At 71.1% G+C, this 57,671-nt stretch carries 45 protein-coding genes and 4 tRNA genes (1 of these 49 running past the window's edge); 16 read left to right on the forward strand and 33 right to left on the reverse strand.

Going from position 1 to position 57,671, the window contains the following annotated elements:
* Positions 1-4: 4 nt before the first annotated feature.
* From ACFYZR_RS10140 to ACFYZR_RS10170, 7 genes are all read right to left on the reverse strand, one after another.
* Positions 5-77: transfer RNA gene (locus ACFYZR_RS10140), tRNA-Glu, on the reverse strand.
* Positions 78-117: 40 nt separating this feature from the next.
* A tRNA-Glu gene (locus ACFYZR_RS10145) sits at positions 118-190 on the reverse strand.
* Positions 191-230: 40 nt separating this feature from the next.
* A tRNA-Glu gene (locus tag ACFYZR_RS10150) sits at positions 231-303 on the reverse strand.
* Positions 304-410: 107 nt separating this feature from the next.
* A tRNA-Gln gene (locus tag ACFYZR_RS10155) sits at positions 411-482 on the reverse strand.
* A gap of 222 nt (positions 483-704) precedes the next feature.
* The gene (gene gltX / locus ACFYZR_RS10160; protein ID WP_391907699.1) at positions 705-2,189 is read right to left on the reverse strand and encodes a glutamate--tRNA ligase; all 1,485 of its coding nucleotides are present in this window, start codon (positions 2,187-2,189) and stop codon (positions 705-707) included.
* Entirely contained in the window at positions 2,182-2,964 is a 783-nt protein-coding gene (locus ACFYZR_RS10165) for a fumarylacetoacetate hydrolase family protein (protein WP_391907702.1), read from the reverse strand. The genes gltX and ACFYZR_RS10165 overlap by 8 nt, the downstream gene beginning before the upstream one ends.
* A gap of 116 nt (positions 2,965-3,080) precedes the next feature.
* On the reverse strand, positions 3,081-3,284 hold the full coding sequence (locus tag ACFYZR_RS10170) for a hypothetical protein (protein WP_391907705.1): 204 nt from the start codon (positions 3,282-3,284) through the stop codon (positions 3,081-3,083).
* Between the two features lie 495 nt (positions 3,285-3,779).
* Here ACFYZR_RS10170 and ACFYZR_RS10175 point away from each other — a divergent pair, with 495 nt between their 5' ends.
* The 8 genes from ACFYZR_RS10175 to ACFYZR_RS10210 all read left to right on the forward strand — a co-directional run bounded on the left by ACFYZR_RS10175 (position 3,780) and on the right by ACFYZR_RS10210 (position 13,910).
* Positions 3,780-7,310 (forward strand): nitrate- and nitrite sensing domain-containing protein, encoded by a 3,531-nt coding sequence (locus ACFYZR_RS10175; protein ID WP_391907708.1) that lies wholly within the window; start codon positions 3,780-3,782, stop codon positions 7,308-7,310.
* Between the two features lie 9 nt (positions 7,311-7,319).
* On the forward strand, positions 7,320-7,733 hold the full coding sequence (locus tag ACFYZR_RS10180) for a roadblock/LC7 domain-containing protein (protein WP_126918237.1): 414 nt from the start codon (positions 7,320-7,322) through the stop codon (positions 7,731-7,733).
* A gap of 103 nt (positions 7,734-7,836) precedes the next feature.
* Positions 7,837-8,244, forward strand: a complete 408-nt coding sequence (locus tag ACFYZR_RS10185; protein WP_126916258.1) for a DUF742 domain-containing protein — start codon at positions 7,837-7,839, stop codon at positions 8,242-8,244.
* The gene (locus ACFYZR_RS10190) at positions 8,225-8,806 is read left to right on the forward strand and encodes an ATP/GTP-binding protein (protein ID WP_311615498.1); all 582 of its coding nucleotides are present in this window, start codon (positions 8,225-8,227) and stop codon (positions 8,804-8,806) included. The genes ACFYZR_RS10185 and ACFYZR_RS10190 overlap by 20 nt, the downstream gene beginning before the upstream one ends.
* Before the next feature lie 329 nt (positions 8,807-9,135).
* Complete coding sequence (locus tag ACFYZR_RS10195; RefSeq protein WP_391907712.1) at positions 9,136-12,315, forward strand: nitrate- and nitrite sensing domain-containing protein; 3,180 nt, start codon at positions 9,136-9,138, stop codon at positions 12,313-12,315.
* Positions 12,316-12,325: 10 nt separating this feature from the next.
* Positions 12,326-12,739, forward strand: a complete 414-nt coding sequence (locus ACFYZR_RS10200; RefSeq protein WP_126918236.1) for a roadblock/LC7 domain-containing protein — start codon at positions 12,326-12,328, stop codon at positions 12,737-12,739.
* A gap of 84 nt (positions 12,740-12,823) precedes the next feature.
* Entirely contained in the window at positions 12,824-13,348 is a 525-nt protein-coding gene (locus tag ACFYZR_RS10205) for a DUF742 domain-containing protein (protein ID WP_391907715.1), read from the forward strand.
* Positions 13,329-13,910, forward strand: a complete 582-nt coding sequence (locus ACFYZR_RS10210) for an ATP/GTP-binding protein (RefSeq protein ID WP_099201035.1) — start codon at positions 13,329-13,331, stop codon at positions 13,908-13,910. Before ACFYZR_RS10205 ends, ACFYZR_RS10210 begins: the two co-directional genes overlap by 20 nt.
* Before the next feature lie 150 nt (positions 13,911-14,060).
* On the opposite strand, the gene ACFYZR_RS10215 is transcribed toward ACFYZR_RS10210, so the two are convergent.
* From ACFYZR_RS10215 to ACFYZR_RS10225, 3 genes are all read right to left on the reverse strand, one after another.
* Positions 14,061-14,258, reverse strand: coding sequence for an acyl-CoA carboxylase subunit epsilon (locus ACFYZR_RS10215; protein WP_126916254.1), 198 nt, complete (start codon positions 14,256-14,258; stop codon positions 14,061-14,063).
* Between the two features lie 34 nt (positions 14,259-14,292).
* Positions 14,293-15,876, reverse strand: a complete 1,584-nt coding sequence (locus ACFYZR_RS10220) for an acyl-CoA carboxylase subunit beta (protein WP_391907720.1) — start codon at positions 15,874-15,876, stop codon at positions 14,293-14,295.
* Between the two features lie 198 nt (positions 15,877-16,074).
* A complete protein-coding gene (locus ACFYZR_RS10225; protein ID WP_391907723.1) occupies positions 16,075-18,513 on the reverse strand; it encodes a polysaccharide lyase 8 family protein in 2,439 nt (812 codons plus the stop codon).
* Positions 18,514-18,690: 177 nt separating this feature from the next.
* On the opposite strand from ACFYZR_RS10225, the gene ACFYZR_RS10230 reads away from it, so the two are divergent.
* Entirely contained in the window at positions 18,691-19,317 is a 627-nt protein-coding gene (locus tag ACFYZR_RS10230; RefSeq protein WP_391907726.1) for a YceI family protein, read from the forward strand.
* 12 nt (positions 19,318-19,329) lie between these two features.
* Here ACFYZR_RS10230 and ACFYZR_RS10235 read toward each other — a convergent pair whose 3' ends face one another.
* Positions 19,330-20,844, reverse strand: coding sequence for an FAD-dependent monooxygenase (locus ACFYZR_RS10235; RefSeq protein ID WP_391907729.1), 1,515 nt, complete (start codon positions 20,842-20,844; stop codon positions 19,330-19,332).
* An 82-nt stretch (positions 20,845-20,926) separates the two neighbouring features.
* On the opposite strand from ACFYZR_RS10235, the gene ACFYZR_RS10240 reads away from it, so the two are divergent.
* Positions 20,927-21,574 carry a TetR/AcrR family transcriptional regulator gene (locus ACFYZR_RS10240; RefSeq protein WP_391907732.1) on the forward strand — a complete coding sequence of 216 codons (648 nt, stop codon included), beginning with the start codon at positions 20,927-20,929 and terminating at the stop codon, positions 21,572-21,574.
* Positions 21,575-21,671: 97 nt separating this feature from the next.
* Here the strand turns inward: ACFYZR_RS10240 and cimA are convergent, their stop codons facing one another.
* The 4 genes from cimA to ACFYZR_RS10260 all read right to left on the reverse strand — a co-directional run bounded on the left by cimA (position 21,672) and on the right by ACFYZR_RS10260 (position 27,384).
* Complete coding sequence (gene cimA, locus ACFYZR_RS10245; protein ID WP_391907735.1) at positions 21,672-23,306, reverse strand: citramalate synthase; 1,635 nt, start codon at positions 23,304-23,306, stop codon at positions 21,672-21,674.
* A 281-nt stretch (positions 23,307-23,587) separates the two neighbouring features.
* Positions 23,588-24,922 carry an MFS transporter gene (locus tag ACFYZR_RS10250; protein ID WP_391907738.1) on the reverse strand — a complete coding sequence of 445 codons (1,335 nt, stop codon included), beginning with the start codon at positions 24,920-24,922 and terminating at the stop codon, positions 23,588-23,590.
* A 106-nt stretch (positions 24,923-25,028) separates the two neighbouring features.
* Positions 25,029-26,135 carry a branched-chain amino acid aminotransferase gene (locus tag ACFYZR_RS10255; RefSeq protein ID WP_391907741.1) on the reverse strand — a complete coding sequence of 369 codons (1,107 nt, stop codon included), beginning with the start codon at positions 26,133-26,135 and terminating at the stop codon, positions 25,029-25,031.
* A gap of 193 nt (positions 26,136-26,328) precedes the next feature.
* Entirely contained in the window at positions 26,329-27,384 is a 1,056-nt protein-coding gene (locus tag ACFYZR_RS10260) for a 3-isopropylmalate dehydrogenase (RefSeq protein WP_391907744.1), read from the reverse strand.
* A 130-nt stretch (positions 27,385-27,514) separates the two neighbouring features.
* Here ACFYZR_RS10260 and ACFYZR_RS10265 point away from each other — a divergent pair, with 130 nt between their 5' ends.
* Positions 27,515-29,152, forward strand: coding sequence for a purple acid phosphatase family protein (locus ACFYZR_RS10265; RefSeq protein WP_391907747.1), 1,638 nt, complete (start codon positions 27,515-27,517; stop codon positions 29,150-29,152).
* On the opposite strand, the gene ACFYZR_RS10270 is transcribed toward ACFYZR_RS10265, so the two are convergent.
* From ACFYZR_RS10270 to ACFYZR_RS10280, 3 genes are all read right to left on the reverse strand, one after another.
* A complete protein-coding gene (locus ACFYZR_RS10270) occupies positions 29,146-29,289 on the reverse strand; it encodes a hypothetical protein (protein ID WP_391907750.1) in 144 nt (47 codons plus the stop codon). The two genes, ACFYZR_RS10265 and ACFYZR_RS10270, sit on opposite strands and share 7 nt — an antisense overlap.
* Positions 29,290-29,567: 278 nt before the next feature.
* Positions 29,568-31,199 carry an L-glutamate gamma-semialdehyde dehydrogenase gene (gene pruA / locus ACFYZR_RS10275; RefSeq protein WP_391907753.1) on the reverse strand — a complete coding sequence of 544 codons (1,632 nt, stop codon included), beginning with the start codon at positions 31,197-31,199 and terminating at the stop codon, positions 29,568-29,570.
* A gap of 44 nt (positions 31,200-31,243) precedes the next feature.
* Positions 31,244-32,170, reverse strand: coding sequence for a proline dehydrogenase family protein (locus ACFYZR_RS10280; protein ID WP_391908546.1), 927 nt, complete (start codon positions 32,168-32,170; stop codon positions 31,244-31,246).
* Positions 32,171-32,349: 179 nt separating this feature from the next.
* On the opposite strand from ACFYZR_RS10280, the gene ACFYZR_RS10285 reads away from it, so the two are divergent.
* Positions 32,350-33,597 carry a PucR family transcriptional regulator gene (locus ACFYZR_RS10285; protein WP_391907756.1) on the forward strand — a complete coding sequence of 416 codons (1,248 nt, stop codon included), beginning with the start codon at positions 32,350-32,352 and terminating at the stop codon, positions 33,595-33,597.
* Here ACFYZR_RS10285 and ACFYZR_RS10290 read toward each other — a convergent pair.
* The 3 genes from ACFYZR_RS10290 to ACFYZR_RS10300 form a co-directional block, all read right to left on the reverse strand.
* Positions 33,594-33,782: a ferredoxin gene (locus ACFYZR_RS10290; protein WP_391907759.1), complete on the reverse strand. Its 189-nt coding sequence runs from the start codon at positions 33,780-33,782 to the stop codon at positions 33,594-33,596. The genes ACFYZR_RS10285 and ACFYZR_RS10290 overlap by 4 nt on opposite strands.
* 43 nt (positions 33,783-33,825) lie before the next feature.
* Entirely contained in the window at positions 33,826-35,031 is a 1,206-nt protein-coding gene (locus tag ACFYZR_RS10295; RefSeq protein WP_391907762.1) for a cytochrome P450, read from the reverse strand.
* Positions 35,032-35,129: 98 nt separating this feature from the next.
* Positions 35,130-35,720, reverse strand: a complete 591-nt coding sequence (locus ACFYZR_RS10300; RefSeq protein ID WP_391907765.1) for a TetR/AcrR family transcriptional regulator — start codon at positions 35,718-35,720, stop codon at positions 35,130-35,132.
* A gap of 96 nt (positions 35,721-35,816) precedes the next feature.
* Between ACFYZR_RS10300 and ACFYZR_RS10305 the strand changes: the two genes are divergently transcribed.
* Positions 35,817-37,370: an MFS transporter gene (locus tag ACFYZR_RS10305; RefSeq protein WP_391907768.1), complete on the forward strand. Its 1,554-nt coding sequence runs from the start codon at positions 35,817-35,819 to the stop codon at positions 37,368-37,370.
* Between the two features lie 5 nt (positions 37,371-37,375).
* Here the strand turns inward: ACFYZR_RS10305 and ACFYZR_RS10310 are convergent, their stop codons facing one another.
* The 7 genes from ACFYZR_RS10310 to ACFYZR_RS10340 all read right to left on the reverse strand — a co-directional run bounded on the left by ACFYZR_RS10310 (position 37,376) and on the right by ACFYZR_RS10340 (position 48,303).
* Positions 37,376-38,203, reverse strand: coding sequence for a GntR family transcriptional regulator (locus tag ACFYZR_RS10310; RefSeq protein ID WP_391907772.1), 828 nt, complete (start codon positions 38,201-38,203; stop codon positions 37,376-37,378).
* A gap of 135 nt (positions 38,204-38,338) precedes the next feature.
* Positions 38,339-39,946 carry a phosphoglycerate dehydrogenase gene (gene serA / locus ACFYZR_RS10315; protein ID WP_391907775.1) on the reverse strand — a complete coding sequence of 536 codons (1,608 nt, stop codon included), beginning with the start codon at positions 39,944-39,946 and terminating at the stop codon, positions 38,339-38,341.
* 268 nt (positions 39,947-40,214) lie between these two features.
* Positions 40,215-41,216: a ketol-acid reductoisomerase gene (ilvC, locus tag ACFYZR_RS10320; protein WP_391907778.1), complete on the reverse strand. Its 1,002-nt coding sequence runs from the start codon at positions 41,214-41,216 to the stop codon at positions 40,215-40,217.
* A gap of 153 nt (positions 41,217-41,369) precedes the next feature.
* Positions 41,370-41,894, reverse strand: a complete 525-nt coding sequence (gene ilvN / locus ACFYZR_RS10325) for an acetolactate synthase small subunit (RefSeq protein WP_189451234.1) — start codon at positions 41,892-41,894, stop codon at positions 41,370-41,372.
* A 92-nt stretch (positions 41,895-41,986) separates the two neighbouring features.
* Complete coding sequence (locus ACFYZR_RS10330) at positions 41,987-43,870, reverse strand: acetolactate synthase large subunit (RefSeq protein WP_391907782.1); 1,884 nt, start codon at positions 43,868-43,870, stop codon at positions 41,987-41,989.
* A 216-nt stretch (positions 43,871-44,086) separates the two neighbouring features.
* Entirely contained in the window at positions 44,087-47,008 is a 2,922-nt protein-coding gene (locus ACFYZR_RS10335) for a putative bifunctional diguanylate cyclase/phosphodiesterase (protein ID WP_391907785.1), read from the reverse strand.
* Positions 47,009-47,340: 332 nt separating this feature from the next.
* Positions 47,341-48,303 (reverse strand): 2-hydroxyacid dehydrogenase, encoded by a 963-nt coding sequence (locus ACFYZR_RS10340; RefSeq protein WP_391907788.1) that lies wholly within the window; start codon positions 48,301-48,303, stop codon positions 47,341-47,343.
* Positions 48,304-48,376: 73 nt separating this feature from the next.
* Between ACFYZR_RS10340 and ACFYZR_RS10345 the strand changes: the two genes are divergently transcribed.
* From ACFYZR_RS10345 to ACFYZR_RS10355, 3 genes are all read left to right on the forward strand, one after another.
* Positions 48,377-49,387 carry an aldo/keto reductase gene (locus ACFYZR_RS10345; RefSeq protein ID WP_391907791.1) on the forward strand — a complete coding sequence of 337 codons (1,011 nt, stop codon included), beginning with the start codon at positions 48,377-48,379 and terminating at the stop codon, positions 49,385-49,387.
* A gap of 104 nt (positions 49,388-49,491) precedes the next feature.
* Complete coding sequence (locus ACFYZR_RS10350) at positions 49,492-50,658, forward strand: PQQ-dependent sugar dehydrogenase (protein ID WP_391907794.1); 1,167 nt, start codon at positions 49,492-49,494, stop codon at positions 50,656-50,658.
* Between the two features lie 33 nt (positions 50,659-50,691).
* Positions 50,692-50,856 (forward strand): DUF6191 domain-containing protein, encoded by a 165-nt coding sequence (locus ACFYZR_RS10355; protein WP_391907797.1) that lies wholly within the window; start codon positions 50,692-50,694, stop codon positions 50,854-50,856.
* Positions 50,857-51,226: 370 nt separating this feature from the next.
* On the opposite strand, the gene ACFYZR_RS10360 is transcribed toward ACFYZR_RS10355, so the two are convergent.
* The 5 genes from ACFYZR_RS10360 to gatA form a co-directional block, all read right to left on the reverse strand.
* A complete protein-coding gene (locus ACFYZR_RS10360) occupies positions 51,227-53,524 on the reverse strand; it encodes an MMPL family transporter (RefSeq protein ID WP_391907801.1) in 2,298 nt (765 codons plus the stop codon).
* Positions 53,525-53,755: 231 nt separating this feature from the next.
* Positions 53,756-54,352 (reverse strand): hypothetical protein, encoded by a 597-nt coding sequence (locus ACFYZR_RS10365; RefSeq protein WP_391907804.1) that lies wholly within the window; start codon positions 54,350-54,352, stop codon positions 53,756-53,758.
* 198 nt (positions 54,353-54,550) lie between these two features.
* On the reverse strand, positions 54,551-56,059 hold the full coding sequence (gene gatB / locus ACFYZR_RS10370; protein WP_391907807.1) for an Asp-tRNA(Asn)/Glu-tRNA(Gln) amidotransferase subunit GatB: 1,509 nt from the start codon (positions 56,057-56,059) through the stop codon (positions 54,551-54,553).
* A 25-nt stretch (positions 56,060-56,084) separates the two neighbouring features.
* Entirely contained in the window at positions 56,085-56,345 is a 261-nt protein-coding gene (locus tag ACFYZR_RS10375) for a hypothetical protein (RefSeq protein WP_311615599.1), read from the reverse strand.
* A protein-coding gene (gene gatA / locus ACFYZR_RS10380) for an Asp-tRNA(Asn)/Glu-tRNA(Gln) amidotransferase subunit GatA (protein ID WP_391907811.1) crosses the window boundary here: on the reverse strand, positions 56,342-57,671 show its 3' portion. 164 nt of this gene lie beyond the right edge of the window; the window shows 1,330 of its 1,494 coding nt (coding positions 165-1,494); its start codon lies off the right edge, out of view; its stop codon occupies positions 56,342-56,344. The genes ACFYZR_RS10375 and gatA overlap by 4 nt, the downstream gene beginning before the upstream one ends.

The raw sequence follows: 57,671 nt of genomic DNA on the forward strand, positions 1-57,671 counted from the left end.
CCAGTACCCCCGACCGGATTCGAACCGGCGCTACCGCCTTGAGAGGGCGGCGTGCTAGGCCGCTACACAACGGGGGCCCTAGCGACTCCTGTCCGGGTTTCCCCTTCCAGGAATCAGTACCCCCGACCGGATTCGAACCGGCGCTACCGCCTTGAGAGGGCGGCGTGCTAGGCCGCTACACAACGGGGGCCCTAGCGACTCCTGTCCGGGATTGCCCTTCCAGGAATCAGTACCCCCGACCGGATTCGAACCGGCGCTACCGCCTTGAGAGGGCGGCGTGCTAGGCCGCTACACAACGGGGGCTCGCACTGCGCTTCTACTTCTTCACTCGGTCCCCCACTTTACCAGTGGTTTTTCGAGAGAATTTCGCAGAAGAATTCTCGGATTTCCTCGGAAATCAGAATTCTTTGCTGGGGTACCAGGACTCGAACCTAGACTAAGGGAACCAGAAACCCTCGTGCTGCCAATTACACCATACCCCACCGTAACTCCACCCCCCGGAAGGGGTCTTGTCCGGCTCGCGCCCTCCGCTCCGGCCTCTCGGCCCTCTCGGGCGGCGCAGGAAGAACATTACCCGAAGGTGGACTGGGGTCCAAAATCGATAAGCCGCCTGGTGCCCGTGCGGCCGTACGTGCCCCATGCGCGAGGGGCCCGGTGGTCTTCGTCGAAGACCACCGGGCCCCTCGTGGCAGGGCGAACGGGCGTCAGCCGGCCAGCTTGGCCAGGGCGGCGTCCACGCGGGCCAGGGTGCGCTCGCGGCCCAGGATCTCAAGGGACTCGAAGAGCGGGAGGCCGACTGTGCGGCCCGTGACGGCCACGCGGACGGGCGCCTGGGCCTTGCCGAGCTTCAGTCCGTGCTCCTCGCCCGCGGCGACGACGGCGGCCTTGAGGGCGTCCGTGTTCCACGCGGCGCCTTCGAGGTCACCCAGCTTCTCCCGGGCCGTGCGCAGCAGGGCGTCCGAGCCCTCCTTCATGGCCTTGGTCCAGGACGCCTCGTCCTCGACGGGCTCGTCCAGGAAGAGGAAGTCGACGTTGGCCGTGATGTCGGAGAGGACGGTCAGGCGGGTCTGGGCGTGCGGGGCGATGGCCTCCCAGGCCGCCCGGTCGAAGTTCTCGGGGGCCCAGTTGGCGTGGGGGGCCTTCAGCCAGGGCTCGCAGGCCTCGGCGAACACCTTCACGTCGAGGCGGCGGATGTGGTCGGCGTTGATCGCCTCGCACTTCTTGAGGTCGAAGCGCGCCGGATTGGCGTTGACGTCCTCGATGTCGAAGGCGGCGACCATCTCGTCCATCGTGAAGAGGTCCTGGTCGGCCGAGAGGGACCAGCCGAGCAGCGAGAGGTAGTTGAGCAGGCCCTCGCGGAGGAAGCCGCGCTCCCGGTAGAGGTTGAGGGAGGCCTGCGGGTCGCGCTTGGAGAGCTTCTTGTTGCCCTCGCCCATCACATACGGCAGGTGGCCGAAGGACGGGGTGGTGCCGTTGCCGACGCCGATCTCGGCGAGCGCCTTGTAGAGGGCGATCTGGCGCGGGGTGGAGGACAGCAGGTCCTCGCCTCGCAGCACGTGCGTGATCTCCATCAGCGCGTCGTCGACGGGGTTGACGAGCGTGTAGAGGGGGGCGCCGTTGGCGCGGACGATGCCGTAGTCCGGAACGTTCTCCGGGGTGAAGGTCAGCTCGCCGCGCACCAGGTCGGTGAAGGTGATCGGCTCGTCGGGCATCCGGAAGCGGACGATGGGCTCGCGGCCCTCGCGCTCGTACGCCTCCTTCTGCCCGGCCGTGAGCTCGCGGCAGGTGCCGTCGTAGCCGGAGGGCTTGCCGGCGGCGCGGGCGGCCTCGCGGCGGGCGTCCAGCTCCTCGGTGGTGCAGTAGCAGTGGTAGGCGTGACCGGCGTCGAGCAGCTTCTTCGCGACGTCCTTGTAGAGGTCCATGCGCTGCGACTGGCGGTACGGCGCGTGGGGGCCGCCCACCTCGGGGCCCTCGTCCCAGTCGAGGCCCAGCCAGCGCATGGCGTCCAGCAGCTGCTGGTACGACTCCTCCGAGTCGCGCGCCGCGTCGGTGTCCTCGATGCGGAAGACGAGGGTGCCGCCGTGGTGGCGGGCGAACGCCCAGTTGAACAGGGCGGTGCGGACCAGGCCCACGTGGGGGTTGCCGGTCGGCGAGGGACAGAAACGTACGCGGACGTTCGCGTTAGCCACGCTTGATCACCTTGTTGGTGAGAGTGCCGATGCCTTCGATGGTGACGGCGACCTCGTCGCCGACGTTGAGCGGTCCGACTCCGGCCGGGGTGCCCGTGAGGACGACGTCGCCGGGGAGCAGCGTCATCGCCTCGGTGATGTGGACGATCAGGTCCTCGATGGAGCGGATCATGTCGCTCGTGCGGCCCAGCTGGCGCTGCTGACCGTTGACCGTGCACATGATGCCGAGGTCGCTCGGGTCCAGCTCGGTCTCGACCCAGGGGCCGAGCGGGCAGGAGGTGTCGAAGCCCTTGGCCCGGGCCCACTGCTTCTCGCGCTCCTGGACGTCACGCGCGGTGACGTCGTTGGCGCAGGTGTAGCCGAGGATGACGTCCTTGACGCGCTCGCGCGGGACCTCCCGGCACATGCGGCCGATGACGACGGCGAGCTCGGCCTCGTGGTGGACCTCGCTGGAGAAGGAGGGGTAGGCGATGGTGTCGCCGGGGCCGATGACGGCGGTCGAGGGCTTGAAGAAGGTCAGGGGCGCCTCGGGGACGGCGTTGCCCAGCTCCGCGGCGTGCTCGGCGTAATTGCGGCCGACGGCCACGACCTTGTTGGGCAGCACGGGCGGCAGCAGCCGCACCTTGCTCAGCGGGATCTTCTGCCCCGAGCGCTCGAATTCCGCGAAGGGGTGCCCCTTGATGATGTCGAGGACGGGACCGCCTTCGGTGGAGGCGTCCCCCTCCACGACGCCGAAGGCGACGTTTCCGTCGATGGAGAACCTGGCGATGCGCACGGGAGGCTTCTTCCCCTTGTCTTGCTTTGGCCGGAGTCTGACGCCCCAGGCTATCGCGGGGGGCGTGCGCGACCCGTGCGCCGCCGTGGTCCGGCGGGGTCAGCCGCCGGGCGGGGTCACTCCGCGGGGACGGCCGCCGCGGGCGCGGTCATCAGGACCGTGCGGCGCGGGTTGGCGGTGACGGCGGGCAGCTCCAGGACGTGCTCACGGCGCTCGGCGTCGGCGACGCGCAGCGACTCGGCGTCCGCCAGGTGCGCGAGCGTGGTGCGACGGGGGTTGGCGGTCTTCCGGGACGGACGAGCCGACGGTGCGGTCTTCACTTGGGGGCCTCGCGTTATCGATCTCTGGGGCGTTGACTGGACGTTTTCGCCGCCTGTGCAAAGGACCAGGCTACGGCGCGCCTATCCCCAGGCGCTGGCCGGACAAGTCATGAGGTCCTTGTGAGTTTGCTCACGAAGCAGCCGAAAAATACGGCATAGCGGACAGCGGTTTCGCCCCCACGAAACGGACATTGCCGTGCTGAACCTGACGTTCCGCTCCTGATCATGGCGACTGGGACAGCCGGACCCCTCCGAGGTCAGCCGTGTGACTCATGACAATAAGTCCGACATAAAGGGCGCAATCTTCTACGGTCCGTCACCGCTCCCCTCACCCTGGGTCACGGCTCGCGCCACCCGCCCCACCGGCCTTGTTGGGAGATCCGGCACTGTGCTGGAATTCCGGGGACCGCCAGGGGGGCACCGCGGTCCCCCCACGACTCGACACCGTCCCTCCGCTCACCCGGCGGGACGCCTGGTCCAGAGGTTGCGACGCTAGTGCAGGGACGTTTCAAGAGGGATGGCAGCGCTGCGGCGGAGCAGGAGCCGCGCGGTGCGACCGACCGCGGCACGCCCGCCGGCACGCCGGTCGACACGGCGAACGGCGGCGATGCCGCCGAACAGCCGAAGAAGGACGGCCCCACGGGGCCGGGCTCGCGAATAGCCATGCGCAACTGGCGAATCAGCACCCGTCTGATCTCGCTGCTCGCCCTTCCCGTCGTCGCGGCGACCACACTGGGCGCCCTGCGTATCGACGACGCCCTTATCAACGTCGACCAGCTCGACCACATGAAGCTCCTCACGGAGATGACCGGTAAGGCGACCCAGCTCGCCGACGCCCTCCAGGAGGAGCGCGACCGGTCGGCGGGCCCGATCGTCAGCAACAACGCCAAGGACGACCAGATCGTCGCGACGCGGCTGAAGGCCGACCGGGCCATCGACGCGTTCAAGAGCACGACCCAGAAGGTCAAGCCGAACGACCCGACGATGTCCGGTGTGCGGACCACCCTTGTCGACATCAGCAAGCAGCTCGACAAGATCAAGGCCATTCGCGGCAACGCGTACCAGGACGCGTCCATCTCGCAGACGGTCAACAACTACAACGCGCTGATCCTCTCGCTGCTGTCGCTGTCCCAGGACATGGCCCAGGCCACCAGCAACAGCGACATGATCACCTCGACCCGTGCGCTGGCGTCGTTCTCCTCCGCCAAGGAGTACGCCTCCATGCAGCGAGCGGTGCTCAGCGCCGCGCTCGCCAACCCCAAGGGCGCGGGCCTGTCGGCCAACGACCACCTCTACGGCAAGACGGCCCTGGACAACGAGGAAGAGTCCCTGCGCCGCTTCACCGCCATCCGCGCCGGTGACTCCGCCAGCCTGCTGAAGGCCCTCAACGGTGGCGACACCAACGTCACCTCGGCCAACACGTTCGCCGAGCGCGCCTTCGGCAACAACGTCGACGCGCTGAAGAACGAGAAGACCAGTTACCGCGACTGGTACGACCAGGACAGCGTCAAGCTCGAAGAGATGGCGAAGATCGAGCAGACGCTGCTGTCCCAGATGGACCAGAAGGCCCTGGAGCTTCGCGACGAGGCCAACCAGGAAGCCATCCTCAACGGTGCCCTCATCGTCCTCGTTCTGGGCATCTCCCTCGTCGGCGCCTTCGTCGTGGCCCGGTCCATGGTGCGGTCGCTGCGGCGACTGCAGGACACCGCCCAGAAGGTCGCCCAGGAGCGACTGCCCGAGCTCGTCAAGCAGCTGTCCGAGACCGACCCGCAGGACGTCGACACGTCCGTGGAGTCCGTCGGTGTGCACAGCCGGGACGAGATCGGCCAGGTGGCCAAGGCCTTCGACCACGTGCACCAGGAAGCCGTCCGCCTCGCCGCCGAGCAGGCCCTGCTCCGTGGCAACGTCAACGCGATGTTTACCAACCTCTCGCGCCGCAGCCAGGGCCTCATCCAGCGTCAGCTGTCCCTGATCTCCGAGCTCGAGAGCCGCGAGGCCGACCCGGACCAGCTCTCCTCGCTGTTCCGCCTGGACCACCTCGCGACCCGTATGCGCCGTAACGGTGAGAACCTCCTCGTCCTCGCGGGTGAGGAGCCCGGCCGCCGGTGGACCCGGCCCGTGCCTCTCGTCGACGTCCTGCGCGCCGCCGCGTCCGAGGTGGAGCAGTACGAGCGCATCGAGCTCAGCGGCGTGCCGCCGACCGAGGTCGCCGGCCGCGTCGTCAACGACCTCGTCCACCTCCTCGCCGAGCTGCTGGAGAACGCGACGTCGTTCTCCTCCCCGCAGACCAAGGTCAAGGTCACCGGTCACGCCCTGCCCGACGGCCGGGTGCTGGTCGAGATCCACGACACCGGCATCGGCCTCTCGCCCGAGGACCTCGCGGCGATCAACGAGCGGCTGGCCTCCCCGCCCACCGTGGACGTCTCCGTCTCCCGGCGCATGGGTCTGTTCGTGGTCGGCCGCCTGTCCCTGCGACACGGCATCCGCATCCAGCTCCGCCCGTCCGACTCCGGCGGCACGACCGCGCTCGTCATGCTCCCGGTCGACGTCGCCCAGGGCCACAAGCAGCCGGCCCCCGGCGCTCAGGGCGGCCCCGGTGGCGCCCCGGCCGCCGGCGCGGGCCCGCAGCGCCGTCAGGTGCCGCCGCCCGGCGGCGGCCCGCGCCCGGCGATCGTGCCGCGCGGCAACGGCGGTCCCGGCGGCCCCACCGGTGGTGCCGCCACGGGCAGCCTCTTCGACACCGCTCCGCGCGCCGGTGCCCCGGGCGCCGACGGCCGCCCCGCGCTGCCGCCGCGCGGCAACGGCGGTCCCGCCGTGCCGCCCCCGGCATCCGGTGGGCGTCCGCAGCTGCCCGCCCGTGGCGCCGCCGCCCCCGGTGACGCCGGGCGGCAGACGCCGGGCTGGAGCACCGAGCAGCAGCCCCCGGCCGCGGGACAGGGCGCGCAGGCGGGCCCGAAGAACGGCCTGTCGGGCCTGACCCGCAAGGGCAAGCCGAAGAAGGGCCGGGTCGACGACTGGCCGCTGTCCTCCGACGGCGGGCCGCGCCCCGGCCAGGAGACCCCGCGCGGTCACGACGACGTCGAGGCCACGGGCGGGTTCCCCGTGCCGGCCCCGAACGCCCCGCGCCCCGGCGGCGGCCCCGGCGACACCGCGCAGTTCCCGCCGGTCCCCGCGACGGACACCCCCCGGGGCGGCCGTCCGGACGGGCACACCGGCCAGTTCGCCGTGCCCGCCGACGCCGCGCAGGCGCCGGCCGCCGGTCCCGGTGACACCTCGCAGTTCGCCGCGCTCGACCCCTCGGGCCGGCCGCAGTCGGGCACGGGCCAGTTCGCGCTCCCGGGCGCCGGCGGCCCCGGCGAGGCTCCGGGCAGCACGAGCGGCGAGTACGACCGTCCCGCCCCGGACGCCCTGGCGACCGGTGGCACCGGCCAGTTCCCGCAGGCCGTCGCCCCCGGCGACGACCGGTCGGGCACGACCGGCCAGTTCGAGCGGCCGGCCGCCGGTGACGGCGTGTCCGGCACCACGGGCCAGTTCGCTCAGCCGGTCGCCGAGGACCCGCTGACCAGCACGACCGGTCAGTTCGAGCAGCCGGCCGCCGGTCCGTCCCCGCTCTTCGAGGAGCTGGAGTCGAACTGGTTCCGCGGCGAGACCCCGGCGGCGGGCGTGCCCGTCCAGCCGACCGACTCCGGGCGGCCGCAGGCCGACCGGGGCGACGGAGCCTCCCAGGCCGCCTGGGACTCCCCCAACGACGAGCGCTGGCGCCGGGCCGAGGCGGTCCGGGAGCCGGCGGCGGGCGGGACCACCACCTCGGGGCTGCCGCGGCGAGTGCCGCGCGCCAACCTCGTCGAGGGCACCGCCGAGCAGCAGTCCCCTTCGACGACCGGTCCGCAGGTCTCGCGCGCGCCCGACGACGTGCGCGGCCGGCTGACCAATCTCCGCCGGGGCATCCAGCAGGGACGTCAGGCCGGCAACGGTCCGACCACCGGCAGTACCAATGTTGGCCCCACCTATCAGCAGGAGCGTTAGTTGAGTCCGATGAGCCAGGCGGCGCAGAATCTGAACTGGTTGATCACCAACTTCGTGGGCAACACCCCGGGGGTGTCCCACACGGTGGTGGTCTCCGCCGATGGACTCCTTCTGGCGATGTCCGAAGGCTTCCCGCGCGACCGTGCCGACCAGTTGGCGGCGGTCGCCTCCGGCCTGACCTCGCTGACGGCCGGCGCCTCCCGCATCTTCGAGGGCGGGCCGGTCAACCAGACCGTCGTGGAGATGGAGCGCGGCTTCCTCTTCATCATGTCGGTCTCCGACGGCTCCGCACTGGCGGTGCTGGCACACCCGGAGTGCGACATCGGCCTCGTGGGCTACGAAATGGCGCTCCTCGTGGACCGGGCGGGCAATGTGCTCACCCCCGAACTCCGGTCCGAGCTCCAGGGAAGCCTGCTGAACTGACCACCGCACACCGCGATTTCCGTCCGACCGTACGGCCGAAAACCCCCCACCGGCCGCCACACGACGGCATCATTGCCATCCTGCTGTCCCGTCCGGAGGATTCATGACCCCGCCCGTCTCGCCCGGCCCGTACGGTGCTTCACACCACGCGCCGTACGGGGAAGAAGAAGACGACCAGCCGCTGATCCGCCCGTACGCCATGACGGGAGGCCGGACCCGGCCGCGCTACCAGCTCGCCATCGAGGCGCTGGTCAGCTCCACGGCCGACCCGGCGCACCTCGGTGGGCTGCTCCCCGAACACCAGCGGATCTGCCACCTGTGCCGTGAGGTGAAGTCCGTCGCGGAGGTCTCCGCGCTGCTGAACATGCCGCTCGGCGTGGCCCGCATCCTGGTGGCGGACCTGGCGGAGGCCGGCATGGTGGCGATCCACCAGCCGGGCGGCGGGGAGTCCGGCGGTACGCCGGATGTGACACTGCTCGAAAGGGTTCTCAGTGGACTTCGGAAGCTCTAGCGGAGGCGTCGGCCGCTCCACCACGTCCGCGAAGATCGTGGTGGCGGGCGGCTTCGGCGTCGGCAAGACCACGTTCGTCGGCGCGGTCTCGGAGATCAGTCCGCTGCGCACCGAAGCCGTGATGACGTCCGCCTCGGCGGGGATCGACGACCTCAGCCACGTCCAGGACAAGACCACGACCACCGTGGCGATGGATTTCGGTCGAATCACCCTCGATGACGACCTGATCCTGTATCTGTTCGGTACGCCGGGTCAGGACCGTTTCTGGTTCATGTGGGACGACCTGGTCCGCGGTGCCATCGGCGCCGTCGTCCTGGTGGACACCCGCCGTCTCGCCGACTGCTTCCCGGCGGTCGACTACTTCGAGAACAGCGGTCTGCCGTTCGTCGTCGCCCTCAACGGCTTCGAGGGGCATCAGCCCTACGGTCCCGAGGAGGTCCGCGAGGCCCTCCAGATCGGTCCGGACACGCCGATCATCACGACCGACGCGCGCCACCGGCACGAGGCGAAGAGCACTCTGATCACGCTCGTGGAACACGCGCTGATGGCACGGCTGAAATAGCGCCGTCCCGGTACCCGGTTATGACGGTGCGTAAGTTGTGGCATTGACCACGCGCGCACTTCGGAGTTCATAACGTTTCGACAGAGAATCGGCCGGACGCGACCACTCGTCGCGTCCGGCCGATTGCGCTCCGCACACGGCCCGCCCGCCATTTGGCGCGGCTCGGCCTTAATGCCCGTTTTATGTCGGGCAAATCGCGGCCTTCACGGGCTCTGTCCGTTGTTTGGATTGCACCTGTCCAACGTGCTGGAATTCCCGGACTGAGCAGTCACGGCTCAGCAGATGAACGGCACAGCATCAGGTGCCGACGCCGAGAGGTTGTTGGTCGAGTGAGGCGAAGAAAGACGGGCGCCGCGCAGCAGACGCGGGACGCGCGGGGCAACTTCACCCCGCCGTCGCGCACAGCGGTGCCGCCTTCCGACATGCCCGATTCCCCCGTCGCGCCCAAGGGCGGCGGCAGCAGATTCTCGCCCCGCAACTGGCGTGTGCCGGTGCGCCTGAACGCGATCCTCCTGATCCCGGTCCTCGTGGCCCTGGTCTTCGGCGGTCTCGATGTGAAGAGCCGCGTCGACACCTGGAGCGAGGCGGCGGACGCGGCGAACACCGCGCGTCTGGTGCGGGCGGCGGCCACCTATGCGCACGCCGTGATCGACGAGCGCGACATCAGCGCCAAGCCGCTGCTCGAGGGCCAGACCGACGACGCGAACGTCAAGAAGGCCCGGGCCGCGACGGACTCCGCGCGCGCCGAGTTCGACGACGCCGTGAAGAAGATGCCGGACACCCCGAGCCTCAAGCGCCGTCTGAAGGCCGTGCGGGACGCCGAGCCGACGCTGCCCAAGCTGCGTTCGGCCGCGTACACGCCCGCCCTGGAGGGCGCGAAGACCGAGGACGGCTACGGCGCCATCCAGCGTCCCCTCATGGCCTTCACCAATGAGCTGGGCCTGGGCACCGGCAACGTCACCTCGTACGGCCGCATGGTCTACGCGGTCTCCCTGGCGAAGGCCGCCGAGTCGCTGCAGCGCTCCATCGGCGCCCATCTGCTGATCAAGCCCGGTGACGCCGCCAACCAGAAGACCCTCCAGACGGCCTTCTCCTCCTACAACTTCCTCGAGTACATCGCCCGCGGCGAGTACGAGCAGGGCGGTACCGACGACGACATCAAGCGTCTGCAGTCCGCGCTGTCCACCGAGGCCCAGGTCGAGGAGCAGGACAAGATGGCCGCCGCCATCATGTCCGGCGCCACCCCGGCCCAGCTGAAGGCCAAGGGCGTCACGCCCGAGGCGTGGCTCCAGGCCTCCACCGCGAAGTTCAGCGCGTACCGGACGGTCGAGGAGCACCAGATCGACAAGGCCGTGGACGAGGCGGAGAGCGTCGCCTCCCAGGCCACGCAGGACGCGATCGTCAACTCCTCGATCATGGTCCTGGCCCTGCTGATCGCGTTCTTCGTGGCCGGCCGGATGGCCCGCTCGATGAGCCGCAGCATGCGCAGGCTCCGCACCGCCGCCTTCGACGTGGCCGAGCAGCGCCTGCCGGCGCTGGTCGACCAGCTCTCGCGGACCGATCCCGGTCAGGTCGACACCCGGGTCGAGCCGATCCCGATCACCACCCGTGACGAGATCGGCGAGGTCGCCCGCGCCTTCGACCAGGTCCACCGCGAGGCCGTGCGACTCGCCGCCGAGCAGGCCGGTCTCCGGGGCAACGTCAACGCGATCTTCACCAACCTCTCGCGCCGCAACCAGAAGCTGATCGAGGGCCAGCTGGACCTCATCACCGACCTGGAGAACAACGAGGCCGACCCGGACCAGCTGGAGAACCTCTTCCGCCTGGACCACCTGGCCACCCGTATGCGGCGCAACGGCGAGAACCTCCTCATCCTCGCGGGCGAGGAGCCGGGCCGCCGCTGGGACCAGCCCATCCCGCTGGTGGACGTCCTGCGGGCCGCCACCTCCGAGGTGGAGGCGTACGAGCGCATCGAGCTCAGCGGGCTGCCCGAGGCCGAGATCCACGGCCGGGCCGTGACCGACCTCGTCCACCTGCTCGCGGAGCTGCTGGAGAACGCGACGTCGTTCTCCTCCCCGCACACCAAGGTGCGCGTCACCGCCACCCGTATCCCCGACGGCCGGGTGATGGTCGAGATCCACGACAAGGGCATCGGCCTGACCGCCGAGGACTTCGCGGACATCAACCACCGGCTGGCCAACCCGCCGACCGTGGACGTCGCGATCGCCCAGCGCATGGGCCTGTTCGTGGTCGGCCGGCTGGCCGGACGCCACGGCGTCCGCGTCCAGCTGCGCCCCTCGGGCGAGCAGGCGGGCACCACCTCGCTGGTGATGCTGCCGGACGCCATCACCCACGGTGGCGGTGGCGAGGACCAGGCCGAGGACGACTTCACGGTCTCCCAGATGATGCCCGAGCAGCAGCTCCAGCAGCAGGTGCAGCAGGCGCCGGCGGGCCACGCCCCGACCGCCGCCGAGCTCGGCTTCGACGACTCCCGTTACGAGCAGCACCCCGACGCCACCGGTTCCGGTGCGGGGATGGACCCGGTGGGCCGTTCGCTGATGCGTGACCAGCGCCGCGCGGCGCTGGGGCAGGCCGCCGAGAACCGTCCGCTCTTCCGCGACGAGGTGCCGCAGCAGCAGGGCTTCGAGCAGCCGGACCCGTTCGCACAGCCGGACCCGTTCGCGCAGCCGGAACCCTTCGCTCAGCCGGACCCCTTCGGGCAGCCCGAGGCGTTCCAGCAGCCGCAGCACGCGCAGCCGCAGGAGCCCATATCCACGGAGCCCCAGGCTCCGCGGCAGTTCGACGGGACGGGCTACCCGGAATCCGCCTACGCGGATCCGGCGGCACCCGGCCAGCAGACCTACGGCGACAGCTACGCCCCCGGTCAGCAAGGGCAGTGGACCGAGCCAGGTCCGTACCAGCAGGAGTACGGACAGGGTTACGCAGCGGAACCGGAATCCCGGCCGTCCGCTGACACGGCCCAGCCGGAGCGCGTAGAGTTCGACCGTCCGGGCCCCGCCTCGAGCGGCTCCCCCTCGCTGACCGGGTCCGGTCTGCCGCGCCGCGACAAGCGGCGGCAGCAGGACGGAACGGGCGAGGAGGCCACGAGGGACGGCGGAGAACCCGAGCAGTACCGGCAGGAGGTCCCACCGCGACCCGCGGAGGGCGACAACTCCGACTGGAAGTCGGCCAACGACGAGCGCTGGCAGCGTGCCGGACAGCTCAAGGAGCCGAAGGCCGGCGGCGTGACCCCCTCCGGTCTCCCCCGCCGGGTCCCCAAGGCCAATCTGGTCGAGGGCAAGGCGGAACAGACCACGCAGACGGGCCCGCAGGTCTCCCGCGCCCCGGAGGACGTCCGCGGCAGGTTGGCCAACCTGCGCCGGGGCATCCAGCAGGGACGCGAGCGCGGCACGGACTCCCCGGAGTATCCGGCGGGCACCGCGCATCAGCAGCATCAGCAACACGACCAGGGCTTCGGCCCCGGCGGCACCTACGATCAGGAGCGTTAGTGTGAGCCCGATGAGCCAGGCGGCGCAGAACCTGAACTGGTTGATCACCAGTTTCGTGGACAACACCCCAGGGGTGTCCCACACCGTCGTGGTCTCCGCCGACGGACTCCTTCTGGCGATGTCCGAAGGGTTTCCGCGGGACCGCGCCGACCAGCTGGCGGCGGTCGCCTCCGGCCTGACCTCACTGACCGCCGGTGCCTCCCGCATCTTCGAGGGCGGCCCGGTCAACCAGACCGTGGTGGAGATGGAGCGCGGCTTCCTCTTCATCATGTCGGTCTCCGACGGCTCCGCGCTCGCGGTGCTGGCGCACCCGGAGTGCGACATCGGCCTCGTGGGCTACGAGATGGCCCTTCTGGTGGACCGGGCGGGCAATGTCCTCACCCCCGAACTCCGGTCCGAACTCCAGGGGAGCCTTCTCAACTAATCAAGAGGCAGTGCGTTTCGCGCCACCGCGCCGTAGGGTGCGGTGGCGCGACCGGCAGCAGACAGGCAAGTTGGAGGAGGAAACGTGGCAACGCCCCCCGGCGGTTACCCGTATGGCAGTGACCAGCAGGCTCAACCCCCGTTGAACCGCTTCGACTTCCCCTCCTCGCCAAGCCACCACGCCATGCCGGAGCAGCAGCGCGCCGCGCACGTACCGCCTCCGCCCCAGCAACACCGGCGCGCGTCGTCGTCCCCCTCGGGCGGCAAGCACAACCCGCTGGTCCGTCCCTATGCGATGACCGGCGGCCGGACCAGGCCGCGGTACCAGCTCGCCATCGAGGCACTGGTGCACACCACGGCCCAGCCGTCCCAGCTCCAGGGGCAGTTGCCGGAACACCAGCGCATCTGCCATCTGTGCCGTGAGATCAAGTCGGTCGCCGAGATCTCGGCACTCCTGTCCATTCCCCTCGGCGTCGCCCGAATCCTCGTCGCCGACCTGGCGGAGGCCGGACTCGTCGCCATTCATCAGCCCGGCGGCGACGCGTCCGCCGGCGGTCAGCCTGACGTGACATTGCTCGAAAGGGTGCTCAGTGGACTTCGGAACCTCTAGCGGCGAGGCAGCCCGCTCCACCACCTCCGCGAAGATCGTGGTCGCGGGTGGCTTCGGCGTGGGCAAGACCACGTTCGTCGGCGCGGTCTCGGAGATCAACCCGCTGCGCACCGAAGCCGTGATGACCTCCGCCTCGGCGGGCATCGACGACCTGACCCACGCGCCGGACAAGACCACGACCACCGTGGCCATGGACTTCGGCCGTATCACCCTGGACCAGGACCTGATCCTCTACCTCTTCGGTACGCCGGGTCAGGACCGCTTCTGGTTCATGTGGGACGACCTGGTCCGCGGTGCCATCGGTGCCGTCGTCCTCGTCGACACCCGCCGTCTCGCCGACTGCTTCCCCGCGGTCGACTACTTCGAGAACAGCGGTCTGCCCTTCGTCATCGCCCTCAACGGCTTCGACGGGCACCAGCCGTACACCCCGGAGGAGGTCCGCGAGGCCCTCCAGATCGGTCCGGACGCGCCGATCATCACCACGGACGCCCGGCACCGCAACGAGGCGAAGAGCGCCCTCATCACGCTCGTCGAGCACGCGCTGATGGCGCGGCTCCGCTAGTTCGGATGCGAAGAGGTCCCCGCACTCCTTCAGGGAGTGCGGGGACCTCTTCGTTTCCGCCTCTTCGTCTCCCCGGCACCGCTCACCGAACGCACAGGGCCCCTCACCGGTCGGTGAGGGGCCCTGTGTCGCGTCAGCGCGCGTTCGTCGTCAGCCCTGCCAGCTGTGCGGCGCTCTGAAGCCGGAGCTGCGCTCCAGGCGGCGCCAGGGGGCCGTGGTGCGGCGGGGACGGACGGGGGCGGCGGTGTTGTTGCCGGCGGCGGCACGGGCGAGGAGGACGGCGGTGACGGCCGCCAGTTCCTCGGCGTCGGCCGTGCCCTTCTCGACGCGTACGAGCGTGTCGTTCATGCGAATGTCTCCGATTGCTGAAGTACGGGACGTCTTACTGGGGCGGGTTGCCGTGCTTGCGCGCCGGCAGGTCCGCGTGCTTGTTCGCGAGCATCGCCAGCGACCGGATCAGCACCGACCGGGTCTCGACGGGGTCGATCACGTCGTCGACCAGGCCGCGCTCGGCCGCGTAGTACGGGTGCATGAGCTCGGCCTTGTACTCCTTGACCATGCGGGCGCGCATGGCCTCGGGGTCGTCCGCCTCCGCGATCTGCTTGCGGAAGATGACATTGGCCGCGCCCTCGGCGCCCATGACCGCGATCTCGTTCGTGGGCCAGGCGAAGGTGAGGTCCGCACCGATCGACTGCGAGTCCATCACGATGTACGCACCGCCGTAGGCCTTGCGCAGGATCACCGAGATCCTGGGCACGGTGGCGTTGCAGTAGGCGTACAGCAGCTTCGCACCGTGCCGGATGATCCCACCGTGCTCCTGGTCCACACCCGGAAGGAAACCGGGTACGTCCAAAAGAGTGATGATCGGGATGTTGAAGGCATCGCACATCTGGATGAACCGTGCGGCCTTCTCCGACGCCTCGATGTCGAGGACGCCCGCGAGGGACTGCGGCTGGTTGGCGACGATGCCGACGACCCGGCCGTCCAGCCGGGACAGGGCGCAGATGATGTTGGTCGCCCAGCGCTCGTGGATCTCGAGGTACTCGCCGTCGTCGACGATCTCCTCGATCACCTTGCGCATGTCGTACGGGCGGTTGCCGTCGGCGGGGACCAGGTCCAGCAGGGCCTCGCCGAGCCGGTCGGCGGGGTCCTCGCTCTCCACGCGGGGCGGGTTCTCGCGGTTGTTCTGCGGGAGCAGCGAGAGGAGGTAGCGGACCTCCTCCAGGCAGGTCTCCTCGTCGTCGTAGGCGAAGTGGGCCACGCCGGAGGTCTCGGCGTGGACGTCCGCGCCGCCGAGGCCGTTCTGGGTGATCTCCTCGCCGGTGACCGCGCGCACGACGTCGGGACCGGTGATGAACATCTGGGAGGTGTCGCGGACCATGAAGACGAAGTCCGTGAGCGCCGGGGAGTAGGCGGCGCCGCCCGCGCAGGGGCCGAGCATCACGCTTATCTGCGGGATGACGCCGGAGGCCTTGGTGTTGCGCTGGAAGATGCCGCCGTAGCCGGCGAGCGCCGAGACGCCCTCCTGGATACGGGCGCCGGCGCCGTCGTTCAGGGAGACCAGCGGGGCACCGGCCGCGATGGCCTTGTCCATGATCTTGTGGATCTTGGTGGCGTGGGCCTCGCCCAGCGCGCCGCCGAAGATCCGGAAGTCGTGCGCGTAGACGAAGACCGTCCGGCCGTGCACGGTTCCCCACCCGGTGATCACACCATCGGTGTACGGGCGCTTGGCCTCCAGCCCGAACCCGGTGGCGCGGTGCCGCCGCAGCGGCTCCACCTCGGTGAAGGAGCCCTCGTCGAGCAGAAGTTCAATGCGCTCGCGAGCGGTCAGCTTCCCCTTGGCCTTCTGCGCCTGGGTCGCCCGCTCGCTCGGACCTCGCCGGACCTGCTCGCGGATGGCGTGCAGCTCGGCGACGCGCCCTCGGACGTCACTCGCCTCTACGGGCGCACCTTCGAGATTGCTCATGGAAAGACGGTACGTGGCGGGCCGCCCGGAACATCATGTCGGTTCCACACAACGTCGCGCGTGTTTTCGTGGGCAGGCGGCACAGAACGCCGCAGGGGTCTTATCAGCTCCCCCGGCGCCAGGGCGGGTCCCACGCTGTGAACACCCCACAAATATGGCCCGGGCCTGCCGTCATCCGGGTGTCTTGACCAGGGATCCTCACCCGGGCCGGCGGGCGGGCCGGAGTGCCAGCCGGCAGCCGTGCGGGGCGCAGGCGGTGCCCGGCCGGATCCTCAGCCGCACCAGGGACCCCGTTTCCAGCACCTCCACGGTGGGGTCATGCGATGTGACGTTCCTCACAGGGTAATGCCAGATGAGCTCGATGGGATCGCCGGTGCGCAGGGGGCCCGCGATGTGGAGCGTCGCGGTGGGGCCATTGTGGCGCAGGAGTACGGAGGCGGGGGCGTCCGAGGTGAGGGGGCCGGCGGTGCCGGGGGCCCAGAAGTTGGCGGCGGTCAGGCGGAGGGAGGGGACGTGGACGGCCTGGAGGTCCCGGGTGTTGGCGAGGACGGTGAGCCAGCCGGGGTCGGCGGCGCGGTCGGCGAGGGCGCCGGGGCTCGCGCCGGGCATCAGGAGGTGGACGTGGCGGGCGTCCTCGGGGTCGACGCCATGGGGGCGCAGGAGGGTGAGGTAGCGCCGGGTGAGGGGGGTGGGCGAGCCGTCGGCGTTGATGTCGCGCCAGGCTCCGGTCCGGGCCTCGCGCAGGGCCGTGAGCGGGGCCCCGCCGGGGAAGACATAGCCGCCGTGCCCGGCGAGGTGGGCCCAGTGGACCCGGTCGAATGACTCGGCCCAGCCGTCGTGGGCGGGCTGGGTCTCACCGTCCACGGTGAGGGCGGGGGTGGCGGTGGCGCCGAGGTTGCGGTTGTCGACGACCGTCTCGACGTCGGTGCCGTCGCGGGCGGCGATCCCGGCGTCGAGGCAGATGACGGCGTCGTCCACGCAGAACCAGGACTTACGGGCCTCCAGGGTGGAGCCGAGCCCTTTGAGGTGCTGTCCGACGGCCGCGTACTCCCCGTCGGTGACGCCGCCGACCCAGCGCACCGCCGGTCTGGGGGTGCCCCAGCCGCCGCCCTGGTTGTCGGCGAGGGGGACGGCGGAGACGGTGGTGCCGGGCAGCCGGTAGGGGTCGACGGTGGGCCAGAACGCGTCGGTGTACTGACCGCCGCCGTGGCCGGCGGCCCACCAGGTGAGCATTCCGGCGCCGGTGTGCCAGCCGCGCGGGTTCTCGCCGTTGCCGTTCTCGTAGTGGGTGACGCGGTCGGAGGCCATGGCGACGGCGGCGGTCCAGCCGGGGCGGCGGTGGACGGCCCGGTCCATGGCGAGGAAGAGGCGGTGGCCCACGGGCTCGGGGGCGGCGGGCGCGGGTCCGGCGGCGACCGCGGCGAGACGGGCGAGGTCGGCGACGCCGAACTGGGGGTCGGTGAGGACCGGGCTGGTGGTGTCCCGGGCGATCCAGCCCTTGATCATGGCGTGCCGGCGCTCCCGCTCGGCGGGGCTCTCGTCCGCCGCGAGCAGGGCGATGGCGGCCATGAGGGCGTGGCCGCGCTGGTGGTCGCTCTGGACGGGCCCGTCCGGGTCGTCCGCGCGGACTCCCCTGCTGATGGCGCGGCCGGAGACGCAGTCCATCACCAGGCCGTCGTGGATCAGTGGCGCGAAGGCGTTCTCCACGCTGTCGTGGATGATCCGCCGGTTGGGGTCGGTGACCTCCCAGCGCGAGCCGCGCAGCAGGGCGAAGAGCCGGGCGAGCCCGTCGAGGAGCACACAGCCGTAGGTGCCGGAGTAGGCGACCCAGGTGTGCTGGATGAACGAGCCGTCGGCGTAGAGCCCGTCCCCCTTGAGGACGTGGGGGAAGACCGGGGAGAGGGCGTCGCGGGCCAGGGCGACCTTGGCGGCGTCCTCCCCGAGAACGCCGCGCAGGGCCACGACCCGGCACAGGTCGACGCGGTTGGCGCCGGTGCTGGTGCCCGTGTAGGGGCCGATCGCCGAGTCGGGTACGAAGTGGTCGACGGCGGCCAGCAGCCGGGCGCGCCGGTCCGGGCCCACCGCGTCGTGGAGGAGGGCGGCCGTGTCCAGCAGCAGCCGGGGGCTGCCGATCTGCCACTCCCACCAGTTCCCGTAGCGGACGGTCCCCGGGTGGTAGACGCGCTCGTGGAGGTGGTCCAGCCCGGCGAGGACGTCGGCGGCGAGGCCGGGGTCCCCGGTGAGTCCCGTGCCGGGCTGGGCGTGGGCCTGAGCCATGGTGAACAGCCGGGCGTAGCTGCGGGTGATCCCGGCGGGCGGGTCGAAGGGGGCGTCGGGCCAGAGCGAGCCGGCGGCCGGGCGCATGCTCGCGCGATGGGCGCGGGCCTGGTCCCCGGTGCGGCGCAGGACGGTGGCGTAGGGCTCGGCGGCGGGGTCGAAGCCGGTGCCGAGCGTCAGCTCGCGCCAGCGGCGGCGCGGCCCGGCGAAGTCGCCGTCCGGACCGGCGACGGCTGGACCGGCGACGGCGGCCAGCCCGGCGACGGCGGCTTCGGGGAGTGCGGCGCCCAGCCCGAGGGCGCCGAGGGCGGAGGCGGCGAGGAAGCCGCGGCGGGTCCATGCGGGGGTGGACGACGGCACGGCGCACACGGTGGCACGGGGGGCGCGTGGGAGGCAATGGCGCCCGCCGGAGGGCTTCCGGCCGAAATTCCCTCTCGGATCCCCCTCCCAAATGTTGAATGTTGAACCAGATCACGCTATCGTCAATCTCGTTGAACGTTAAACAACCTTCAACCGTCTCGACCCCAAGGAGCAGTCATGGGCCTCTTCACCCGCAAGCGGGACACCGCCCCCACCGCCGCGACCGCCACCGCCGTCCTCGACACCGACCCGGCCCTCGCCGCGCTGACCGGCGACTACACCATCGACCCGGCCCACAGCAGCATCGGCTTCACCGTGCGCCACGCGATGGTCACCAACGTCAAGGGCTCCTTCCTCCAGCACGAGGGCACCCTCCACCTCGACGGTTCCGACCCCTCCCGTTCCACCGCCGCCATCGACATCAGGATCGACAGCGTCGACACCGGCATCAAGGACCGCGACGCCCACCTGCTGAGCGGCGACTTCTTCGACGCCGGCACGTTCCCCCTGATGACCTTCCGCTCCACCGCCGCCGAGCGCGTCGGCGGCGACCGCTACCGGCTCACCGGCGACCTCACCATCAAGGACGTCACCCGGCCCCTCTCCATCGACCTGGAGTTCAACGGCTCGGCCACGGACGTCTACGGCAGCGAGCGCGTCGGCTTCGAGGGCGGCGTCGAGATCCTGCGCTCCGACTGGGGCCTGACCTGGAACGCGGCCCTGGAGGCCGGCGGTGTGATGGTCAGCGACAAGGTGAAGCTGACCTTCGACATCTCCGCGGTGAAGACCGCCGCCCAGGCCTGACCCCCGTGCGGATCAGCGACCGAGGCGCGCCAGACGGTCCATGACCTCCGCGCCTCGGTCCGCCGCCACGCTCAGGGCTATGTGGTTGTCGGGCCGTACGAGCACGAGCCCGTCGCCCTCGATCCCGTACGCCCGTCGGACGTGCCCCTCGTGGTCGTCGACACGCAGCACGGTCAGCATCTCCTCGTACTTCTCCCCCGCTTCCGCGAGGACCTCCGCCAGAGCCTTCGCGCTCGTCGGCCCGACACCGATGAGGGTGAAGCGCGGCCCGGCGAAGACCTCGAAGAGCCGTATCCCCGCGCCGGTCACGGCATCCCGGCAGGGCGCGTCGGGCGCCCGCTCCCCCGCCTTGGGCCCGCCCCACGCCAGCGAGCTCCAGCCGTAGCCGACGCCCAGCGTGGTGACGTCGTCGGTGATCACGGCCTCGGTGCCGACGCCCGCCTCCCGGACGCCCTCCAGGACCGCGCGCAGCCGCTCGTTCGTGAGGTCGAGCGTCCATGCCGCGACCGGCAGCCGCTCCTCCTCATAGGTGTCGAGCAGCCCGGGACCGGCCAGGCCGCGTATGACGAAGGCCAGTTTCCAGCCCAGATTGAAGGCGTCCTGAATGCCGGTGTTCATCCCCAGGCCGCCGGCGATCGAGTGGACGTGGGCCGCGTCCCCGGCGAGGAGGACCCGCCCGGCACGGAAGCGGTCGGCCATCCGGACGTTGATCCGGTAGGTGGAGATCCAGGTGGGGTCCGTCAGCCGCACGCCCGGTATCCGGGCGCACCGGTCGAAGAGCCGCTGGAAGGACTCCAGCGACGGCGGCACGAGCCGCCCGTCGGCGTCGCGCTCGGGCGAGCCCTGCAACTGCCAGTGCGTACTGCCCGGGAAGGGGCAGAGCATAAGGGCCGCGTCCTCGTCGAACCACTGGTGCCAGTAGGCGGGATCGAGCCCGTCGGCGCGGACGTCGCCGACCACCATGCTCTCCTCGTCGTCGGTCTCCCCCTCGAAGGCCACGCCCAGCGCCTTGCGCACGGGGCTGTGGCCGCCGTCGCAGCCCACGAGATAGGACGCCGCGATCCGCCGGCCGTCGGCGAGCTTCGCCACGACGCCGTCCGCGTCCTGGGTGAACCCGGCCAGCTCACAGCCGAGTTCGACCTGGACGCCGTGCTCGGCGAGCCCCTCACGCAGGATCTCCTCCGTGCGCCACTGGGGAATGAGCAGACCGCTGGCGTAGGGGACGTCGGGAGTGGGCACCCGGTCCGCGAAGGCGACGTGGTCGGCCACGGCGACGCCGTCGCGGTATTTGCGCAGGGTGATGTGCTCGGCGCCGGACGCGGCCGCCCGCTCCCCCAGCCCGAGGTCGTCGAAGAGCTCACGGCTGCGCTGATTGAGACCCTTGCCGCGGGAACCGCGGTGGAACTCCGGGGACTTGTCGATGATGCGGACGGCCACGCCGTCGCGGGCGAGCGAGCAGGCGAGGGTAAGGCCGGTGGGGCCGGCGCCCACGATCAGCACGTCTGTCGATACGTCTGTCGAAGTCATGTGCCCATGAAAGAGCCATTCGAGAGAAAACGCAACCGAGTAACAAAAGATTCTGGGTAACGTCACCTGCTAGAGTGAATCCGTGACCGATGAGACGGGACTGCGGGAACGGAAGAAGCAGCGCACGCGCCAGGCGCTGTCCGACACGGCCATCGAGCTGTTCCTGAAGCACGGCTTCGACCAGGTGTCCGTCGCGGACGTCGCGGCGGCGGTGGAGGTGTCCAAGCCGACGCTCTTCCGCTACTTCCCGGCCAAGGAGGACCTGGCGCTCCACCGGATCGCGGACCATCAGGGCGAGGCGGCGCGCGTCGTCGCCGGCAGGGCGGCCGGCCAGTCCCCGCTGGGCGCGCTCCGCGCGCACTACCACGCACGTCTGGACGCCCACGACCCCATCACGGGCCTCAACGACCATGCGGTGGTACGGGCGTTCAACGACATGCTCTACGGGACGCCGAGCCTGCTCGCGCGTCTCGTCCGCTACGCCGAGCGGGATGAGGAGCTGCTGGCGGGGGCGCTGTTGGAGGCGGGCGGGGGCGACGGTCCCGGCGCGCTGGTCGCCGGGCTCGCGGCGGCGCAGATCATCACCGTGCATCAGCGGTTGGCGCAGGAGAATTGGCGCAAGCTGGCCGCGGGGCGAACGGTCGGCGACGCGCTGGCGGAGGCTCACGCCGATGCGGATCGGGCGTACGACCTGCTCGGGGAGGGGCTTGGGGGACGGTTCGGGGGGTGACCGTGGCGGGGCAGGTGCGGGCCGTGGGCCGGTTTGTGCCCACCCGTTCCGCCCTGCGGAACGACTGCCCACAAACCGGCGGCTGCCCACGAACAAGTCACTCCTGCGGGTCCACCCCCGCCCGCCGCAACCCGTACGCGTACGCGTCGTCCAGGGCCTGCCACGACGCCGCGATGACGTTTTCCGCCACGCCCACCGTGGACCACTCGCCGCTCTCGTCGCTCGTGGAGACCAGGACCCGGGTCGTCGAGCCCGTGCCCAGGTTGCCCTCCAGGATGCGGACCTTGTAGTCGGTCAGCCGGATGCCGGCCAGCTGGGGGTAGATGCGCTCCAGCGCCACCCGCAGCGCCCGGTCGAGGGCGTCGACCGGGCCGTTGCCCTCGGCCGTGGCGACGATGCGCTCGCCCTTCGCCCACAGCTTCACGGTCGCCTCGTTGGCGTGGGTGCCGTCCGGGCGGTCCTCGGCGATGGCCCGCCAGGACTCCACTCGGTAGTAGCGCCGCGCCCGGCCCTCGATCTCCTCGCGGAGCAGCAGCTCGAAGGAGGCGTCGGCGGCCTCGTACGTGTAGCCCGCCAGCTCGCGCTCCTTGACCCGCTGGACGACGCGCCCGATCAGCTCGCGGTCGCCGCCGAGGTCGACGCCGAGTTCCTTGCCCTTGAGCTCGATGGAGGCGCGGCCGGCCATGTCGGAGACGAGCATCCGCATGGTGTTGCCGACCCGCTCGGGGTCGATGTGCTGGTAGAGGTCCGGATCCACCTTGATCGCCGAGGCGTGCAGCCCGGCCTTGTGGGCGAAGGCGGAGACACCCACGTACGGCTGGTGCGTGGACGGCGTGAGGTTGACGACCTCGGCGATGGCGTGCGAGATCCGGGTCGTCTCGGCCAGCCTGCCGGGCGGCAGCACCCGCCGGTCGTACTTGATCTCCAGGGCGGCGACCACCGGGAAGAGGTTGGCGTTGCCGACGCGCTCCCCGTAGCCGTTGGCCGTGCACTGGACGTGAGTGGCGCCGGCGTCCACCGCGGCGAGGGTGTTGGCGACGGCGCAGCCCGTGTCGTCCTGGGCGTGGATGCCCAGGCGCGCGCCGGTGTCGGTGAGCACGGTCCGGACGACGGCCTCGATCTGGGCGGGCAGCATGCCGCCGTTGGTGTCGCACAGGACGACGACGTCGGCACCGGCCTCATGGGCGGTCCGCACGACCTGGGTGGCGTAGCCGGAGTTGGCGCGGTAGCCGTCGAAGAAGTGCTCGCAGTCGACGAAGACGCGGCGGCCGTGCGAGCGCAGGTACGCGACCGTCTCGCGCACCATCGCGAGGTTCTCCTCGAGCGTGGTGCGCAGGGCGAGTTCCACGTGCCGGTCGTGCGACTTGGCGACGAGGGTGACGACGGGGGCCCCGGAGTCCAGGAGGGCGGCGACCTGCCGGTCGTCCTCGGCGCGCACGCCCGCCTTGCGGGTGGCGCCGAAGGCGACGAGCCGGGCGTGCCGGAAGCTGATCTCCGCGCGGGCGCGCTGGAAGAACTCGGTGTCGCGGGGGTTGGCGCCCGGCCAGCCGCCCTCGATGAAGCCGACGCCGAAGTCGTCCAGATGGCGGGCGATGGTGAGCTTGTCCGCGACGGTGAGATTGATGCCCTCGCGCTGCGCGCCGTCGCGCAGCGTGGTGTCGAAGACGTGGAAGGCGTCGTCGACGGGGGCGGCGGGTTCGAGGGGCTCGCGGCCGTCGGTTGCGTCCGTCATTGCTGGTCTGACTCCTGTGAGGATGTCGGTCTGCCGGGATGACCGGTACCGCCGCCCCCGGTGGGCCCGCGCCCTGCGCCTCCGGCGGAGGTGGGCCGGAAAACGCAAAAACCTCTCGCGGGTGCGAGAGGTCTGCGCGCGGGTCTGGGACGACGGTGTCCGCTCCGTACGGGTGGTACGGGAGCGGTCACTGCGGACCGGCGCGCCTGTTGCCCATAATCATGGCGAACGGGAGCATGGCGGCATACTGCCACAGGTCCGGTCCACGACGCGGGTGAGTCTCAGGATGCGGGCACTGTGTCCGTGTCCGTACGTTCCCGGGGCGTGGCCCCGACGCGCTTCAGGTCGATGTCCCGAGTCTCGCGCATGGTGAGGTAGACGACGAGGGAGACCGCCGCGCAGCCCGCGACGTACCAGTAGAAGCCGGACTCCAGATGGGCCTTCTTGAACCGGAGGGCCACGTATTCCGCCGTACCGCCGAACAGGGCGTTGGCGATGGCGTAGGGCAGGGCCACGCCCAGCGACCGTACGCCCGTGGGGAACAGCTCGGCCTTCACACAGGCGTTGATCGAGGTGTAGCCGGTGACCACCACCAGCGCCAGCAGGGACAGGCCGAGGGCCGGCCAGAAGGATCCCGCGTGCTTGAGCATCGTCAGGATCGGCACGGTGAGGAAGGTCGAGCCCACGGCGAAGGTGATCAGCAACGGCCGGCGGCCGATCCGGTCCGAGAGGGCGCCCGCCAGTGGCTGGAGGGCGGCGAAGACGATCAGCGCGCAGAAGCTGACGAGCGTCGCCGTCTGCTCGGGCAGGCCCGCGCTGTGGGAGAGGTACTTCGTCAGATAGGTGGTGTACGTGTAGTAGGCGACCGTGCCGCCCATGGTCAGGGCGATGACGAGGAGCGCCTCGCGCCTGTGCCGCAGCAGCGCCCGGATCGTGCCGCGGTCCTCGGCCCCCGTGTCGCCGTCCTCGGCTTCCTCGGCGTAGGCCTCCGTCTCCAGCATGTTGCGCCGCAGGTAGAAGATGACGGCGGCGCCGAGCGCGCCCACGGCGAAGGGGATGCGCCAGCCCCAGCTGTGGAGTTCGGCACTGGTGAGCGTGTGCTGGAGGATGATCAGCAGTCCCAGGCCCAGGATCTGGCCGGCGGTCATGGAGACGTACTGGAAGCTGGAGGCGAAGCCCCGGCGGCCGGGCGCGGAGGCCTCGGTGAGGTAGGTGGCGCTGGCCGCGTACTCGCCGCCGACGGACAGGCCCTGGAGCAGCCGGGCGACGAGGAGGACGAAGGCGCCGCCGTAGCCGGCGACCGCGTAGGTCGGGGCGACGGCGATGAGCACGGCGGACGCCGACATCAGGCTGACGGTCAGGGTGAGCGCCGCCTTGCGGCCGCGCCGGTCGCCGACCCGGCCCAGCAGCCAGCCGCCGACGGGCCGCATGAAGAAGCCGACGGCGAAGATGCCGGCGGTGTTCATGAGCTGCGCGGTGTCATTGCCCTTCGGGAAGAAGGAGCCCGCGAAGTAGGTGGCGAAGCTGGCGTAGACGAACCAGTCGAACCACTCGACCATGTTGCCGGCCGAGCCGACCCAGATCTTCTTCCAGTGCCGTGTCTGTGCCTGTCCCATGAGGGAACACGGTGGCGGAACGGCCCGGATTCGGACAAGGGTCCGGCCGGCAACGATCGCATGGACTTGCGTGCGTTACGTCCCCGCGCGCAAGAGCGAGCCCGTCTCAGCCCAGCGGGTGCATCCAGCCGTGGGCGTCCTCGGTGGCACCGGTCTGGACCGCCAGCAGCGCCTTGCGGAGGTTCATGGTGACCTCGCCGGGCTCGCCACCGGACTGGGTCCACTCGCCGTTCGCGGACTTCACATGCCCGACGGGGGTGATCACCGCGGCCGTGCCACAGGCGAAGACCTCGGTGAGGGTGCCGTTCTCGGTGTCGTGCTTCCACTGGTCGGTGGAGATCCGGCCCTCCTCGGACTCGTAGCCGAGGTCCTTGGCGATGGTCAGCAGCGAGTCACGGGTGACGCCGGCCAGCAGCGAACCGGTCAGCTCCGGCGTGATGATCCGGGGCTTCTCGCCGTCGCGGCCCCCGTACACGAAGTACAGGTTCATGCCGCCCATTTCCTCGACCCACTTGTGCTCCAGCGCGTCCAGCCAGACGACCTGGTCGCAGCCCTTCTCGGCCGCCTCGGCCTGGGCGAGCAGCGAGGCCGCGTAGTTGCCGCCGGTCTTGGCGAAGCCGATACCGCCGGGGACGGCGCGGACGTAGTTCTCGGACAGCCAGACGGAGACGGGCTTGACGCCGCCGGGGAAGTACGGGCCGGCCGGGGAGGCGATCACGATGAAGAGGTACTCGTTGGCGGGCTTCACGCCCAGGCCGACCTCGGTCGCGATCATGAAGGGGCGCAGATAGAGGGAGGCCTCGCCGCCGTGCTCCGGGACCCATGCCTTGTCCTGGCGGACCAGGGCGTCACAGGCCTCGATGAAGGTCTCGACCGGCAGCTCGGGCATGGCGAGCCGGCGGGCGGAGGCCTGGAAGCGGCGGGCGTTGGCGTCGGGGCGGAAGGTGGCGACCGAGCCGTCGGGGCGGCGGTAGGCCTTGAGCCCCTCGAAGATCTCCTGCGCGTAGTGGAGGGTCATGTTGGCCGGGTCGATGGACAGCGGCGCGTACGGGGTGAGCTGGGCGTCGTGCCAGCCGCGGCCCTCGGTCCACTTGATGGTGACCATGTGGTCGGTGAAGTGGCGGCCGAACCCGGGGTTGGCCAGGATCCGCTCGCGCTCCGCGTCGGACAGCGGGTGCGAGGAGGGCTTGAGCTCGATCGTGGGCGTCGTCATGAATGCGTGTCCTTCACCTTGGTATGTGGCGGACCGCGCTCACGTCACCCCGAGGGCATCGGGACGTCCGAGCTTCTTCGCCTCAATCGCGGCCCCACGTTCGATTATCGCTCGTGAGGGGCCCGACGGAAAACGTGCGCGCGGCCGGATTTCGATGCTGACACCTGGCCGCGCGCGAAAATTGCGACCGGTATCAGCCGGTTTGTACGGATGCGAGTACGCGCGATACCAGCGCGTCGCCCACCTGGTCGGTGGTGCGCACCGCGCTACCGCGCCCGGTGATGTCCTCGGCGACGGCCTTCTCGACGCGCACCGCCTCCGCCTCGTACCCGAGGTGGCGCAGCAGGAGCGCCACCGAGAGGACCGTGGCGGTCGGGTCGGCCTTGCCGGTGCCCGCGATGTCGGGCGCGGAGCCGTGGACCGGCTCGAACATCGAGGGGAAGGCCCCGGTGGGGTTGATGTTGCCGGAGGCGGCGAGGCCGATGCCGCCGGTGACGGCGGCGGCCAGGTCGGTGAGGATGTCGCCGAAGAGGTTGTCGGTGACGATGACGTCGAAGCGCTCCGGCTGGGTGACGAAGAAGATCGTCGCGGCGTCGACGTGCAGATAGTCGGTGGTGACCTCGGGGTACTCGCGGCCGACGCGGTCGAAGACGCCCTTCCAGAGGTGCCCGGCGTGCACGAGGACGTTGTTCTTGTGGACGAGGGTCAGCTTGCGGCGGGGGCGGGCCTGGGCGCGCTCGTAGGCGTCGCGGACCACGCGCTCCACGCCGTAGGCGGTGTTGACGCTGACCTCGGTGGCGACCTCGGCGGGGGTGCCGGTGCGCAGCGAGCCGCCGTTGCCGGTGTAGGGGCCCTCGGTGCCCTCGCGGACGACGACGAAGTCGATCTCGGGCCGGCCGGCGAGGGGACTGGTCGTGTGGGGGAACAGCTTCGAGGGCCGGAGATTGACGTAGTGGTCGAAGGCGAAGCGCAGCTTGAGCAGCAGCCCGCGCTCCAGGACGCCGGACGGCACCGACGGGTCGCCGATCGCGCCCAGCAGGATCGCGTCGTGCTGCTTGAGGGATTCCAGCTCGGCGTCCGGCAGGGTCTCGCCGGTGGCGTGCCAGCGGCGGGCGCCGAGGTCGTACTCCCGGGTCTCCAGCTTGACGTCCGAAGGGAGCGCGGAGCCAAGGACCTTGAGGCCCTGGGCCACGACCTCGGGGCCGATGCCGTCACCGGGGATCACTGCGAGACGAATGCTGCGAGACATACCGGGACCGTACTCCTGTGTCCCGCAGGATGACACACTCCGTCCGCGATATGGACACATTGCCAGCCGGACAGGCCACATTCATGGAAAGTACGTGTCCGCGCCGCCCGTTCCTGGCACTTTTTCCGGCATGGACACACCACGAGTAGGCATCCCCGACCGTCTCGCGCGCGATATGACGATGGCGGAGCAGCACGAGTACCTGCGCGGCAGGTTCACCCGGCGCGGGCTGCTGCGCGCGAGCGCCGTCACGGCCGGCGCGGTCGCCGGCACCGGCCTGCTGGGGGCGGGCGCCCCCGCGGCGTTCGCCGGGGGCGGTGGCACCGCGCGGCCCCTGACCCCCACGCTGATCACCACCCCGGCGACCGCGAGAGTCGACGGCTCGCTCGTCGCCCCGTTCGGGCGGCACCTGGCCTTCGGGGCCGACCCCCGGACACAGATGCGGATCTCCTGGCAGGTGCCGTTCGCGGTCAAGCGGCCGTTCCTCCGCGTCGGCCTCAAGCCCTGGGACCTCAGCCGGCGCATCCCCGCCGAGGTCCGCGCGCTGCACACCCCGCCCCTGAACAAGAAGCTCCCGGCCGTCGACCAGGTCTATCTCCACGCGGCCCTGGACGGTCTGGCCCCCGGCCAGACCTACTACTACGGCGTCGGCCACGACGGCTTCGACCCCGCCGACACCCGGAACTTCGCCACCGTGGGCACCTTCAGCACGGCTCCCGAGCGCGCGGAGCGGTTCGTCTTCACGGCCTTCGGCGACCAGGGCGTCAGCTACCACGCCCTCGCCAACGACCAGCTGATCCTCGGTCAGAACCCGGTCTTCCACCTCCACGCGGGCGACATCTGCTACGCCGACGACAGCGGCAACGGCAAGCCCACGGACGTCTACGACGCCCGGACGTGGGACCAGTTCCTCGCCCAGACCGAGACCGTGGCCTCGCGGGTGCCCTGGATGGTGACCACGGGCAACCACGACATGGAGGCCTGGTACTCCCCCAACGGCTACGGCGGGCAGAGCGCCCGCTGGACGCTGCCGGACAACGGCTTCGACGCCCGGAACTCGCCGGGCGTCTACTCCTTCGTCTACGGGAACGTGGGCGTCGTCGCGCTGGACGCCAACGACGTCTCGTACGAGATCACCGCCAACACCGGCTACAGCGGCGGCCGGCAGACCCGGTGGCTCGACCGGCGGCTGCGGGAGCTGCGCGAGCGGCGCGAGGTCGACTTCATCGTGGTCTTCTTCCACCACTGCGCCTTCTCCACGACCAACGGCCACGCCTCGGACGGCGGGGTGCGCGACCTGTGGGTACCGCTGTTCGAGAAGCACCGGGTGGATCTGGTGATCAACGGCCACAACCACGTCTACGAGCGCACCGACGCGATAAAGCACGGCAAGGTGGCGAAGCGGGTGCCGATCGGCGAGTCCGTCGACTCCTCGCAGGACGGCATCGTGTACGTCACCGCGGGCGGCGCCGGGAAGTCGCTCTACGACTTCCCGGTACCGGACAGCTACGAGGGCCATGTGAAGGACGTGGACGCCGTCGCCAGCTATCACTGGGCCAAGGGCCGGGTGAAGGCCAAGGAGACGGTGGAGTGGTCGCGGGTGCGTTTCACGGGCTACTCGTTCCTGGCGGTCGAGTCCGAACCCGGCCGGCGCCCTCGGCTGACGGTGACGGCGCTGGCGGAGAGCGGCGCCCGGGTGGACCACTTCCAGATCACCCGTCCGGGGCGTGCGGCGGACGACCAGGAGGGTGACGACCGGGGTCAGTGACCGGTCACGCCGCCGTTGTCGCGGCGGTCGAGCGCGCGCTGGAGCGCGGCGGCGGCGTTGGCCCGGTCGGCGTCGCGCTGCGCGCGGTCGGCGGTACGGACGGCACGGCGGGTCCTGCGGACGACGGTTTCAGGCATGGGGCACGTCTCCTCTGCGATTCCGGGAGGGATGCGATGCGGGAGTGCCGGAAGGGGCGGGGGCCTGCGGTGCGGCAGGGGTCACCTGCGCGGGGCACGCGGCCGCGACCGCCGTTTCGCTCGATCGAGCGGGGCGTTCGGCTGTCGTCAACGCTAGGACAGCGCGGGCGCGATGTCTCGCTTATTACTCGGACTTCCTACTATCTGAGACATGGAACCGCCCCCGGCCCCGGCTGGGGAGCCGGGGACGGGGGCGGGGATCAGGCGCGGGCCGTGGATCAGCCCATGTGGGGGTAGCGGTAGTCGGTCGGCGGGACCAGGGTCTCCTTGATCGACCGGGTCGACACCCAGCGCTGGAGGTTGCTCGCGGCACCGGCCTTGTCGTTGGTGCCGGAGGCGCGGCCGCCGCCGAAGGGCTGCTGGCCGACGACGGCGCCGGTCGACTTGTCGTTGATGTAGAAGTTGCCCGCGGCGAAGCGGAGCTTTGCCATCGCGTCGGCGGCCGCGGCGCGGTCACCGGCGATGATCGAGCCGGTCAGGGCGTAGGCCGAGACGGACTCCATCTGGGCGAGCATCGCGTCGAAGTCGGCGTCCTCGTAGACGTGGACGGCGAGGATCGGGCCGAAGTACTCGGTCGTGAAGACCTCGTTCTCCGGGTCGGTGCACTCGATGACGGTCGGGCGGACGAAGTAGCCCACCGAGTCGTCGTAGCTGCCACCGGCGACGATCGTGCAGGTGGAGTCCTCCTTGGCGCGGTCGATGGCGGCCTTGTTCTTGGCGAAGGCGCGCTCGTCGATGACGGCGCCGATGAAGTGCGACAGGTCGGTGACGTCACCCATGGTGATGCCGTCGACCTCGGCCGCGAACTCCTCCTTGAAGCCGTCCTCCCAGATGGAGCGGGGGATGTAGGCACGGGAGGAGGCGGAGCACTTCTGGCCCTGGAACTCGAAGGAGCCGCGGGTCAGCGCGGTCTTCAGGATGGCGCGGTCGGCGCTCGGGTGGGCGACGACGAAGTCCTTGCCGCCGGTCTCGCCGACCAGGCGCGGGTAGGAGCGGTACTTCTCGATGTTGTTGCCGACCGTCTTCCACAGGTACTGGAAGGTCTTGGTCGAGCCGGTGAAGTGGATGCCCGCGAGCTCGGGGTGGTTCAGGGCCACCTCGGAGACGGCGATGCCGTCGCCGGTCACCAGGTTGATGACGCCCTTGGGCAGGCCGGCCTCCTCCAGCAGCTTCATCAGCAGCACGGCGGAGTGGGTCTGCGTCGGGGACGGCTTCCAGACGACCACGTTGCCCATGAGGGCCGGGGCGGTCGGCAGGTTGCCGGCGATGGCGGTGAAGTTGAAGGGCGTGATCGCGTAGACGAAGCCCTCCAGCGGCCGGTGGTCGCTGCGGTTCCACACGCCGGCGGAGTTGGCGACCGGCTGCTCGGCGAGGATCTGGCGCGCGAAGTGCACGTTGAAGCGCCAGAAGTCGACGAGCTCACAGGGCGTGTCGATCTCGGCCTGCTGGGCGGTCTTGGACTGGCCGAGCATGGTGGAGGCGGCCAGCGTCTCGCGCCAGGGGCCGGCCAGCAGCTCGGCGGCGCGCAGGATGATCGCGGCGCGGTCGTCGAAGGACATCGCGCGCCACGCCGGGGCGGCGGCCAGGGCCGCGTCGATCGCGTCCTGGGCGTCCTGCTCGGTGGCGTTGCGGTACGTGCCGATCACGGCGGCGTGGTTGTGCGGCTGGACGACCTTGAAGGCCTCGCCGCCGCCCATCCGCTTCTCGCCGTTGATCGTCATCGGCAGATCGATGGGGTTGGCCGCCAGCTCCTTGAGCTTGGCCTCCAGCCGGGCGCGCTCGGGGGAACCGGGGGCGTAGGTGTGCACCGGCTCGTTGACCGGCGCGGGGACCTGGGTCACAGCGTCCATGATTCCGTGTCTCCTTCGGGGCGTGACGGGGGTGTGGGTGGGGCTCAGCCCTTGGTGAGGATCGAGCGCGCGAAGAACAGCAGGTTGGCCGGCTTCTCGGCGAGGCGGCGCATGAAGTAGCCGTACCAGTCGGTGCCATACGCGGTGTAGACACGCATACGGTGGCCCTCGGCCGCCAGACGGACGTGCTCGTCACTGCGGATGCCGTAGAGCATCTGGAATTCGTACTCGTCCAGATTGCGACCTGCCTGCCTGGCCAGCTCCTGGGTGATGGCGATCAGACGGGGGTCGTGCGAACCGATCATCGGATAGCCCGAGCCCGCCATGAGGATCTTGACGATCCGCACGAACGCCTTGTCGATCTCGGCCTTGTCCTGGTACGCGACGGAGGCGGGCTCCTTGTACGCACCCTTCACGATACGCACCCGGCTGCCGGCCGCGGCGAGCCGGCGGGCGTCGTCCTCGGTGCGGAAGAGGTACGCCTGGATGACGCAGCCGGTCTTCGGGAAGTCCTTCCGCAGCTCCTCGTGGATGGCGAACATCGAGTCGAGGGTCGTGTGGTCCTCGGCGTCCAGCGTGACCGTGGTACCTATGGCGTCGGCGGCCTCGACGACCGGGCGGACGTTGGCGAGGGCCAGCTCATGGCCGTTCTCCAGGGACTGGCCGAACATGGACAGCTTGACCGACATCTCGGCCTTCGCGCCCAGGCCGAGCTCCTTGAGCCGGTCGATCAGCTCCAGATAGGCGTCGCGCGCCGCGTACGACTGCTCGACCGTGGTGATGTCCTCGCCCACCACGTCGAGGGTGACCTCGAGGCCCTTCGCCGCGGCGTCCTCCACGATGGGGATCACCTGGGCGACGGTCTCGCCGGCGATGAAGCGGTCGACGACCTGCTTGGTGCCCGGGGCGGCCGAGACGAAACGGCGCATCTTGTCGCTGCGGGACGCGGCGAGGATCACGGGACCCAGCATGGGCACCTCCACGATGAAGGCCGTCCCCACCTGGGGAGACGGCATAAGTGACTCATCGTGAAACGTAGAGTTCACGCCATCTCGCTGCCATCGACACCTGTCACGCATTCGTGGCCGGGATCTCAGACAGATGTATGACAATGATGGCCGACGAATACCCGAAGGGAGCAGGGCGCGGCATGCGTGGCGAGTATCAGCACCTCGTGGACGAGATCTCGGCGGCGCTCGGCGTGCCCGCGACGCTGGAGGACCGCGACTTCGGCCTGATCGCCTTCGGCGCCCACGGCGACGACGACGCGGACCTGATGATGGACCCGGTGCGCACCCGCTCGATCCTCCAGCGCCGCTCCACAGCGGCGGTACGGGCGTGGTTCGAGGCGTTCGGCATCGCCCGCGCGCAGGCCCCGCTGCGCATCCCGCCGGATCCGGCGGCGGGGGTGTTCACCGGCCGCATCTGCCTGCCGGTGCGCCACGGCGGGGTGGTGCACGGCTATGTCTGGCTGCTGGACGACGAGCATCTGGCGGGGCTGGACCTCGGTGTCCCGTTCGCCGACCCCCGGCTCGCCCAGGCGGTGGAGACGACCAGCCGGATCGGGGCCATGCTGGCGGCGGAGGCCCGGGCGGGCGCGGAGCTGGGCGAGCTGCTGCGGGATCTGCTGACCGCCCGGCCGGCGGCGGTGGAGGCGGCGCGCGGCGCGCTGCGGGAGGCCCTGGGCCCGGCGGCGGACGGGCCGCTGGCGCTGGTCGCGGTCGCCCCGTGGCAGGCGGGTGACGGCGAAGCGGGCCCGGAGGGCTCGGGCTCGGCGCTCGCGGCGCAGTCCGGGGTGGCCGCGATGTGCGCGGTGCCGGGCTCGCTCCCCGACGGCTCGGCGGCCCTCGCGGCCCTGATCCGGCTGCGGGCCACCTCCTCGCCCGCCCCGGCCCGGGCCGCCGCCGACCGGCTGCTGCGCTCGCCGCGCGCGGGACGGCCCGCGCCGGACGACACGGCCGCCGGCCCGGCGCCCGGGCTCGCGGCGGCCGGCCTGGGCACGCCCCGCCGTGGCCTGGTGGAACTGCCGGAGGCCTGGTCGGAGGCGCTGTCCGCGGCCCGCGCGGCCGTGGCGGAGCGCCGGCTGGGCCCGGTGGCGGAGTGGGCCGGCATCGGCCCGTACCGGGTGCTGACGGGGCTCGCCCCGGAGCGCGCGGCGGACCCGGCGGTGCTGCCGCTGCTGGAGCGCGCGCACACCGAACTGGCCCGTACGGCCGAGGTGTACCTCGACTGCGCGGGCCAGGCGGGGCGCACGGCCGCGGCCCTGGGCATCCACCGGCAGACGCTCTACTACCGGCTCGGCCGGGTGGAGCAGCTGACGGGCCTGGACCTTGACGACGGCGAGGACCGGCTGCTGCTCCACATGACGCTCAAGGCGTCCCGGCTGCGGCGCGCCTAATCCATCCGGATGGCCTGCACCGGACAGCCCCGGACGGCCTCCTTGACGAGCGGGTCGCCCCCGCCGTCCTCGCGGCCGTCCCGTACGACGCCGAAGCCGTCGTCGTCCTGCTCGAAGACGGAAGGCGCGGTGAGGGCACACATGCCCGAACCGATACAGACACCGGAATCGATACTGACGCGCATGGCAGTGCTCCGTTCTTCGGTCACGTCGACAGTCGGAGGCCGGTCACCAGGTGACAGGAAGAGCGTAGAGGCCTTGCAGGGAGCCCGCGGGCTTCACGGGCACCTCGCCGGGGGCGACGGCCAGCCGCAGGGTGGGGATACGGGTGATGAGCGTGCCGAGGGCGATCTCCAGTTCGGCACGGGCGAGGTTCTGGCCGAGGCACTGGTGGACGCCGAACCCGAAGGCGATGTGGTGGCGGGCCGAGCGCCGGACGTCGAGGACGTCGGGGTCCGCGTAGACGGCGGCGTCGCGGTTGACCACCGACGGGGGGAGGACGATCCCCTCGCCGGCCCGGATCGTCTCGCCGTGGATCTCGATGTCCTCCGTGGCGACGCGCACGAGCCCGTCCGCGACGGACAACAGGCGCATCAGCTCCTCGACGGCGCCGGGCATCAAAGCGGGATCGGCGCGCAACGCGGCGAGCTGGTCCGGGTGTTCGAGCAGGGTGTAGGTGCCGAGGGAGATCATGTTGGACGTGGTCTCGTGCCCGGCGACCAGCAGGAGCAGGGTGAGCATGACGAGTTCGTCGCGGTCGACCCGGCTCTCGCCGAGCGGGCCGGCGATGAGCTCGTCGAGCAGACCGTCGGGACCGCCGGTCCCGTTCTCCTTGTCGGCGACGAGCCCGTGGAGATACGCGGTGAGCTTGTCCCGGGCGGCGCGGGCCTCCATCGGCCCCGGCGCGCCGAGCAGTTCGCGGGAGACCCCCTCGAAGAAGTCGTGGTCGGCGTAGGGCACGCCGAGCAGATAGCAGATGGACATCGACGGCACGGGCAGGGCGTACTCGGAGACGAGCTCGGCGCCCGGCCCCGCGGCGAGCATCGCGTCCAGGAGGCCGTCCACGGTCCGCTGGATCCAGGGGCGCATCGCGGCGATGCGCTTGAGGCCGAACGCGGGGATCAGCATCCGGCGCTGCCGGGCGTGGCGCGGGTCGTCGACCCCGAGGAGGGGCAGCTCGACATCGTCCTGCCGCACGGCGCGCGGCACGAGGACCGGGAAGGAAGGATTCTGCCGGTCGGCGGAGAGCCGGGGGTCGGCCAGCAGGGCCCGGGCCTCGGCGTGCCCGGTGACGGCCCACACCTCACGGCCGTCGTAGAGCGTCACCCGGGCCAGGGGGCCCTGGGCGGCCATCTCCGGATAGGCGGCCGGCGGGTGGTACGGACAGGTGCGGGCCTGCGGAAAGGCGGTGGCGGGGGAGCTGGTCACGGACATGTGCGACCTCCCAGAGGGAACTAGTATCCTCGGGCAACCAGTACAGCGGATACCTCCGGTTACGTCCAGTACGCCCGCCAACGCGCTTCCGCGCAACGTTATTTCGGCGCCAGCACCGTGCCCGCGACCACGCGGCCCATGCCCTCGACGACGTCCCGGCCCGACGGCACCTGCCGGGGGTCGATCAGCCACAGCACCCACAGCCCGGTGAAGAGGGAGTAGTACACGTGGCCGCTGGTCCGCGTGGCCTCCTCGGGGACCTCCGTGTCGTCGACGCCCTCGAACACCGCGACCAGCCCCTCGCGCCCGTACGGCAGCATCTCGGCGAACCGCTCCTTGAGCTCGGGGTGGTTGCCCAGCTGGCCCATCACCTCCAGCTGCGCCGACCAGAACCGCTCGTCCTCCGGGAAGTTGGCGACGATGCCGTCGATGACGGCGGCGAGCCGCTCCTCGCGCGAGGTCGCGGCCCCCACGGCGCCCGCCAGCGTGTTGGTGATCCTCTCCCCCCAGTCCTCGGTGAGCTTCAGGAAGCCCTCCATCATCAGCGCGTCCTTGGACCCGTAGTGATAGCCGATCGAGGCGAGGTTGGCGCCGGAGGCCGCCACGATGTCGCGCGCGGTCGTGCGCACCCAGCCCTTCTCCAGCAGGCAGCGCTTGGCGCCTTCGAGCAGATCTTCGCGATGTCCCATGAGGAGACCCTAACCCGATGCCATACACCCGTCCCAGACAGACGTCTTAAACGCCCGTCATAGACAAGCGTTTAAGACACCCGTATAGTCCCTGGCATGACGAACCCCAGCACCCGTGCCGGGCGCAAGGAATGGACGGCCTTCGTGGTCCTCCTCCTGCCCCTCCTCCTGGTCTCGATGGACGTCTCCGTCCTCTTCTTCGCCGTGCCGGCCATCACCGAGGACCTGGCGGCGAGCAGCACCCAGCAGTTGTGGATCTTCGACAGCTACGCCTTCGCCCTGGCCGGGCTGCTGATCACGATGGGATCGCTCGGCGACCGGATCGGCCGCCGTAAGCTCCTGCTGCTGGGCGCCACCGCCTTCGGCGCCGCCTCGGTCGCGGCGGCCTACGCGCAGAACGCCGAGATGCTCATCGCGGCACGCTTCGTCCTGGGCATAGGCGGCGCGACACTGATGCCCAGCACCATGGGGCTGGTGCGCAACATGTTCCAGGACGACGCACAGCGCACGAAGGCCGTCGGCATCTGGTCCGGTGCCATGGCCGGTGGCATCGCGCTGGGTTCGGTGCTCGGCGGGGTGATGCTCCAGCACTTCTGGTGGGGCTCGGTCTTCCTGATCAACGTCCCCGCGATGCTTCTGCTGCTGGTCTTCGTGCCGCTGCTGGTGCCCGAGTTCAAGGACCCCCGGCCCGGCCGGTTCGACTTCCTGAGCGTGCCGCTCTCGATGGGCGCCGTGCTCCCCGTGATCTACGGCGTCAAGCGGATGGCGGCCGACGGCTTCAGCGTCCCGCTGCTGCTCTGCGTGCTGGCCGGCCTGGTGGTCGGCGCGGCCTTCGTCCTCCGTCAGCGCCGCAGGCGGGACGCCATGATCAGCCGTGAGCTGTTCCGGCACCGTGCCTTCGGAGCGGGCGTCGCGCTCAACGCCCTGGCGATGTTCGGCATGATGGGCTCCACCTACTTCACCACGCAGTACCTCCAGGCGGTGCTGGGCAAGGGCCCGCTGGAGGCGGCGCTGTGGGGCACGCTCCCCTCGCTCGCCGTGGGCGTCGCCGGACCGGTCGCCACCGTCATGGGCCAGAAGGTGAACAAGGCCCTGGTGATCGCCGCGGGCTTCCTCATCGCCGCGGCCGGCTTCGCCGTCCTCCTGGGCACGGGCACGGACTCACTGTTCCTGACACTGGTGGCCTGCGCGGTCATCGCCTGTGGCATCGTCACCGTGATGGCGCTCGTCTCCGACATGGCGCTCGGCTCAACCCCTGCGGAGAAGGCCGGTTCGGCCGCTTCCCTGGTGGAGGCCGGCCAGGAGTTCGGCGGCGCCCTGGGCATGGCCGCGTTCGGAAGCGTCGGCATGGCCGTCTACCGCCACGACATCACCCGGGACGCCCCCGCCGGCCTGCCGCACGGCGCGCTGGAGGCGGCACGGGAGACCCTGGTCGGAGCCGTCTCCACGGCCGCCGGGCTGCCCGGCCGGACGGGCGGGGCCCTGGCCGCCGCGGCCCGCGACGCGTTCGTCCACGGGATGCACGTCGCCGCGATCGGCGCCACGGCCGTGCTGGCCCTGGGCGCGGCCGTGGCGGTGGCCGCCCTGCGGAGCGGCCGCGACGACGCGGAGCGGCTCCATGAGGAGCCGTTGGTCACCGCCGGCCACTGACGACCTCAGCGGCGCCCCTCCCCGGGGCGCCGCTCCGCCCTGCGCGGGGACAGCCCGTCGAGCAACCGGGCCAGCCCGAACTCGAGCATGGCGTCGAGGCCCAGCCCCAGACCGAGGAACCGTTCGTCGACGGGGTCCTCCAGATCGACCGCGACGCCGCGCACGAAGGCGGCGAGCGTGACGGCCGTACGCAGCGACTCGGCCGCGCCGAGCCGTTCGACGGCGGGGGCGACGGTCCACTCCAGCAGTCCCAGCGCGTTCGGGGACGACAACAGGCCGGTGACGGAAGCGGACTTCGCCAGCCAGGGGTGGCGCCGGTAGAGCGCCCACTGCGCGCGGGCCGACGCCTCCAGCCGTGCCCGCCAGTCGTCCGGCGCGCACGCCGCGATCCGGGTCTCGCCGAAGACGGTGTCCGCCATCAGCGCGACGAGCTCGTCCTTGCCCGGCACGTGGCGGTACAACACCATGGTGGAGACGCCGAGTTCGGCGGCGATCGCGCGCATGGAGAGCGCGCCGGATCCGCCCGCGTCGGCCACGGCGATCGCCACGCGCACGACGTGGTCGCGCGTGAGCCCGGGGGTGGGGGCGGGGGCGGGGCGCCGCGTCGGGCGGGGCGGGCCGGGCACGACCACGGTGCCGACGCCGGGCACCGCTTGCACCAGGCCCTCCTGCCGTAATACGGCGAGGGCCTTGGTGGCGGTGGCCAGGGCCACGCCCCACTCCTCGGTGATCCCACGGGTGGACGGGACCCGCTCGCCCGCGCGGAGTTCGCCGGAGGCGATGCGGGAGCGGAGTTCCGCGGCGACGCGGAGGTATGGGGGTACGGCGCCCATAGGGCGAGGTTAGCTTTCGGCTGCCCCGCCGTGGGGGTTTCCCACGCCTTCGGCGCGGGATTTCGCCCACCCACCCGCCCGATTACCCGGCACGGATCGCCCGGGTAAGGGGCGGGGGTGGGGAGCAGGTCAAGGTCAGGCCGTCAGGTCCACCGCCCGGCCCGACGTCGCGCCGATCTCCTGCGAGATCTCCGCGAGCACAGAGGCCGGCACCGACTCGTCGACCGTCAGGGCGACCAGCGCCTCCCCGCCCTCCGTCGCCCGCGACACCTGCATGCCCGCGATGTTGATGCCCGCCTCGCCGAGGATGCGCCCCAGCGTGCCCACCACACCCGGCCGGTCCATGTACCGCAGGAAGGCCATGTGGTCCGCGAGCGTCAGATCCACATCGTGCTCGCCCACCGCGACGATCTTCTGGAGGTTCTTCGGCCCGGCCAGCGTGCCGGAGATCGACACCTCGCCGCCCCCGGCGAGCGTGCCGCGCACGGTGACCACGTTGCGGTGGTCCGGCGACTCCGAGCCCGTGGTCAGCCGCACCTCGACCCCGCGCTCCTGCGCGAACAGCGGCGCGTTGACGTACGAGACGGTCTCGTCGACGACGTCCTCGAACACGCCCTTGAGCGCGGACAGTTCGAGCACCTTCACATCGTGCTGGGTGAGCTCCCCGTACACCTCGACATCCAGCCGCACCGCGACCTCGCCCGCCAGCGCGGTGAAGATCCGGCCGAGCTTCTCGGCCAGCGGCAGCGCCGGCTTGACGTCCTCGGCGATCACACCACCCTGCACATTGACGGCGTCCGGCACCAGCTCCCCCGCCAGAGCCAGCCGCACCGACTTGGCGACGGCGATGCCGGCCTTCTCCTGGGCCTCGCCCGTGGAGGCGCCCAGGTGGGGCGTGGCCACGACGTTGTCGAACTCGAAGAGCGGCGAGTCGGTGCACGGCTCGGACGCGTACACGTCCAGACCGGCACCCGCCACCCGGCCCTCCTTCAACGCGGCGGCAAGAGCCACCTCGTCGACGATGCCACCGCGCGCGGCGTTGACGATCCGCACCGAGGGCTTGACCTTGCGCAGCGCCTCGTCGCCGATGAGCCCCAGCGTCTCGGGGGTCTTGGGGAGGTGGACGGTGATGAAGTCGGAGACCTTGAGCAGCTCGTCCAGCGTCAGCAGCTTGACGCCCATCTGGGCGGCGCGCGCGGGCTGTACGTACGGGTCGTAGGCGACGACCTTCATGCCGAAGGCGGACATCCGCTGGGCGACGAGGACGCCGATGCGCCCGAGCCCGACGACACCCAGGGTCTTCTCGGACAGCTCCACACCCGTGTACTTGGAGCGCTTCCACTCGCCGTTCTTCAGCGCGGCGTTGGCCTGGGGGATGTTGCGGGCGGTGGCGACGAGCAGACCGCAGGCGAGCTCGGCGGCGGTGACGATGTTGGAGGTCGGCGCGTTGACGACCATCACACCGGCCTTGGTGGCGGCGGAGACGTCGACGTTGTCCAGGCCGACGCCGGCGCGCGCGATGACCCGCAGCCGCTTCGCCGCGGCGATGGCCTCGGCGTCGAGCCGGGTGGCGGAGCGCACCAGGACCGCGTCCACGTCGGCGAGAGCGGGCAGCAGCTGCGCGCGGTCGGCGCCGTCGCAGTGCCGGATCTCGAAGTCCGGCCCGAGGGCGTCGACGGTGGCGGGAGAGAGCTCTTCGGCGATGAGTACGACGGGCTTGTGTGCCGGGGTACGAGTGCTCACGTGGGTCTCAGTCCTCACTAGTCCTTCGCGGACGGCCGTCCCGACGGCCGAAGGCGGTGAAGGGGGCAGCCGCGTGGAAGACGCACGACGCTGTGAGCCTGACGCGTTTGTGCTCCGCAGTGTATCGGTGACGACAGCCCAGGTCAGCGCCGTTGCGTAAACGTCACCCGGCGCCGCTGTACGCGGTGGACAAAGCCGCGGGCGAAGCGCGGGCAAAGCGGGTGGCGCCGAGCCGGAGTGCCCGGCCCGGCGCCACCCGGAAGGAGGACTACTCCTTGTCGTCGACCCAGCTCATCAGCTTGCGCAGCTTCTTGCCGGTGGACTCCAGGAGGTGGTCCTGGTCGGCCTTCTTGTACTCGTTGTACTTGGGCAGACCGGCCTGGTACTCCTTCATCCAGTTGTTGGCGAAGGTGCCGTCCTGGATCTCGCCCAGGACCTTCTTCATCTCGGCCTTGGTGGCGTCGGTGACGATGCGCGGGCCGGTGACGTAGTCGCCCCACTCGGCGGTCTCGGAGACCGACCAGCGCATCTTCTCCAGGCCGCCCTCGTACATGAGGTCCACGATGAGCTTGAGCTCGTGGAGGCACTCGAAGTAGGCGATCTCCGGCTGGTAGCCGGCCTCGACCAGCGTCTCGAAGCCGGCCTTCACCAGCGCCGAGGCGCCGCCGCAGAGGACGGCCTGCTCGCCGAAGAGGTCGGTCTCGGTCTCCTCGGTGAAGGTCGTCTTGATGACGCCGGCGCGGGTGCCGCCGATGGCCTTGGCGTAGGACAGCGCGAGCTTGAAGGCGTTGCCGGAGGCGTCCTGCTCGACGGCCGCGATGCACGGGACGCCGCGACCCTCCTCGTACTGACGGCGCACCAGGTGGCCGGGGCCCTTGGGGGCGACCATGCAGACGTCGACGCCGGCCGGGGGCTTGATGAAGCCGAAGCGGATGTTGAAGCCGTGGCCGAAGAAGAGGGCGTCGCCGTCCTTGAGGTTGTCCTTGACGGACTCCTCGTAGACCTTGGCCTGGATCGGGTCCGGGACCAGGATCATGATGACGTCGGCCTCGGCCGCGGCCTCGGCGGGGGTGACGACGCGCAGGCCCTGCTCCTCGGCCTTCGCCTTGGACTTCGAGCCCTCGTGGAGGCCCACGCGGACGTCGACGCCCGAGTCGCGCAGGGACAGCGCGTGGGCGTGGCCCTGGCTGCCGTAGCCGAGGACCGCGACCTTACGGCCCTGGATGATGGACAGATCGGCGTCGTTGTCGTAGAAGAGCTCGGCAGCCACGTGGGATATCTCCTTGAATCCGGTGTTCCGGTGGTACGTCCCACCGTATGACGGGTGGGCGGGGAAAGGGTTCGGGGGATCGGTATTCGGAATACCGAAAGACTGGATCAGTACCGAAAGACGAATCAGGCGGACTGGATCAGGCGGACCGGCTCAGGCGGAACGGTCGAGGGCGCGCAGGCTGCGGTCCGTGATGGACCGGGCGCCACGCCCTATCGCGATGGTCCCGGACTGGACCAGTTCCTTGATGCCGAAGGGCTCCAGCATCTTGAGCATCGCGCCGAGCTTGTCGCTGCCTCCGGTGGCCTCGATGGTGACGGCCTCCGGGGAGACGTCGACGGTCTTGGCGCGGAAGAGCTGGACGATCTCGACGATCTGGGAGCGGGTCTCGTTGTCGGCGCGGACCTTCACCAGGACGAGTTCGCGCTGGATGGCGGCGCTGTCCTCCAGCTCCACGATCTTCAGCACGTTGACGAGCTTGTTGAGCTGCTTGGTGACCTGCTCCAGGGGCAGCGACTCGACGTTGACGACGATGGTGATGCGGGAGATGTCGGGGTGTTCGGTCACCCCGACGGCGAGGGAGTCGATGTTGAAACCGCGGCGGGAGAACAGCGCGGCGACCCTGGCGAGGATGCCGGGGGTGTTCTCCACCAGGACGGAGAGCGTGTGCTTGGTCATGGGGGTCGGCCTCGTGAGCCTCTCGTCTCGTGGGGCGGTGGCGGTCGGTCGTCGTGGCGATCGTTCGTCGTGACGAACGGCCGTCGTGGCGGTCAGTCGTCGTCGATGCCGTCGAAGTCCGGGCGGACCCCGCGTGCGGCGAGGATCTCGTCGTTGGAGGTCCCGGCGGCGACCATCGGCCAGACCATGGCGTCCTGGTGGACGATGAAGTCCACCACGACCGGGCGGTCGTTGATGGCGTTGGCCTCGGCGATCACCTTGTCCAGGTCGGCGGGGTCCTCACAGCGCAGGCCCACACAGCCCATCGCCTCGGCGAGCTTGACGAAGTCGGGCACCCGCGTCCCGGCGCAGGGCTCCGCTGCGGCGCCCTCGGCGGTGCCGCCGTTGGACACCGCCGGGCCGGTGTGGAGCACCGTGTTGGAGTAGCGCTGGTTGTAGAAGAGGGTCTGCCACTGGCGGACCATGCCCAGCGCGCCGTTGTTGATGATGGCGACCTTGATGGGGATGTTGTTGAGCGCGCAGGTGACCAGCTCCTGATTGGTCATCTGGAAGCAGCCGTCCCCGTCGACGGCCCACACCGTGCGCTCCGGGGCGCCGGCCTTGGCGCCCATGGCGGCGGGCACCGCGTAGCCCATCGTGCCCGCGCCGCCGGAGTTGAGCCAGGTGCGGGGCTGTTCGTAGTGGATGAAGTGGGCGGCCCACATCTGGTGCTGGCCGACGCCGGCCGTGAAGATCGTGTCCTTGGGGGCGAGCTCGCCGATGCGCTGGATGACCTGCTGCGGGGCGAGGCTGCCGTCGCCGGGCTGCTCGTAGCCCAGCGGGTAGGTGTCGCGCCAGCGGTCGAGGTCGGTCCACCATTCGGTGTAGTCGCACGCGTGACCGTCGGCCTGCTCCGCCTGGACGGCCACGATCAGATCGGCCAGCACCTCCCGGGCGTCGCCCACGATGGGCACGTCCGCGGTGCGGTTCTTGCCGATCTCGGCGGGGTCGATATCGGCGTGGACGATCTTCGCGTGGGGGGCGAAGGAGTCCAGCCTGCCCGTCACCCGGTCGTCGAAGCGCGCGCCGAGCGCGATGATCAGGTCCGCCTTCTGGAGCGCGGTGACGGCGGCGACCGAGCCGTGCATGCCGGGCATGCCCAGGTGCTGCGGGTGGCTGTCGGGGAAGGCGCCCAGCGCCATCAGCGTGGTGGTCACCGGGGCGCCGGTCAGCTCGGCGAAGACCTTCAGCTCGCCGGTGGCCTGTGCCTTGAGCACGCCGCCGCCGACGTAGAGGACCGGGCGCCGCGCCTGGGTGAGGAGCTTCGCGGCCTCGCGGATCTGCTTGGCGTGCGGCTTGGTGACGGGCCGGTAGCCGGGCAGGTCGGTGTGCGGCGGCCAGGCGAAGACCGTCCGGGCCTGGAGGGCGTCCTTGGCGATGTCGACGAGCACCGGTCCCGGGCGGCCGGTCGAGGCCACGTGGAACGCCTCCGCGATGGTGCGCGGGATCTCGGCCGGGTCGGTGACCAGCCAGTTGTGCTTGGTGATCGGCATGGTGATGCCGCAGATGTCCGCCTCCTGGAAGGCGTCCGTGCCGATGGACTTGGAGGCGACCTGGCCGGTGATGGCCACCAGCGGCACCGAGTCCATATGGGCGTCGGCGATCGGGGTCACGAGGTTGGTGGCCCCCGGACCCGAGGTCGCCATGCACACCCCGACCTTCCCGGTGGCCTGGGCGTAGCCCGTCGCGGCGTGGCCGGCGCCCTGCTCGTGACGGACGAGGACGTGGCGGACCTTCGAGGAGTCCATCATCGGGTCGTACGCCGGCAGGATCGCGCCGCCCGGGATGCCGAAGACGATCTCGGCGCCCACCTCCTCCAGGGACCGGATGAGGGACTGCGCGCCCGTGACGTGCTCGACGGTGGCGGGCTGCTGCGCCGCGCCGCTGCGGGGCCGCGGCTGCGGATGATGGTGGGCCCCGTTGGCCTGCTCTGTCATCGACATTCTCTTCTCGAAGGCTTCGGTTCGACGGTTTCGACGGATGACTGGGTGATTCGGAAAACAAAAAACCCCTCGTGCCGTGAGGCAAGCGAGGGGAGCGCGTCGGTGTGGTCAGCAGGGCCTCATGGGCGGCCTGCTTCAGCCGACGCGCTGTCCAAGTACGAGAATTCGGGTGCGCATGGGATCGACCCTCCCTCTGGTGCACCTGAGGTGTCAAGTGGGTGGGACGGGCGTCTCATTATTTGAGCGCAATGGAGCATGGGCGAGGGCTCCCGCGCCCCCCGCCACTCCGGAGCGTACGGGCAGGGCGCCCCCGACGAGCACCTGGTTTCCGCCGTCCGTGGGATCACCCGGAAGGGTGGTGGGCAGCGCGTCGGGGATCAGGCCCGGCAGGGGGTACGGACCCCGGTCGAGGGCGTGTCGCAGCCGGTGCTCGTCGAGCGCGCCCGCGAAGGCCATGCCCTGGCCGTGGGTGCAGCCCATCGCGAGCAGGGTGCGGGCCTGCTCCAGGTCGTCCACGCCGTCGGCGACGGACTCCATGCCGAGGTCGCCGGCGATATGGAGCAGCCCGGCGGTGATCTTGTGGAGGCGGGCGGATTCGGCCACTCCGTCGACGAGGCCGCGGTCGAGCTTGAGCACGTCGATGGGGAGGCGGCGCAGGGCGCTCATGGCGGCGTAGCCGGTGCCGAAGCCGTCGAGCGCGATGCGCACGCCGAAGCGGCGCAGGGAGACCAGCCGGCGCTCCAGCTCGTCGAGGGGGACACGCGGATCGCTGCCGGAGAGCTCCAGGACCAGCGATCCGGAGGGCAGCCCGTGGCGCAGGATGAGGGCCTCGACGTTCTTGGGGGGCAGTGACTTGTCCAGCAGCCGGGCGGCGGACATCCGGACGTGGACGGGGACGGCGTGGCCCGCGAGGCGGCGCCGGCCGGCCTGTTCGGCGGCCCGCTCCAGCGTCCAGCGGCCGAGCTCGGCGGTGCGGGCGCTCTCGTCGCCCCGGTCCATTTCGGCCACGCGGAGGAATTCGTCCGGGGTGAAGAGGATGCCCTGGGCGGAGCGCCAGCGGGCCTGGGCGCTGACCGCGGTGATCCGTCCGGTGGCCAGCTCGACGACCGGCTGGTGGAGGAGGGCGAACTCGCCGTCGTGCAGCGCGGTGCGCAGCCGGCTGGCGAGCTCGGTGCGGCGCACCACGTCGGCCTGCATCTGGGGGGCGTAGAGCTCGACGCGCCCCTTTCCGGCCTGCTTGGCCCGGTACATGGCGAGGTCGGCGTTGCGCATGAGGGTGCCGGGGGTGATGTCGGGCTCGGCGAAGGCGACGCCGATGCTGGCGGCGACGCGCACTTCGGTGCCGCCCTCGACGAGGTAGGGCTGGGAGAGGGTGAGCCGCAGCCGGTCGGCGACCTCCAGGATGCGGTACTCGCGGGCGGCGGGGTCGCGGGTGCCGTCGCCGATGATGAGGGCCGCGAACTCGTCGCCGCCGAAGCGGGCGGTGGAGTCCCCGGCGCGCACCGAGTCCTGGAGCCGGCGGGCGGCCTGGATGAGCAGTTCGTCGCCCGCCTGGTGGCCGACGGTGTCGTTGACGGCCTTGAAGCCGTCGAGGTCGATGAAGAGCACGGCGGTGCCGGCGTCGGTGACTCTCCGGCCGGCGAGCGCCTGCTGGACACGCTTGGTGAACAGGGCGCGGTTGGGCAGGTCGGTGAGCGGGTCGTGCTCGGCGGTGTGCTGCAACTGGGCCTGGAGCCGGACCCGTTCGGTGACGTCGCGGCTGTTGAAGATCAGGCCGCCGTGGTGACGGTTGACGGTGGACTCCACGTTGAGCCAGTCGCCGCTGCCGGAGCGGAAGCGGCATTCGATGCGGGTGGTGGGCTCCTCGGCGGGTGGCGCGGCGAGGAAGCGGCGTACCTCGTGGACGACGCGGCCCAGGTCCTCGGGGTGGATGAGCGAGGCGAGCTCGGAGCCGACGAGCTCCTCCGCGTCGCGCCCGTAGACCCCGGCGGCGGCCGGGCTGACGTAGCGCAGTATCCCGGTGGGTGCGGCGATCATGATGACGTCGCTGGAGCCCTGCACCAGGGAGCGGAAGTGGTTCTCCTTCTGGGCCAGTTCCTGGGTGAGGGAGATGTTGTCGAGGAGCATGATGCCCTGGCGTACGACGAGCGCCAGGACGACCGTGCAGCCGGTGAAGAGGACGACGCGGTCGACGTGGTGGCCGTCGAGGACGTTGTAGAGGATGCCCAGGGTGCAGACGGCGGCCGCGAGGTACGGGGTGAGGGCGGCGAGGGAGCCGGCGATGGGCCGGCCGGCGGGCGGGGCCTGCGGGCGGCCCGGCCGGGCCGTGCTCTCGCGCTCCTCGCGGGCGACCCAGGGCGCGTAGGCCATCAGCATGTAGCCCGCGAACCAGCCCGCGTCGAGGATCTGCCCGGAGCGGTAGTTGGCCTGGAGCAGCGGCGAGGTGAACAGGGCGTCGCACAGGACGGTCAGCGCGAGGGCGGCGATGGCGGTGTTGATGGCGGAGCGGTTGGCCGAGGAGCGTTTGAAGTGCAGCGCCAGCACCATGGACACCAGGACGATGTCCAGCAGCGGATAGGCGAGCGAGAGCGCGGCGTGGGCGACGGTCTCGCCCGCGAAGTGGGCGGTGTGCGCGAGGGCCAGGCTCCAGGAGAGGGTCAGCAGCGAGCCGCCGATCAGCCAGGAGTCCAGCCCGAGACAGACCCAGCCGGCCCGGGTGACCGGGCGGCGGGCGAGCACCAGCAGGCCGATGATGGCGGGCGGCGCGAAGAGCAGGAAGCAGAAGTCGGCCGGGGACGGGCTCGGCACGTGCCGGCCGAGCACCACCTCGTACCAGCCCCAGACGAAGTTGCCGAAGCCCGCCATGGCGGACGAGGCGGCGAACAGCAGCCAGGCGGGGCGGAACCGTGTGCTGCGGGTCCGCCCGTACCAGAAGCAGGAGGCCGCGGCGAGGCCGGCGGCGCCGCTCAGCCCGAAGTCGCCCATGGTGGCGGCGAGCTCGGGCGAGCCCCAGCCGAGGGCCGCGCCCGTCGCGTAGCCCCCGCAGACGACGGCGAGGAGGAGCTGTGGGAGCACGCCCGGCCCCCCGGCGGGGGCGGGCCGGCGCGGGAGCGCCGCTCCGGGGGCGCTCACCGCGCCGCCGCCTTCAGCGGACCGGACAGGGGGAGCCTTGGGTGCGCGGCGGCCAGGCAGCGGATCCTCGGCCGGCGCGGTCGCCGGAGATGCGGTGATCGGTGGCCCCGTCGCGTCGGGTAGATCGTCCATTGGCCGTCCATCGCCCGTCGCCCCCCTCGAGTTCCGGTCCTTCGCCGCCCTCGTGCCGTGCCCGGAGCGGCCCCCGTCGGGACGATACACCAGAGTCGTCACTCAGGGACATAGCTCATATACATAGCGTAACCAGCCGATGGATTACGGATACGCAGCGCATCCAAATGCTGTCTCTGCGTGCTACCGGCCTGTGACGACTACGCCGTGGCTACGACATTCCGTAGAGGCTCGTCCAGTACAAATCTGGCCAGTTGATCGCGCAAGAGGGCCTTGGCCCGGGGCAGATAGGCCGAAGAAGGCCCACCCACATGGGGGGTGATCAGCACTCCGGGCGCCTTCCAGAGCGGGTGCCCGTCGGGCAGCGGCTCGGGGTCGGTGACGTCCAGGGCGGCGATCAGTCGGCCGCTCTCCAGCTCGGCCAGGAGCGCCTCGGTGTCGACGACGCCGCCCCGGGCGACGTTCACCAGGAGCGCGCCGTCCTTCATCCGGGCCAGGAAGCGGGCGTCGACGAGCCCGGCGGTCTGGGGGGTGAGGGGCGTCGAGAGGATCACCACATCGGCGTCGGGCAGCAGCTCCGGCAGGTCGGCCACCGGGTGGACCGGGCCGCGCGCCGCCATACGCGCGGAGCGCGCGACGCGCACGATCCGCGCGCACTCAAAGGGCGCGAGCCGGTCCTCGACGGCGGCGCCGATCGAGCCGTAGCCGACGACGAGCACGGACTTGTCGGCGAGCGCCGGGCGGAACTCGGGCCGCCACTCCCCCGCGTCCTGCGCCCGGACGAAGCCGGGGACGCCCCGGAGCGCGGCGAGCGTGAGGGTCAGGGCCAGCTCGGCGGTGCTCGCGTCGTGCAGCCCGCGCGCGTTGCACAGCCGGGTGCCGGACGGCAGCGAGGGCAGCTCCGGCAGCAGGTGCTCCACACCGGCGGTGAGCGCCTGGACGACCCGCACCCCGCTCATCCGCGACAGCGGCCGGATCGACACTTCGGTGCCCTTCATGTACGGAACGCAGTAGAAGGCGCAACGCGCGGGGTCGGTGGGGTAGTCGGGCCCGCCGTCCCAGTGGGCGTACTCCAGCCCAGGGGGAAGGCCGTCGATCTCCTCCGGGGGGATCGGCAGCCAGGCCAGGGGGCGCGCGAGGGAACCGCTGTGATCTGCACTCATGTCTGGAGGCTATGCGAAGGGGCCCCGACGCCAGAGGTTAGTTTGGGGGCGAGGAACGGGAGGGGAACCGCGGGTGGAGCGCAGGACAATCGGTGCGACGGCGCTCGAGGTGGGCGCGATCGGCCTGGGGTGCATGCCGATGCACTGGGCGTACACCGCCTCCCAGCAGAGCGGGGAGGGCGCGCTGCGCACGGTCCACGCGGCCCTGGACGCCGGTGCCAGCCTCCTGGACACGGCGGACATGTACGGGCCGTTCACCAATGAACTGCTGGTGGGGCGGGTGTTGCGGGAGCGGCGCTCGGAGGCGTTCGTATCGACCAAGTGCGGGCTGCTGGTGGGCGACCAGCACATCGTCGCCAACGGCCGTCCGGGTTATGTGAAGCGGGCGTGCGACGCCTCGCTGCGCCGGCTCCAGACCGATGTCATCGACCTCTACCAGCTCCACCGCCCCGACCCCGAGATACCCGTCGAGGAGACCTGGGGCGCGATGGCCGAGCTGGTCTCCGCGGGCAAGGTGCGGGCGCTGGGCTGGTGCGCCATCGACGCGCGGGCCCGGCGCAGGTTCGGCTCCTCGGCCGGGGCCCGGACGGGGATGTACGACGCGACGATCGCCCAGCTGGAGCGGGTGCAGCAGGTCTTCCCGGTCAGCTGTGTCCAGGCGGAGCTGTCGGTCTGGTCGCGGGAGGCGCTGGACCGGCTGGTGCCGTGGCTGTCCTCGCGGGGGGTGGGGCTGCTGGCGGCGATGCCGCTGGGGAATGGTTTCCTCAGTGGCACGCTCACCCCGGGCCAGGGCTTCGAGCCGGAGGACCTGCGGGCCCGTCACCCGCGCTTCACGGCGGAGATGATGGCCGCCAACCAGCCGATAGTCGCGGGCCTGCGGCGGGTCGCGGAACGGCACGACGCCACGGCGGCGCAGGTGGCCCTGGCCTGGGTGCTGGCGCAGAACCGGCACGTGGTGCCGGTGCCGGGCACGAAGAAGGCCGCGTGGGCGGTGGAGAACGCGGCGGCCGCCGGACTGCGGCTGACGGCCGAGGACTTGGCGGAGATCACGGCACTGCCCCAGGCGATGGGGTCCTGGTACTGACGGGGCGAATCAAGGAACCGGGTGAATCAAGGACCGGGGTGTATCAAGGAGGGGTGTCCCACTCACCCGAGAGGAACCCTTTCACCCGAGAGGAACCTTTTGCCGTGCACCTGCCCACCGGACACCTCCCCGGACCACGACTCCTCCCCCGCCGCGCCGCCGTCACGGCGGCGCTGGCGGTCTCCGCGCTGCTGATCGTCACGGGCTGCTCCGGCGGCTCGCCCTCCGGCGGGGCCGGTACGCCCTCCTCCCCTACGAGCGGAGGCGGAGCGCCCGCCGAGGGCTCCGTCGAGGTCGTCCAAACGGTCGCCCGCAAGCTGGACTCGCCGTGGGGCGTGGCCCCGCTGCCGGACGGCGACCTGCTGATCGGCTCGCGGAACACCGGCCGGATCACCCGGGTCGCGGCGAAGGACGGCCGGCAGACCCCGCTCGGCACCGTCCCGGGCGTCGCGGCGGCGGGCGAGGGCGGGCTGCTGGGCCTGGCGCTCTCCCCCGGCTACGCCTCCGACCATCTGCTCTACGCCTACTTCACGACGGATTCGGACAATCGCGTCGCCCGGCTGCTGGTCGACGAGAAACGGCCGGAGGGACAGCGGCTCGGCGCGCCCGACACCATCCTGCGCGGCATCCCCAAGGGCCAGATCCACAACGGTGGCCGGATCGCGTTCGGCCCCGACGGGATGCTCTACGCCGGCACGGGCGAGGCCGGGCTGCGCGACCCCGCTCAGGACAAGGGCTCGCTCGGCGGCAAGATCCTGCGGATGACCCCCGACGGCCGCCCGGCCCCCGGCAACCCCTTCCCGGACTCGCTCGTCTACAGCTACGGCCACCGCAATGTGCAGGGCCTGGCCTGGGACGCGGACAAACGGCTGTGGGCCTCGGAGTTCGGCCAGGACACCTGGGACGAGCTCAACCTCATCGAGCCGGGCCGCAATTACGGCTGGCCCGTGGCCGAGGGGAAGGCGCACCGGGCGGGCCTGACGGACCCCGTGGAGCAGTGGAAGCCCGCCGACGCCTCCCCCAGCGGCCTCGCCTACGCGGCGGGCTCCCTGTGGATGGCCGGGCTGCGCGGCGAGCGCCTGTGGCGGATCCCGCTCCGCGGTGCCGCGCCCGCCGCCGCCCCGCGGGCCTTCCTCAAGGGGAACTACGGGCGGCTGCGTACGGTTGTTCCAACGGGCGACGGCGGGCTGTGGCTGACGACGAGCAACACCGACGGACGGGGCCGGCCGGCGACCGACGACGACCGGCTGCTGCGGCTGAAGGTGACCTGACGGTCGCCGGACGGCCGCCGGAGGGACCGACACATGTTCAGCGTCTTCGAGGAGATCTTCAGCCCCGGGCGGAAACACACCCAGGAGGAGCGCGACCGGCTGGAACTCACGCGCGACGACACCGGGGACGCGGACCCGGCGAAGGGCCCGATAGACCTCGACTCCGGCGTCGTGGTCATCCGGCCCCGGCGGGGCTGACGCCTCCCCGCGCCCGGCGCGCGACCGGGCGGTTTCGACCGCGCCCGAATACACGTGCGCCGCGCGGGTGGAACCCCCACCATCGGGGACGGCAGAGCACGTCCGGACGACATCCGGGGAGAGAGCCATGCGCGGATCCCTCTCGGCGACGCTCGTGGGCGCCGTCCTGGCCGGTACGGTCGCCTTCGCGCCGGCGGCGGGCGCGACGCCGGTGGATCACCGGGCCGGTACGGGCGCGGTGGCGCCCGTACGTGAGGTCCCGTCCCTCTGCGGGGGCGGGGTCGGCATCCTGAGCGGGATGACGCGGCTCTGCTTCTTCACCCTGGGCGTGCACGACTTCGCGGGCGGCCTCAAGGTGTCGGAGATCGACTCAGGCGACTACGACGTCCTCGCCTACACGACGTTCGGCGGGCTGCCCGTCCGCATCGAGAAGGGCCGTCAGGTCGTCTTCCAGCCGCCCGTCGACCTCGTGCGGATCGTGATCACGCTCTGACCCCTCGCGCGCCCCCGCGAAGGCGGCCACCGGCTCCGGCGGCTCGATGCTGATGCGCGGCAGGACACGCTCCAGCCAGGCCGGCAGCCACCAGTTGGCGCCGCCCAGCATGTGCATCAGCGCCGGGACCAGCAGCGTCCGCAGGACGAAGGCGTCCAGGGCCACCGCGGCGGCCAGGCCGACGCCGAACATGGCGATCACCCGGTCGCCGCTCAGCACGAAGGCCAGGAACACCGCGATCATGATCACGGCCGCCGAGTTGATCACCCGGCTGGTCTCCGCCAGGCCCACGCGGACGGCCCGGCGGTTGTCCCGGGTGGCCAGCCACTCCTCGTACATCCGGCTGACCAGGAACACCTGGTAGTCCATCGACAGCCCGAACAGCACCGAGACCATGACCACCGGCAGGAACGGCTCGATGGGGCCCGCGCCGCCGAGGCCCAGCGCCTCGCTGCCCCAGCCCCACTGGAAGAGGGCGACGATCAGGCCGAAGGAGGAGGCCACGGCCGCGATGTTCATCGCGGCGGCCTTCAGCGGTATCCCGATGCTGCGGAAGGCCAGCAGGAGCAGCAGACAGCCCAGCCCCACCACGGTGCCCACGAACACCGGCAGCTTGCCGAGGATGACCGCGGCGAAGTCGTCGTACGCCGCGGTCACGCCGCCCACGCGGACGTCCAGGCCGGTGCCCCCGGCGGCCTTGGGCAGCACGGTCGTGCGGAGCCGGTCGACGAGGTCGCTGGTGGCGCGGGACTGCGGGGACGTCGTGGGCACGACGGTGATGACGCCCGTGTCACCGCCACCGCTGAGGACCGAGGGGGTCACGGAGGCGACGCCGGGGGTGTGGCGGAGGGTGTCCGGCAGCTTGTTGAAGGCGAGGCTGTCGGCGGCGCTGTCGAGGGGGGCGACGAGCGTCAGCGGCCCGTTGACACCGGGGCCGAAGCCGCGGCCCAGCATGTCGTAGGCCTGGCGGGTGGTGGAGCCCGCCGGGTTGTTGCCCTGGTCGGAGGTGCCGAGGTGGAGGGAGAGCGTCGGCAGGGCCAGGACCAGCATCACGGCGGCGGCCGCGGCGCCCAGAAGCTTCGGGTGGCGCTCGACGAAGGCGGACCAGCGGGCGGCCAGGCCCTTGGGGTGCTCCTCCGCCCGGGGGCCCTCCTCGGCGAGGCGGCGGCGCTCACGACGGCCGAGGGCCCGGGGGCCTATCAGCCCGAGCAGGGCGGGCAGCAGGGTGACGGAGGCGGCGACGGTGAGGACGACGGTCAGCGAGGCGGCTATCGCCACGCCGTTGAGGAAGCCCAGCCGGAGGATGAGCATGCCCAGCAGCGCCACGCACACGGTGCCGCCGGCGAAGACCACGGCGCGCCCGGTCGTGGCGACCGCCCGTTCCGCCGCGACGGCCACGGGCAGCCCCTGCCGCAGCCCCTTGCGGTGGCGGGTGACGATGAACAGGGCGTAGTCGATGCCGACGCCGAGGCCGATGAGCGTGCCCAGCATGGGTGCGAAATCGGCCACCTTCATCACATGGCCGAGCAGCACCGTGCCCATGGCGGCGGTTCCCACGCCCACCAGGGCCGTCGCTATGGGCAGCAGGCTCGCGGCGAGCGAGCCGAAGACGACGAAGAGCACCACGGCCGCGACCACCACGCCGATGATCTCGCTGAGATGGCCGCTCGCGGTCTCCGTGCCGGCGACGCCGCTGCCGCCGAGGGCCACCTGGAGATTGTCCGAGCCGGCCGCGCGAGCGGTCTCCACGACCCGCTCCACCTGGGCCTTGTCCGGTTCTCCGCCCTTGGCGACAAAGGTCACCGAGGCATAGGCGGTGTGCCGGTCCTGGCTGATCCTGACCGATCCGCCACTGGCGTACGGGCTCTCGACGGCGGCCACGCCGGGCAGCCGGGCGATCTCGTGGAGCGTCGCGGTCATCCGCTGCTGGACGTCGTTCGCGCGGACCGTACCCCGGCCGGTGTGCCAGACGATCTTGTCGTCGCCGCTCTCGCCGGGAAAGGCCTTCTCCAGCAGGGCGCTCGCGCGGGAGGACTCCGTGCCGGGGACGCCGTAGTCGTTGGAGTAGGCGGAACCGCTCAGCGTCGCCGCGACGGTGGTTCCCACGAGGGCCACGAGCCACAGCACGATGACGGTGAAGCGGCGGCGGAGACACCACCGGGCAAGTGAGGTCATGACCTGCTTCCCGGGTTTCGCGACGATCTCGCCGGGGAGACGACCCGTGCATGTCGACCGCTGAGCAGAGTGGGGATCTGGCAGAGGCCCCGCTGAGGGGGCCTCCGGCCGACCACTGTGACAGCAGGAAAAGATCCTTTGTCTCTTTTGTGGGCTATACCACACGGGGGTCGGGATTATGCCTTTGTACGCCCGGGCCGGTGAGGCCGGACGACCGGGCCGGCGGCCGGGTCAGCGGAAGCCGCGCCAGCTGTGCGCGACGTCCACGACCAGGTGGTTCCCGCTCTGGAAGACCCGGAACGGCAGCCGCTCGCGCACCCCGACGGCCACCTGGGTGTCGCCCTCGAAGCTGGCGCCGAAGCGGGTGTCCTGGAAGGTGCGGTAGCCGCCGAGGTCCACCTCCGGCAGCGGCTGCCCGGCCTTGCCGTCGTACGTCCGCTGCATGGTGTCCGGGTCGTAGCTCGGCGCGGCGATGCGGACCTCCAGGATCGCGCCACCGCGCACGGGGATGACATCGCCCGAGCCGTCCTGCTGGAACTTCTCGACGTAGCGGACGTGGAAGCCGATCGGGCGGCCGGTCCCGGGCCCGAGGAGGTCGAAGACCAGGCGGTCGTAGCAGTCGTGACCGCCGGCTCTGATGTCCCGCAGCGGCTTGTGCCAGGCGACGGCGCTGTCCTTCGGCAGGCTCCCCCAGTCCACGGCCGCGCACCCGGCCGCGGGCGGTGTGGCGGCCCGTGCCGCCGGAGCCGTCCCGCCCGGCGCCACCCCTATCGTCAAACCCGCTCCCACCAGCAGGAACGCGGCCAGTCCGGTACGCGACCGTCGCATGGAGAACCCCCAGCCTCTGAGTGCGGGCACGCCGACCGGCCCACTGACGGGGATCATGCCGGACCGTTTCGCCCGATGGGGGGCGTACGGGCGAATTCCGGCCAACGGGGGCCGATCGCCGGTAGCGGACACGGCGACGGCCGCCCCTCCGGGGAGGGACGGCCGTCGTCGCGCGTTGACGCGGGCAGAGCTCTGGGCTCAGCCCTCGACGCCGAGCCGCTCAAGAATGAGCTCCCGGACGCGGGCCGCGTCCGCCTGGCCGCGCGTGGCCTTCATGACCGCGCCGACGAGCGCGCCCGCCGCCGCGACCTTGCCCGAGCGGATCTTGTCCGCGATACCGGCGTTGGCCGCGATGGCCTCGTCCACGGCGGTGCCCAGCGCGCCCTCGTCGGAGACGATCTTCAGACCGCGCTTCTCGACGATCTCGTCGGGCTCGCCCTCGTCGTTGACGACGTGCTTGATGACCTCACGGCCCAGCTTGTCGTTGAGCGAGCCCTCGGCGATCAGCGCCGCGATCCGGGCGACCTGGACCGGCGTGATCGGCAGCAGGCCGAGGCCGATGCCCTCCTCGTTGGCGATGCGCGACAGCTCGCCCATCCACCACTTACGGGCCGACGCGGCGTCCGCGCCCGCCTCGATGGTGGCGACGATCAGGTCGACCGCACCGGCGTTGAGGATCGACTGCATGTCGTGCTCGGAGACGCCCCACTCCTCGCGCAGCCGGTTACGGCGCACGCGCGGCAGCTCGGGCAGCCCCTTGCGCAGCTCCTCGACCCACTCGCGCGCGGGGGCCACCGGCACCAGGTCCGGCTCGGGGAAGTAGCGGTAGTCCTCCGCCTCCTCCTTGACCCGGCCCGACGTCGTGGAGCCGTCCTCCTCGTGGAAGTGACGGGTCTCCTGGATGATCGTGCCGCCGGCGTTGAGGACCGCGGCGTGCCGCTGGATCTCGAAGCGCGCGGCACGCTCGACGGAGCGCAGCGAGTTGACGTTCTTCGTCTCGGAGCGCGTGCCGAACTTCTCGGAGCCCTTGGGCATCAGCGAGAGGTTGACGTCGCAGCGCATCTGGCCCATCTCCATACGGGCCTCGGAGACGCCGAGCGCCTTGATGAGCTCGCGCAGCTCGGCGACGTACGCCTTGGCGACCTCGGGGGCGCGCTCGCCCGCACCGGTGATCGGCTTGGTGACGATCTCGATGAGGGGGATGCCGGCGCGGTTGTAGTCCAGCAGGGAGTGCTGCGCGCCGTGGATACGGCCGGTGGCACCACCCACGTGGGTGGACTTGCCGGTGTCCTCCTCCATGTGGGCGCGCTCGATCTCCACGCGGAAGACCTCGCCGTCCTCCAGCTGGACGTCCAGATAGCCGTTGAAGGCGATCGGCTCGTCGTACTGGGAGGTCTGGAAGTTCTTCGGCATGTCCGGATAGAAGTAATTCTTCCGGGCGAAGCGGCACCACTCGGCGATCTCGCAGTTCAGCGCGAGACCGATCTTGACGGCCGACTCGACGGCGACGCCGTTGACGACCGGGAGGGAGCCGGGCAGGCCGAGGCAGGTGGGGCACGTCTGCGAGTTGGGCTCGGCGCCCAGCTCGGTGGCGCACCCGCAGAACATCTTGGTCTTGGTGCCGAGCTCGACGTGCACCTCGAGACCCATGACGGGCTCGTAGGTGGCAAGCGCCTCGTCGTACGACACCAGTTCAGTGACGGTCACGGAAAACTAACCTCTCAGTCCCTGCTCAGCCCGCGAGGACGTCGTCGCTGTTCATACGGCGCAGCTCGCGGACGAGCAGGGCGACGCCGGTGACGATGGCGGCGGCGGAGACCACCGCGTCGACGAGCTGGAGGGTGTCCTGCTCGCCGCGCGCCTTCTTGGCCTGCTTGGCGACGCTGATGGCGCCGAACAGCGTGGTGCCGATGGACAGATACGTACCGGCCTTGGACTTCTTGAAGCCCTTGGCCTTCTTCAGCGCGCCCGACTTGCTCTGTTCGATGCTCACAGCGACGGTGCCTCCTCCAGCAGCGGGTGGCCCCAGCGCTCGGTGAACGCGGCCTCGACCGCGGCACCGACCTTGTAGAGCCGGTCGTCCTTCATGGCGGGAGCGATGATCTGCAGACCGACCGGCATGCCGTCCTCGGGGGCGAGGCCGCAGGGCAGCGACATGGCCGCGTTGCCCGCCAGGTTGGTCGGGATGGTGCACAGGTCGGCGAGGTACATCGCCATCGGGTCGTCGACGCGCTCACCGATCGCGAAGGCGGTGGTGGGCGTGGTCGGCGAGACGATCACGTCGACCTGCTCGAACGCCGCCTCGAAGTCGCGCGTGATGAGCGTGCGGACCTTCTGCGCGGAGCCGTAGTACGCGTCGTAGTAGCCGGAGCTGAGCGCGTAGGTGCCGAGCATCACGCGGCGCTTGACCTCGGGGCCGAAGCCGGCCTCACGGGTGAGGGCGGTGACCTCCTCGGCCGACTTCGTGCCGTCGTCGCCGACCCGCAGGCCGTAGCGCATGGCGTCGAAGCGGGCCAGGTTGGAGGAGCACTCGGACGGCGCGATCAGGTAGTACGCGGCCAGCGCGAGGTCGAAGGACGGGCAGTCCAGCTCGACGATCTCGGCGCCCAGCTCCTTGAGGAGCTCGACGGACTCGTCGAAGCGCTGGAGCACACCGGCCTGGTAACCCTCGCCGCGGAACTGCTTGACGACACCGACGCGCATACCGGCGACGGAGCCGCTGCGCGCGGCCTCGACGACCGGCGGGACCGGGGCGTCGATGGAGGTGGAGTCGAGCGGGTCGTGGCCGGCGATCACCTCGTGCAGCAGGGCCGCGTCCAGGACCGTACGGGCGCAGGGGCCGCCCTGGTCGAGGGAGGAGGAGAACGCCACCATGCCGTAGCGGGAGACCGCGCCGTAGGTGGGCTTGACGCCGACGGTGCCGGTGACGGACGCGGGCTGGCGGATGGAGCCGCCGGTGTCCGTGCCGATGGCGAGGGGCGCCTGGAAGGCCGCGAGGGCGGCGGAGGAGCCGCCGCCGGAGCCGCCGGGGATCTTGGTGAGGTCCCAGGGGTTGCCGGTGGGGCCGTAGGCGCTGTTCTCGGTGGAGGACCCCATGGCGAACTCGTCCATGTTGGTCTTGCCGAGGATGACGACGTCGGCGTCCTTCAGACGCTTGGTGAGCGTCGCGTCGTACGGCGGGATCCAGCCTTCGAGGATCTTGGAGCCGACGGTGGTGGGGACGCCCTTGGTGGTGAAGATGTCCTTCAGCGCCAGCGGGACGCCGGCCAGCGGGCCGAGCTTCTCGCCGCGCTCGCGCTTGGCGTCCACCTCCCGGGCC

This window comes from Streptomyces sp. NPDC001678, assembly GCF_042892945.1.
Lineage (GTDB): Bacteria > Actinomycetota > Actinomycetes > Streptomycetales > Streptomycetaceae > Streptomyces.

Excerpts from the sequence above, each read along its gene's own strand:
- ACFYZR_RS10180 (WP_126918237.1), top strand. The coding sequence starts at position 7,320 with ATGAGCCAGGCGGCGCAGAATCTGAACTGGTTGATCACCAACTTCGTG.
- ACFYZR_RS10185 (WP_126916258.1), top strand. The coding sequence starts at position 7,837 with ATGACCCCGCCCGTCTCGCCCGGCCCGTACGGTGCTTCACACCACGCG.
- ACFYZR_RS10200 (WP_126918236.1), top strand. The coding sequence starts at position 12,326 with ATGAGCCAGGCGGCGCAGAACCTGAACTGGTTGATCACCAGTTTCGTG.
- ACFYZR_RS10215 (WP_126916254.1), bottom strand. The coding sequence starts at position 14,258 with ATGAACGACACGCTCGTACGCGTCGAGAAGGGCACGGCCGACGCCGAG.
- ACFYZR_RS10220 (WP_391907720.1), bottom strand. The coding sequence starts at position 15,876 with ATGAGCAATCTCGAAGGTGCGCCCGTAGAGGCGAGTGACGTCCGAGGG.
- ACFYZR_RS10230 (WP_391907726.1), top strand. The coding sequence starts at position 18,691 with ATGGGCCTCTTCACCCGCAAGCGGGACACCGCCCCCACCGCCGCGACC.
- ACFYZR_RS10235 (WP_391907729.1), bottom strand. The coding sequence starts at position 20,844 with ATGACTTCGACAGACGTATCGACAGACGTGCTGATCGTGGGCGCCGGC.
- cimA (WP_391907735.1), bottom strand. The coding sequence starts at position 23,306 with ATGACGGACGCAACCGACGGCCGCGAGCCCCTCGAACCCGCCGCCCCC.
- ACFYZR_RS10250 (WP_391907738.1), bottom strand. The coding sequence starts at position 24,922 with ATGGGACAGGCACAGACACGGCACTGGAAGAAGATCTGGGTCGGCTCG.
- ACFYZR_RS10255 (WP_391907741.1), bottom strand. The coding sequence starts at position 26,135 with ATGACGACGCCCACGATCGAGCTCAAGCCCTCCTCGCACCCGCTGTCC.
- ACFYZR_RS10260 (WP_391907744.1), bottom strand. The coding sequence starts at position 27,384 with ATGTCTCGCAGCATTCGTCTCGCAGTGATCCCCGGTGACGGCATCGGC.
- ACFYZR_RS10265 (WP_391907747.1), top strand. The coding sequence starts at position 27,515 with ATGGACACACCACGAGTAGGCATCCCCGACCGTCTCGCGCGCGATATG.
- ACFYZR_RS10270 (WP_391907750.1), bottom strand. The coding sequence starts at position 29,289 with ATGCCTGAAACCGTCGTCCGCAGGACCCGCCGTGCCGTCCGTACCGCC.
- pruA (WP_391907753.1), bottom strand. The coding sequence starts at position 31,199 with ATGGACGCTGTGACCCAGGTCCCCGCGCCGGTCAACGAGCCGGTGCAC.
- ACFYZR_RS10280 (WP_391908546.1), bottom strand. The coding sequence starts at position 32,170 with ATGCTGGGTCCCGTGATCCTCGCCGCGTCCCGCAGCGACAAGATGCGC.
- ACFYZR_RS10285 (WP_391907756.1), top strand. The coding sequence starts at position 32,350 with ATGCGTGGCGAGTATCAGCACCTCGTGGACGAGATCTCGGCGGCGCTC.
- ACFYZR_RS10290 (WP_391907759.1), bottom strand. The coding sequence starts at position 33,782 with ATGCGCGTCAGTATCGATTCCGGTGTCTGTATCGGTTCGGGCATGTGT.
- ACFYZR_RS10295 (WP_391907762.1), bottom strand. The coding sequence starts at position 35,031 with ATGTCCGTGACCAGCTCCCCCGCCACCGCCTTTCCGCAGGCCCGCACC.
- ACFYZR_RS10300 (WP_391907765.1), bottom strand. The coding sequence starts at position 35,720 with ATGGGACATCGCGAAGATCTGCTCGAAGGCGCCAAGCGCTGCCTGCTG.
- ACFYZR_RS10305 (WP_391907768.1), top strand. The coding sequence starts at position 35,817 with ATGACGAACCCCAGCACCCGTGCCGGGCGCAAGGAATGGACGGCCTTC.
- ACFYZR_RS10310 (WP_391907772.1), bottom strand. The coding sequence starts at position 38,203 with ATGGGCGCCGTACCCCCATACCTCCGCGTCGCCGCGGAACTCCGCTCC.
- ilvN (WP_189451234.1), bottom strand. The coding sequence starts at position 41,894 with ATGACCAAGCACACGCTCTCCGTCCTGGTGGAGAACACCCCCGGCATC.
- ACFYZR_RS10330 (WP_391907782.1), bottom strand. The coding sequence starts at position 43,870 with ATGACAGAGCAGGCCAACGGGGCCCACCATCATCCGCAGCCGCGGCCC.
- ACFYZR_RS10340 (WP_391907788.1), bottom strand. The coding sequence starts at position 48,303 with ATGAGTGCAGATCACAGCGGTTCCCTCGCGCGCCCCCTGGCCTGGCTG.
- ACFYZR_RS10355 (WP_391907797.1), top strand. The coding sequence starts at position 50,692 with ATGTTCAGCGTCTTCGAGGAGATCTTCAGCCCCGGGCGGAAACACACC.
- ACFYZR_RS10360 (WP_391907801.1), bottom strand. The coding sequence starts at position 53,524 with ATGACCTCACTTGCCCGGTGGTGTCTCCGCCGCCGCTTCACCGTCATC.
- ACFYZR_RS10365 (WP_391907804.1), bottom strand. The coding sequence starts at position 54,352 with ATGCGACGGTCGCGTACCGGACTGGCCGCGTTCCTGCTGGTGGGAGCG.